General features: G+C 45.5%; 56 protein-coding genes (2 of these 56 only partly in view). 17 read left to right on the forward strand and 39 right to left on the reverse strand.

Features of this window, described 5'->3' with window-relative positions:
- The 3 genes in view from LP667_RS17090 to LP667_RS12280 are tightly spaced (at most 57 nt apart) and all read right to left on the reverse strand, a layout consistent with a single transcriptional unit that may run on beyond the window.
- Positions 1-473, reverse strand: the 5' portion of a protein-coding gene (locus tag LP667_RS17090; protein ID WP_225428816.1) for an IS3 family transposase. Its footprint begins 472 nt before the window's first position; the window shows 473 of its 945 coding nt (coding positions 1-473); the start codon lies at positions 471-473; its stop codon lies off the left edge, out of view.
- Positions 410-937 (reverse strand): helix-turn-helix domain-containing protein, encoded by a 528-nt coding sequence (locus LP667_RS17095; protein ID WP_054519414.1) that lies wholly within the window; start codon positions 935-937, stop codon positions 410-412. Before LP667_RS17095 ends, LP667_RS17090 begins: the two co-directional genes overlap by 64 nt.
- 57 nt (positions 938-994) lie before the next feature.
- The gene (locus tag LP667_RS12280; RefSeq protein ID WP_021732264.1) at positions 995-2,161 is read right to left on the reverse strand and encodes a cation:proton antiporter; all 1,167 of its coding nucleotides are present in this window, start codon (positions 2,159-2,161) and stop codon (positions 995-997) included.
- Between the two features lie 195 nt (positions 2,162-2,356).
- On the opposite strand from LP667_RS12280, the gene LP667_RS12285 reads away from it, so the two are divergent.
- Together LP667_RS12285 and LP667_RS12290 are read left to right on the forward strand one after the other, a co-directional pair.
- Positions 2,357-3,034 (forward strand): YczE/YyaS/YitT family protein, encoded by a 678-nt coding sequence (locus LP667_RS12285; protein WP_021732265.1) that lies wholly within the window; start codon positions 2,357-2,359, stop codon positions 3,032-3,034.
- 68 nt (positions 3,035-3,102) lie between these two features.
- Entirely contained in the window at positions 3,103-4,029 is a 927-nt protein-coding gene (locus tag LP667_RS12290; protein WP_021732266.1) for an AEC family transporter, read from the forward strand.
- A gap of 309 nt (positions 4,030-4,338) precedes the next feature.
- On the opposite strand, the gene LP667_RS12295 is transcribed toward LP667_RS12290, so the two are convergent.
- On the reverse strand, positions 4,339-5,742 hold the full coding sequence (locus tag LP667_RS12295) for an aspartate ammonia-lyase (RefSeq protein ID WP_021732267.1): 1,404 nt from the start codon (positions 5,740-5,742) through the stop codon (positions 4,339-4,341).
- 513 nt (positions 5,743-6,255) lie between these two features.
- On the opposite strand from LP667_RS12295, the gene LP667_RS17285 reads away from it, so the two are divergent.
- Entirely contained in the window at positions 6,256-6,387 is a 132-nt protein-coding gene (locus LP667_RS17285; RefSeq protein ID WP_021732268.1) for a hypothetical protein, read from the forward strand.
- A 515-nt stretch (positions 6,388-6,902) separates the two neighbouring features.
- On the opposite strand, the gene LP667_RS12305 is transcribed toward LP667_RS17285, so the two are convergent.
- Positions 6,903-8,090 (reverse strand): MFS transporter, encoded by a 1,188-nt coding sequence (locus tag LP667_RS12305; RefSeq protein ID WP_021732269.1) that lies wholly within the window; start codon positions 8,088-8,090, stop codon positions 6,903-6,905.
- A gap of 118 nt (positions 8,091-8,208) precedes the next feature.
- Positions 8,209-8,871 carry an HAD family hydrolase gene (locus tag LP667_RS12310; protein ID WP_033609581.1) on the reverse strand — a complete coding sequence of 221 codons (663 nt, stop codon included), beginning with the start codon at positions 8,869-8,871 and terminating at the stop codon, positions 8,209-8,211.
- A gap of 211 nt (positions 8,872-9,082) precedes the next feature.
- On the opposite strand from LP667_RS12310, the gene LP667_RS12315 reads away from it, so the two are divergent.
- Complete coding sequence (locus LP667_RS12315; protein ID WP_021732271.1) at positions 9,083-10,567, forward strand: MDR family MFS transporter; 1,485 nt, start codon at positions 9,083-9,085, stop codon at positions 10,565-10,567.
- The gene (locus LP667_RS12320; RefSeq protein WP_021732272.1) at positions 10,564-11,064 is read left to right on the forward strand and encodes a DUF4811 domain-containing protein; all 501 of its coding nucleotides are present in this window, start codon (positions 10,564-10,566) and stop codon (positions 11,062-11,064) included. The genes LP667_RS12315 and LP667_RS12320 overlap by 4 nt, the downstream gene beginning before the upstream one ends.
- Positions 11,065-11,119: 55 nt before the next feature.
- On the opposite strand, the gene LP667_RS12325 is transcribed toward LP667_RS12320, so the two are convergent.
- Entirely contained in the window at positions 11,120-11,677 is a 558-nt protein-coding gene (locus tag LP667_RS12325; protein ID WP_021732273.1) for a GNAT family N-acetyltransferase, read from the reverse strand.
- A 76-nt stretch (positions 11,678-11,753) separates the two neighbouring features.
- Positions 11,754-12,764 carry a YeiH family protein gene (locus LP667_RS12330; protein ID WP_021732274.1) on the reverse strand — a complete coding sequence of 337 codons (1,011 nt, stop codon included), beginning with the start codon at positions 12,762-12,764 and terminating at the stop codon, positions 11,754-11,756.
- 116 nt (positions 12,765-12,880) lie between these two features.
- Between LP667_RS12330 and LP667_RS12335 the strand changes: the two genes are divergently transcribed.
- The gene (locus LP667_RS12335) at positions 12,881-13,708 is read left to right on the forward strand and encodes a LysR family transcriptional regulator (RefSeq protein WP_021732275.1); all 828 of its coding nucleotides are present in this window, start codon (positions 12,881-12,883) and stop codon (positions 13,706-13,708) included.
- A 94-nt stretch (positions 13,709-13,802) separates the two neighbouring features.
- Here LP667_RS12335 and asp1 read toward each other — a convergent pair whose 3' ends face one another.
- Positions 13,803-15,311 (reverse strand): accessory Sec system glycosyltransferase Asp1, encoded by a 1,509-nt coding sequence (gene asp1 / locus LP667_RS12340; RefSeq protein WP_021732276.1) that lies wholly within the window; start codon positions 15,309-15,311, stop codon positions 13,803-13,805.
- On the reverse strand, positions 15,308-16,852 hold the full coding sequence (locus LP667_RS12345; protein WP_021732277.1) for a glycosyltransferase: 1,545 nt from the start codon (positions 16,850-16,852) through the stop codon (positions 15,308-15,310). Before LP667_RS12345 ends, asp1 begins: the two co-directional genes overlap by 4 nt.
- Positions 16,853-17,160: 308 nt before the next feature.
- Here LP667_RS12345 and apf (LP667_RS12350) point away from each other — a divergent pair, with 308 nt between their 5' ends.
- Positions 17,161-18,153 carry an aggregation-promoting factor gene (gene apf, locus LP667_RS12350; RefSeq protein WP_021732278.1) on the forward strand — a complete coding sequence of 331 codons (993 nt, stop codon included), beginning with the start codon at positions 17,161-17,163 and terminating at the stop codon, positions 18,151-18,153.
- Positions 18,154-18,636: 483 nt separating this feature from the next.
- Positions 18,637-19,719, forward strand: a complete 1,083-nt coding sequence (gene apf, locus LP667_RS12355) for an aggregation-promoting factor (protein WP_056988594.1) — start codon at positions 18,637-18,639, stop codon at positions 19,717-19,719.
- Positions 19,720-19,899: 180 nt separating this feature from the next.
- Here the strand turns inward: apf (LP667_RS12355) and LP667_RS12360 are convergent, their stop codons facing one another.
- Positions 19,900-20,424, reverse strand: coding sequence for a bifunctional transcriptional activator/DNA repair enzyme AdaA (locus LP667_RS12360; protein ID WP_033609583.1), 525 nt, complete (start codon positions 20,422-20,424; stop codon positions 19,900-19,902).
- 178 nt (positions 20,425-20,602) lie between these two features.
- On the opposite strand from LP667_RS12360, the gene LP667_RS12365 reads away from it, so the two are divergent.
- The 3 genes from LP667_RS12365 to LP667_RS12375 all read left to right on the forward strand — a co-directional run bounded on the left by LP667_RS12365 (position 20,603) and on the right by LP667_RS12375 (position 24,234).
- Positions 20,603-21,103, forward strand: coding sequence for a methylated-DNA--[protein]-cysteine S-methyltransferase (locus LP667_RS12365; RefSeq protein WP_021732281.1), 501 nt, complete (start codon positions 20,603-20,605; stop codon positions 21,101-21,103).
- A 1,021-nt stretch (positions 21,104-22,124) separates the two neighbouring features.
- The gene (locus tag LP667_RS12370; protein WP_021732282.1) at positions 22,125-23,024 is read left to right on the forward strand and encodes an ABC transporter ATP-binding protein; all 900 of its coding nucleotides are present in this window, start codon (positions 22,125-22,127) and stop codon (positions 23,022-23,024) included.
- Positions 23,017-24,234, forward strand: a complete 1,218-nt coding sequence (locus tag LP667_RS12375) for an ABC transporter permease (protein ID WP_021732283.1) — start codon at positions 23,017-23,019, stop codon at positions 24,232-24,234. Before LP667_RS12370 ends, LP667_RS12375 begins: the two co-directional genes overlap by 8 nt.
- Before the next feature lie 164 nt (positions 24,235-24,398).
- On the opposite strand, the gene LP667_RS12380 is transcribed toward LP667_RS12375, so the two are convergent.
- The 3 genes from LP667_RS12380 to LP667_RS12390 are packed head-to-tail and all read right to left on the reverse strand — an operon-like array spanning position 24,399 to position 25,908.
- Entirely contained in the window at positions 24,399-25,142 is a 744-nt protein-coding gene (locus LP667_RS12380; RefSeq protein WP_021732284.1) for an SDR family oxidoreductase, read from the reverse strand.
- Positions 25,143-25,155: 13 nt separating this feature from the next.
- Positions 25,156-25,476: a carboxymuconolactone decarboxylase family protein gene (locus tag LP667_RS12385; RefSeq protein ID WP_021732285.1), complete on the reverse strand. Its 321-nt coding sequence runs from the start codon at positions 25,474-25,476 to the stop codon at positions 25,156-25,158.
- Between the two features lie 33 nt (positions 25,477-25,509).
- Positions 25,510-25,908, reverse strand: coding sequence for a cupin domain-containing protein (locus LP667_RS12390; RefSeq protein WP_021732286.1), 399 nt, complete (start codon positions 25,906-25,908; stop codon positions 25,510-25,512).
- A 172-nt stretch (positions 25,909-26,080) separates the two neighbouring features.
- Between LP667_RS12390 and LP667_RS12395 the strand changes: the two genes are divergently transcribed.
- Positions 26,081-26,515, forward strand: a complete 435-nt coding sequence (locus LP667_RS12395) for a MerR family transcriptional regulator (RefSeq protein WP_021732287.1) — start codon at positions 26,081-26,083, stop codon at positions 26,513-26,515.
- Between the two features lie 159 nt (positions 26,516-26,674).
- On the opposite strand, the gene LP667_RS12400 is transcribed toward LP667_RS12395, so the two are convergent.
- The 5 genes from LP667_RS12400 to LP667_RS12420 form a co-directional block, all read right to left on the reverse strand.
- Positions 26,675-27,613 carry an IS3 family transposase gene (locus tag LP667_RS12400; RefSeq protein ID WP_392389831.1) on the reverse strand — a complete coding sequence of 313 codons (939 nt, stop codon included), beginning with the start codon at positions 27,611-27,613 and terminating at the stop codon, positions 26,675-26,677.
- Entirely contained in the window at positions 27,583-28,260 is a 678-nt protein-coding gene (locus tag LP667_RS12405; protein WP_021730107.1) for a helix-turn-helix domain-containing protein, read from the reverse strand. The genes LP667_RS12400 and LP667_RS12405 overlap by 31 nt, the downstream gene beginning before the upstream one ends.
- A gap of 934 nt (positions 28,261-29,194) precedes the next feature.
- Positions 29,195-30,457, reverse strand: a complete 1,263-nt coding sequence (locus LP667_RS12410; protein ID WP_050584275.1) for an ArgE/DapE family deacylase — start codon at positions 30,455-30,457, stop codon at positions 29,195-29,197.
- A gap of 80 nt (positions 30,458-30,537) precedes the next feature.
- Complete coding sequence (locus LP667_RS12415; RefSeq protein WP_033609506.1) at positions 30,538-33,129, reverse strand: ABC transporter permease; 2,592 nt, start codon at positions 33,127-33,129, stop codon at positions 30,538-30,540.
- The gene (locus tag LP667_RS12420) at positions 33,123-33,824 is read right to left on the reverse strand and encodes an ABC transporter ATP-binding protein (protein WP_021731846.1); all 702 of its coding nucleotides are present in this window, start codon (positions 33,822-33,824) and stop codon (positions 33,123-33,125) included. The genes LP667_RS12415 and LP667_RS12420 overlap by 7 nt, the downstream gene beginning before the upstream one ends.
- Before the next feature lie 171 nt (positions 33,825-33,995).
- Here LP667_RS12420 and LP667_RS16785 point away from each other — a divergent pair, with 171 nt between their 5' ends.
- Positions 33,996-34,148 carry a hypothetical protein gene (locus tag LP667_RS16785; protein WP_003642135.1) on the forward strand — a complete coding sequence of 51 codons (153 nt, stop codon included), beginning with the start codon at positions 33,996-33,998 and terminating at the stop codon, positions 34,146-34,148.
- Between the two features lie 175 nt (positions 34,149-34,323).
- On the opposite strand, the gene LP667_RS12425 is transcribed toward LP667_RS16785, so the two are convergent.
- Complete coding sequence (locus LP667_RS12425) at positions 34,324-34,974, reverse strand: endonuclease III domain-containing protein (protein ID WP_021731845.1); 651 nt, start codon at positions 34,972-34,974, stop codon at positions 34,324-34,326.
- 138 nt (positions 34,975-35,112) lie between these two features.
- On the reverse strand, positions 35,113-35,733 hold the full coding sequence (locus tag LP667_RS12430; RefSeq protein WP_021731844.1) for a sugar O-acetyltransferase: 621 nt from the start codon (positions 35,731-35,733) through the stop codon (positions 35,113-35,115).
- 194 nt (positions 35,734-35,927) lie between these two features.
- Here LP667_RS12430 and lepB point away from each other — a divergent pair, with 194 nt between their 5' ends.
- Positions 35,928-36,545, forward strand: coding sequence for a signal peptidase I (gene lepB, locus LP667_RS12435; RefSeq protein ID WP_003642138.1), 618 nt, complete (start codon positions 35,928-35,930; stop codon positions 36,543-36,545).
- 317 nt (positions 36,546-36,862) lie between these two features.
- On the opposite strand, the gene LP667_RS12445 is transcribed toward lepB, so the two are convergent.
- The 7 genes from LP667_RS12445 to LP667_RS12475 all read right to left on the reverse strand — a co-directional run bounded on the left by LP667_RS12445 (position 36,863) and on the right by LP667_RS12475 (position 40,524).
- Entirely contained in the window at positions 36,863-37,330 is a 468-nt protein-coding gene (locus tag LP667_RS12445; protein WP_021731843.1) for a hypothetical protein, read from the reverse strand.
- Positions 37,302-37,799, reverse strand: coding sequence for a GNAT family N-acetyltransferase (locus LP667_RS12450; RefSeq protein ID WP_021731842.1), 498 nt, complete (start codon positions 37,797-37,799; stop codon positions 37,302-37,304). The genes LP667_RS12445 and LP667_RS12450 overlap by 29 nt, the downstream gene beginning before the upstream one ends.
- Positions 37,796-38,047 carry a hypothetical protein gene (locus LP667_RS12455; protein WP_021731841.1) on the reverse strand — a complete coding sequence of 84 codons (252 nt, stop codon included), beginning with the start codon at positions 38,045-38,047 and terminating at the stop codon, positions 37,796-37,798. Before LP667_RS12455 ends, LP667_RS12450 begins: the two co-directional genes overlap by 4 nt.
- Before the next feature lie 34 nt (positions 38,048-38,081).
- Entirely contained in the window at positions 38,082-38,387 is a 306-nt protein-coding gene (locus LP667_RS12460) for a hypothetical protein (RefSeq protein WP_003642142.1), read from the reverse strand.
- Positions 38,388-38,480: 93 nt separating this feature from the next.
- Positions 38,481-39,119, reverse strand: a complete 639-nt coding sequence (locus LP667_RS12465) for a histidine phosphatase family protein (RefSeq protein ID WP_056988541.1) — start codon at positions 39,117-39,119, stop codon at positions 38,481-38,483.
- Positions 39,120-39,439: 320 nt separating this feature from the next.
- Positions 39,440-39,883: a universal stress protein gene (locus tag LP667_RS12470; protein ID WP_021731839.1), complete on the reverse strand. Its 444-nt coding sequence runs from the start codon at positions 39,881-39,883 to the stop codon at positions 39,440-39,442.
- Positions 39,884-39,954: 71 nt separating this feature from the next.
- Positions 39,955-40,524, reverse strand: coding sequence for a sugar O-acetyltransferase (locus LP667_RS12475; protein WP_021731838.1), 570 nt, complete (start codon positions 40,522-40,524; stop codon positions 39,955-39,957).
- 96 nt (positions 40,525-40,620) lie between these two features.
- Here LP667_RS12475 and LP667_RS12480 point away from each other — a divergent pair, with 96 nt between their 5' ends.
- The gene (locus LP667_RS12480; RefSeq protein WP_021731837.1) at positions 40,621-41,304 is read left to right on the forward strand and encodes a YjjG family noncanonical pyrimidine nucleotidase; all 684 of its coding nucleotides are present in this window, start codon (positions 40,621-40,623) and stop codon (positions 41,302-41,304) included.
- A 383-nt stretch (positions 41,305-41,687) separates the two neighbouring features.
- Here the strand turns inward: LP667_RS12480 and LP667_RS17100 are convergent, their stop codons facing one another.
- The 9 genes from LP667_RS17100 to LP667_RS12515 all read right to left on the reverse strand — a co-directional run bounded on the left by LP667_RS17100 (position 41,688) and on the right by LP667_RS12515 (position 51,293).
- Positions 41,688-42,035, reverse strand: a complete 348-nt coding sequence (locus LP667_RS17100) for a hypothetical protein (RefSeq protein ID WP_225366502.1) — start codon at positions 42,033-42,035, stop codon at positions 41,688-41,690.
- 381 nt (positions 42,036-42,416) lie between these two features.
- Positions 42,417-42,548: a hypothetical protein gene (locus tag LP667_RS17290; RefSeq protein WP_276330649.1), complete on the reverse strand. Its 132-nt coding sequence runs from the start codon at positions 42,546-42,548 to the stop codon at positions 42,417-42,419.
- Between the two features lie 650 nt (positions 42,549-43,198).
- Positions 43,199-43,792, reverse strand: a complete 594-nt coding sequence (locus LP667_RS12490) for an NADPH-dependent F420 reductase (protein WP_011101953.1) — start codon at positions 43,790-43,792, stop codon at positions 43,199-43,201.
- 148 nt (positions 43,793-43,940) lie between these two features.
- Entirely contained in the window at positions 43,941-45,113 is a 1,173-nt protein-coding gene (locus LP667_RS12495) for a MalY/PatB family protein (protein ID WP_021731834.1), read from the reverse strand.
- The gene (locus tag LP667_RS12500) at positions 45,103-45,969 is read right to left on the reverse strand and encodes a DUF3737 family protein (protein ID WP_033609510.1); all 867 of its coding nucleotides are present in this window, start codon (positions 45,967-45,969) and stop codon (positions 45,103-45,105) included. The genes LP667_RS12495 and LP667_RS12500 overlap by 11 nt, the downstream gene beginning before the upstream one ends.
- A 102-nt stretch (positions 45,970-46,071) precedes the next feature.
- Positions 46,072-47,100: an aldo/keto reductase gene (locus LP667_RS12505; RefSeq protein ID WP_021731832.1), complete on the reverse strand. Its 1,029-nt coding sequence runs from the start codon at positions 47,098-47,100 to the stop codon at positions 46,072-46,074.
- Positions 47,101-47,584: 484 nt separating this feature from the next.
- Positions 47,585-47,713: a hypothetical protein gene (locus LP667_RS17295; protein WP_021731831.1), complete on the reverse strand. Its 129-nt coding sequence runs from the start codon at positions 47,711-47,713 to the stop codon at positions 47,585-47,587.
- A gap of 41 nt (positions 47,714-47,754) precedes the next feature.
- Positions 47,755-49,542, reverse strand: coding sequence for an ABC transporter ATP-binding protein (locus tag LP667_RS12510; RefSeq protein ID WP_021731830.1), 1,788 nt, complete (start codon positions 49,540-49,542; stop codon positions 47,755-47,757).
- On the reverse strand, positions 49,542-51,293 hold the full coding sequence (locus tag LP667_RS12515) for an ABC transporter ATP-binding protein (RefSeq protein WP_021731829.1): 1,752 nt from the start codon (positions 51,291-51,293) through the stop codon (positions 49,542-49,544). The genes LP667_RS12510 and LP667_RS12515 overlap by 1 nt, the downstream gene beginning before the upstream one ends.
- Before the next feature lie 270 nt (positions 51,294-51,563).
- Between LP667_RS12515 and LP667_RS12520 the strand changes: the two genes are divergently transcribed.
- Both LP667_RS12520 and LP667_RS12530 read left to right on the forward strand, forming a co-directional pair.
- The gene (locus LP667_RS12520; protein ID WP_021731828.1) at positions 51,564-52,958 is read left to right on the forward strand and encodes an MFS transporter; all 1,395 of its coding nucleotides are present in this window, start codon (positions 51,564-51,566) and stop codon (positions 52,956-52,958) included.
- Positions 52,959-53,446: 488 nt separating this feature from the next.
- Positions 53,447-54,004 carry a hypothetical protein gene (locus LP667_RS12530; protein ID WP_033609504.1) on the forward strand — a complete coding sequence of 186 codons (558 nt, stop codon included), beginning with the start codon at positions 53,447-53,449 and terminating at the stop codon, positions 54,002-54,004.
- Between the two features lie 150 nt (positions 54,005-54,154).
- Here the strand turns inward: LP667_RS12530 and LP667_RS12535 are convergent, their stop codons facing one another.
- A complete protein-coding gene (locus LP667_RS12535) occupies positions 54,155-57,637 on the reverse strand; it encodes a YhgE/Pip family protein (protein ID WP_420889417.1) in 3,483 nt (1,160 codons plus the stop codon).
- Between the two features lie 30 nt (positions 57,638-57,667).
- Positions 57,668-57,671, reverse strand: the 3' portion of a protein-coding gene (locus LP667_RS12540; RefSeq protein WP_021731824.1) for a TetR/AcrR family transcriptional regulator. It continues 551 nt past the right edge of the window; only the last 4 of its 555 coding nucleotides appear in the window; the start codon falls outside the window, past its right edge; the stop codon is at positions 57,668-57,670.

Here is a 57,671-nt window from a genome sequence, read left to right on the forward strand (position 1 = left end):
TCACTGACGTCGGTGACTAACTTCTGGTAAGGCCGATCTGTTTTGAATCGTCGCTTAAGTCGATTTGGGGCGATGACGCCAACAGTTCCCTTGTAAGAATTATACTTTCGTTTCTGCCGATTAAAGGCGCCACATAGCCAGTCTTGTTCCCGCATAATCCGTAAGACCCGCTTATGATTGATTTTAAAGCCATAAGCGTCATGTAAAGCACCGGTTATTCGTCGGTACCCGTATTTCCGAGTATATTTTGGATCTTGTTGACGAATCTCATCAATTGCCTGAATAATTTGTGAATCATCTAAGTTACGACCACGATGCTCCTTAGCATAATAATACGTGCTGCGAGGAATACGAACAGCCTTAAGAACTAGTTTGATGGAAACTTGAAAATTCTGCCTTAACTCGTCTACTAGTTCGATGAGTTCGTGTGTTTTGACTTCTTTCGTGCTAAGGCATCGAGTTTTTTTAAGAATTCATTTTCTATTTTTAACATTTGATTCTCTTGTTTTAGCTGCTTCAATTCTGCGGCTGGAGTCTGTGGTTTTTCAGGTTTGGGGTTGTTCTGCTTGTGTTTGGCCATGGTCTTAGGATTCCCTCGTTTGCACTCAAGTCCCGCTATTCCAGATTCCTGGAAGTGTTTTTCCCACTGCCAAATCGTACTTGGCGACGACAAGTCAAAGTGTAAGGCAGTCACTGGAAGCGAAGCTTGATTTCGTTTCCTCCAGTTTAATACATCGACTTTGAACTGACTAGAATATTCTTGGGACATTGACCGGTCTTTTAGACCTTCAATACCTCGCCGCTCAAATCGATGAACCCAACCCAGAATGATTGCATGATTGCTAATGCGATACTTCTTAGCTAGAGACGGTGAACCTTTACCAGATAAGTATTCAGTAACGACCTTTATTCGAAGTTCTAAATTAAATTTTGACATAGTAAAACCCCCAAGGTTAGATTTGGTGTCCAACCTTAGGGGTTCACTTTAAACTTTTTATCCTTCAGCTTGTTTTTTGACTGCTTGACGCAGTAGTAACGGTGCAATCAGCGTCGTTAAAATAATTGCCGTGATGACTGCTGAATAACGATCAGCCGACAACAACTTTCCTTGATAACCAATCTGTGCAATAATCAATGCCATCTCACCACGCGAGACCATCCCAGCACCAATCTCATAACCACTCAACCAAGTAAACCCTGCTAACCGTGCCCCGACTCCGGCCCCTACCAACTTAGTCGCAATCGCTGCTACAGTAATCACTACAATAAACCAAAAGTCATTTAAAAAACCGTTAAATGACATATTCAAACCGATACTAACAAAAAAGACTGGAATAAATACGGCGTTACCAATTGGCTGAATATGCTCATCAATAACTTCGTGATAATCAGTCTGACCAACCGCGATACCGGCAAAGAAGGCGCCAATGACGGCACTCAAACCAATGGCATCTGCTAAGTACGATAAACCAAAGCAAATCACTAACGACATCAACGTAATTGATGTTGGCACTAGCAATGCGTTCCCTACCGCCATCAGGTGCGGTACGACCCACTTCACTACAAAGTACAGCGCTACAAAGAAGGCTAATTGAATTGCTAACGAAAGCCCCAAGTTCGTGGATGAATGACTCCCGCCACCACTAACCTCACTGCCAAACAAGCTAATCATCAAACTCAGGATCAAGACGGCTAAGACGTCATCAACCACCGCCGCACCTAGAATTGTCGTTCCTTCTTTACCATCCAATGCGCCCAACTCTTTGAGCACTGCCACGGAGATTGAGACCGACGTGGCCGCAAACGTGACACCTAAAAACAAACTTTCAGTAGCGTTAAGGTGAAATAACTGGCTGCACCAGTCAATCACCGCGATGGGTAGGACCACCCCTAGTACAGCAACTAATAGACTGGGGCGCCAATACTTCTTCAGTAACTTCAAGTCACTTTCCAACCCAGCCATAAACATTAAAATAATGACGCCAAGTTCCGCAAAGTCTTTAATAAAACTCGTTGCCGAGACCCACCCTAATACTGCAGGTCCTAGCAGAATCCCACTTAACAATTGGCCAATCACCGCAGGCAGGCCCATCCGCACACTCAGATGTCCAGCTACTGCTGTAACAATTAAAATCAACGCTAAACTACCAACATAATCCATTAAAAGCCTCCTAAAAAAGGGCACTTCAAGCTCCGACTACCCAACCCAAAAGTAGTCCGAATTCTTGAAGTGTCCTTCAACCGTAAAATCTATTGTGCAATCAGTATAGCATATTTTTCAGAGTCTGACCGTGACATCCGCTCGTGAAAGCGGTTATAATAAGCCATATACTGTTAATGGAAAGGTCGCTTAGTCGTGTTGAACATCTCTGATTTTCGTCAACGTTTTATATTTTTAATCTTTTCCATCCTATTGAATTCCGCTGCCAATGCACTCACTATCGCAACTAGTCTGGGGAGTGCCGTCTGGACGGGCTCTAGTGTCAACCTAGCTGATTGGACGCACATTTCATTGGGGACGACACTATTACTATATGGGGTCGTCGTTACGATTCTCAATCAGTTGTTACTCGGTCATTTCGATCGCCGACGCTTCATCTCCAATTTACTTTATATCGTCCCGTTTAGTTATCTCGTACAATTTATCGGTTACTTCTGGGATTGGTTACAAATTCCAGCGTTGCCCTTGATTCCACGGTTGATCCTAAACGTGCTCGGCTTATTAGGCGTGGCAGCCGCCGTTTCGATTTATCAACGTTGTAATTTAATTCAACATCCAAACGATGATTTATCATACATTTTACGGTTTCGGTTTCTACATGGCTCTGCCATAATTGCCCAGTGGACGAGTTACTTACCACCACTAACAATCATCATAGTATCATTTTTTGCCACGGGACACTTGCGAGCTATTGGCTTTGGAACGGCCTTTGCTTTGATCGCACAAGGCGCCATCATGGGCTGGTCAGATAGTCATGTCTTCCCACACCTCAAGCATCACGTCGATGTCGCCCAAGCGCATCATCCGGCCTAAAGATGTGTTGACAAAGCTCATGCTTAACCCCAATAATGAGACTATTCTAATTTATTGGACTGAAGCAGATGAATCTAACACAATTAACGAGTCAAATTATCTTAATGTTTATCCTCATGCTAGTCGGCTTGCTTATTAATAAGCTTGGCTTCATGCACGCCCAGACTTCCACCGACTTAACGAATATTTTGCTGTACATCGTCTCTCCCTGCTTGATTGTCCAAGCCTTCGAAAAGACGTTTTCAGCCGACCGCTTGCAAATGCTGGCCCGAGTCATTGTCGGAATCGTGATCATTTATCTCATCATGATCATCGTGACCCAATTACTCTTCAAACATGTGGCTGATGGCAATTTACGCCGTATCATGCGCTATGGTTCTGTCTACTCTAACGCTGGCTTTATGGGAATACCGCTAACAAGTGCCCTATTTGGTGCAACCGGCGTCTTCTTTGCAGTGGCATCATTAGCGGCCTTTAATATTTTCAGTTGGACGCACGGCATCAGTCTATTTACCGGCCGTCACGGAAACCGCCGTGACAACCTCAAGCAGATCGTTTTAAATCCCAACATTATCGCCATCATTGTGGGCCTACTCATTTTTGTCACGTCGTTTAAATTGCCAACGATTGCCAACAGTGCCGTCAAGTATGTCAGTTCAGTCAATACGCCGTTATCAATGATCGTCATCGGCAATAGCTTAGCGGACGTTAAGCTTGATCGGACGACCTTGGACAAGCGACTCTGGCTCGTGATTTTACTACGTAATTTACTATTTCCGTATCTGGCAATCGTCGTCTTACAACTGATGGGGATCAGTGGTATCCCATTGTTTACCACCGTCTTAATGGCCGCTTGTCCAGTAGCCGGAATTGTCGTCTTGTTCTCCCTCAAGGTTCACGGCAATCCAGGCCCCGCCGTGGCGCTAATGAGTATTTCGACGATTTTAAGCGTTGTCACGATTCCAATCGTCTTTGCTTTGGTTAATCTGCATTAGCTACTGTTACAGCCAGTTTTCCAGTCTACACAATAAGCAACTAAACGCGGGTAACTGCGCCACGCTTGTGCATGGATAAGTCTTGCTATTTCTAAAAAATAACGGCTGATGTGGACCAAACAGACCCAATTAACTGCTAGCCCCCAATTGTTGGGAACCCGCTAAGGATACAAACCGAATAGGCGCATCAAGAATTAACGATTAATTCTTGATGCGCCTATTGAGATTTTATCCAGATACTTGTCACTTTTTTGAGCTATCGAGTCGCCCGACACCTATTTTAAACATCATCTCAATTAATAAGTATCATCACGATTTCGCGACGATTCGGGATCTAGTCACATCTTCTTGCCGTGGCTGCATCAGTCCCACTGGTGAAAATAGCTGATCAACCAATTCGTCACTGAGTAACTGACGTCGATGCAATAATTCAGGAATCGCTTGGTTAGTAGCGAGGGCTTCTTTAATCAGCGCGGTGGTCGTCTCGTAACCAAGGTATGGTGCCAAAACAGTTGCCGTAATGGCGGAGTGCGCCACTTGATCCGCACAGCGCTGACGATTGACCGTCAATTGCCGCACACAGTGATCGACCAATGTTTCTAAAGCTCGCTGTAAATGTTGCTCACTGGCTAACAACGCTCGCAACATAATCGGTTCAAAAGCATTCAATTCCAATTGCCCCGCTTCAGCCGCCATCGTTACCGTCGTATCATGACCAATCACCTCAAACGCAACTTGGTTAACAACTTCCGGAATAACCGGATTGATTTTGCCGGGCATAATGGAAGAGCCAGCTTGCTGCGCGGGTAAATTCAATTCACCAAAACCGGCTTGCGGGCCACTCGCCAACAATCTTAAGTCATTGCTAAACTTCGAAAGGTCAACGGCTAACGTCTTCATGGCTGCGGAGAATTCCACGAACAAATCACAGTTCTGCGTTGCATCAATCAAGTCCGGTGCGGCTACCAAGCCTAAGTCAGTATTTTGATTTAATTTCACCAAAATTTGTTGTTGGTACGTGCGGGTCGCGTTGATACCAGTGCCGATTGCAGTCCCCCCCAAGTTCACAATCCGGAGGTGTTCCCCAGCCTGCCGTACGCGGGCTAAATCACGCTTGAATAATTGATAATAAGCATGAAAGGTCCGCCCGTACGTCGTTGGAACCGCATCTTCCAGTTGGGTCCGACCAACTTTGATGGCATCTTGATAACGCTGCGACTTAACCAGTAACGTTTGTACCAACCGGCTGAGTGCCGTTAATAATCCTGGGAGCTGCATGCAAAGCGCCATTTTACCGGCCGTTGGAAAAGTATCATTGGTTGATTGTGATTGATTAACATCATCGTTGGGATGAACGGCAACTGCCGGCATCAACCGGTGGGCTAAATTAGCGACAACCTCATTGACGTTCATATTAGCCGAGGTGCCAGCACCCCCCTGAATCGCGGGAACAATGAAGTTATCCGTATAACGCCCCAGTAGCAACTGGTTACATGCCGCAATGATGGCGTGCGCCTTGTCAGCAGATAAAGTCCCGCTGACCGCATTCACGCTAGCCGCGGCCTTCTTAATTTGAACGAGACTTTGGATGATCAGCGGATGCATCAGTTCCGTTGAAATCGGGAAATTATGAACGGCACGTAACGTATGAATGCCATACAACGCATCATCCGGAACAGCTAACTTACCAATACAATCAGCTTCAATTCGCATAGCAAAACCCTCTTATTTAGATTTCATGTAACATCTTCTAACATGAATGATTAGAGTTTAGACCATTTTTACTAAAATACAATCCTTTTAATTGATTTACGACTAATATTAAGTCTAACATCGATTATGGTTAATATTCATTAAGCTCATCATCGGCATACTTCATATTAATTAACTGTCCCCTACTGCCAGCGCCTATACCAATTATTAAGTTATTACACAAACATCAATAGCCCGCTTGGTATCAGTATCGTGCCAGTCATTTTAGGACTAATCATGATTAAAACGTGCCAGGTTTAGATTGTTGTTCGTCAGCGTGTGTGCGTCCTATTCCGACCTCCGGGGCTGGGTGCCAATTGCTGGAACGTAGCCGACGTCGATTTGAGCTAACGCCCAACCCGCGTCATCTCAAATACGAGTCTTATTCTAAGCCGGAAGGAAATCACTTCCAGCTAAGAATAATTTGGCTACTGAGCATTGTCACCCAGCCCCTCCAGTCGGGAAGTCGCTCGAATGGCTGATGAACGACCGCCTAATTTGGTCCAATGGGTCGCTGACCATTTTGATACTGGAACTTTAAACAAAGCGTTAGGTGCATTAGAACTTTGTCGAGAGATTAAATCTTACTACACGATTCAGGATTAGTGAGCTGGCTCAATATCATTTTCAGTCTGACAGTTGATTAGCAAAATTATCGTTTATGAAAAACAATGACAAATCCAGCAAAATTTGGGTACGCACATGTCTGCCATTCGAATACTATCCCGACTGGAAGGCGTTTCAGCCAATGCTCAGCGGTGCAAGAGTGTGAGGTTCAGACGGGTTGAGACCGAGGATTAGCCTAGCTATGACGTTAAGCGGTGAATTTCCGCTTGGCGCCATAGCGTCCCTAACCGGAAGTCTCAGTCTGACCTGAACACGTTTCACCAATATGGATTAAGGCGTGGAAGACCAGTATTTAAGACGTGGGTTGCGGCTTAAATCTGTGTCCACCGCGTTCCAGCAATTGGCAGAAATGCCTGGAAGTCGGTGTAGGACGCACTACCTAAGCAAGTTTACGCCCACTCGCACCTGTTTCCAGCGGTTTTTAGCTGGCCGTTTTTGAACTTAAAAAACGACACGTTTTAATCATGATTCATGACCGATTAACTAATACACTGCTAATGTTGCGCTTGTCGTGTCACCACCCGTGGATAATGAACAAAGTGGGCATAAAAGCCAATCATTAACACGACGACCGCTAACCCGCAGACGCCGTTCCAACCAGCTAAATCCCATAAGACATTGCCACAAAATGAACCTAGGGCGCCACCCATGAAGTAGCCAAACATGAATACCGAATTGAAACGGCTACTGGCATGGACATCGATGCTTTGAATCCGTGTCTGATTCGCGACCTGCCCGAATTGAGTACCTAAATCAAGAATGACAATACCAATAATTAACCCCACCAAATGCGTACCACTCAGCCAAAACACTACGTAGGCTAATGTTGATAACACTAGACCCAAGCCGATAATCGTTCGGGGCCGAAAACGATCAGCTAGACGGCCAATTAAAGGGGCTGCTAACACACCGGTAACACCTAGCAACGCAAGCAGACCAGCTTCACGACTTCCCCACCCGTATTGATGTTGCAAGTAAAAGACGAGTGTTGCCCAGAAAATATTAGAAACACCAAACAAGACAAAGCCGTTAACAGCCGACGCTCGCAAAACCGGATAGCGTTTTACTAACTGGGGCACTGTCTGAATCATGGCTTTATAATTCGTGGTATGTGTCGTCACGGGATCATGCGGTAATTTTCGCCACAAGACGAGCCACAATCCTGCAATCAAGATAGCGGCAATCAGATAAACCATCTGCCAAGGCAAATAGCTCGCAAGTACCCCACTGACAGTTCGTGATAAGAGAACCCCAACGAGTAAACCACTCAGAACGTTGCCCAAGACTTGACCGCGCTGATTACGAGGCGCGAGAAAGCCGGCGTACGGAATAATGACTTGCGGTGCCACTGAGGTTATCCCAATCAATAAGCTCGCCAAGGCATACACCCAAATATTGGGTGCCACGAAGGCTAGTAACGCTGAAATGATTGCGAGTACCAGTAAGCGCATAATCAACGTTCGGCGATTCATGATATCACCCATAGGAACAATTAACAGTAACCCGAAGGCATAGCCCAACTGCGTTAGCATTGCTACCGCGCCAATAACGGCATTTGGAAGATTAAACTGCTGTGCAATGTCAGCTTCAATTGGTTGAATATAATTAATATTAGCCACTACAATGGCTGCCGAAATCGCCATTAATAGGACCGTACTTTTATTTAAAGATTTTGAATTCACGTTAATTTCCTTTCCAACTTTGAGATTTAACAGTCTAGTCAAAATTAGAAAGCTTGTTCGACCCTAATAATCAGCCAGTGCTTTAACTGCTGATCAACGGGGACACTACCGCGCACGCTTACTCGACCCACTGCTTAGCAGCGGCCAAATCAGTAACCATATGGGTCGGCCGTTCAGCACTAGTCGGTTGTCGCTGATCACGATTAATCCAAATCATCGGCCACTGCATAGCACTGGCTGGAACAACATCGGATTCATAGCCACGTGCAATGTGCCAATGATTATCTGCCGTTAACTTAAAACGCTCTTGAACAGTTTCAAAGAAAGCTGACGCTGGTTTGTAAGCCTGAACATCTTCAGCCGTAACAACCGCTGTGAACGGCACCTTTAAGGCAGCAATGTTGGCCGGCATAATATCCCATGATGAGTTCGACATAATAATCAATTGATAGCCCAATTGCTGCCACGCTGTTAAGGTCGGTATAACGTCGGCGTATGGTAATAGGTGTCGTTGCACTTCCAGACATTCCACGTAATGACTTTCAAAGAAGTGTCCTTGTTCAAATAATCGATCTAAATGTTTCAGGTCAGCCCGGACTAATGCTGAATAATCTAGATAAGGGTGGACGCTAGCGGGATCGTCCTCATAAGTCGCGTAGGCTTTGCGAACCGTCAGTGGGTCTAAACCAACCGCTAAGCCTAAATTAGCCACCCATTGATACAACGGTTCAGTATTAATTAACGTCCCGTAACAATCAAATGTTAAATATGTTTCTGTCATCTTTTCAACTTCCTTACTGAATGTCGATGAATCATGCTGGCTATTATTAGCATGACTCACCATAAATTAAATAATATTATCTATTCATTTTACCACGACATCGACCATTCAGTTGACCACCCCAGTACCAATTAATAGGCCTAGGACCTGCATCGTGATATACTTATTGATTGTGCATTATTACAGAATTCATAAAAGAAAGGACGGTATTATGCCAACTCAAAATTCAACGTTACCGCTTGATGCCAATGGCCAGCCTTATCACCGGACTTGGCTCGTATTGACCTTGCTCGTCGGGACGTTCACTACCTTCATTACCCAAACCCTGTTAACGACAGCTTTTCCAACGTTAATGGCCGATTTTCATATTTCAGCAACCGCCGTTCAGTGGTTGACCACTGGTTTCATGTTAATCATGGGAATCATGATCCCCGTCAGTGCCTGGTTGCTGACCCGAATCAATTCCAAGTATCTGTACTTAACAGCTATGTTTATTTTTGGCCTTGGAACCACGCTGGCGTACTTTGCCGTCAACTTTCAGATGTTGCTAATTGCCCGAATGATTCAAGCTATGGGCGTCGGCATTTCCGCACCAGTGTTCCAAACGATCATGTCTTCAGTTTATCCACCCGAAAAGCGGGGCTCCGCAATGGGCACAGCCGGAATCGTTATTGGCTTAGCGCCCGCCATCGGACCGACACTCTCTGGTTGGATTATTGATAACTATTCTTGGCGAGCGCTCTTCTTATTCATTCTGCCAATCAATATTATGGTCATCATCGTTTCATTCTTCACTTTACGGAAAGTCTTACCAACTTCCAAACAACCAATCGACTGGTGGTCAGTCTTGATCTCAACGATCGGTTTTGGCAGTATGTTATACGGCTTTTCATCCGTTGGTAACGCTGGTTGGGGCGACCCGGTCGTCCTCACAACTTTAGTCATTGGCCTGATTTTCATTGGCCTATTCGTCTGGCGGCAACTTCACATGGATCAGCCATTATTGGAATTACGTGTCTTTAAGATTCCGGCCTTTACCTTATCCGCCATCCTGACCGCCCTCGCCTATATGGCTATGATGGGCGTCGAAATGATTTTGCCAATGTATATTCAAACGGTCCTCGGTCGTTCAGCGATGGATTCTGGATTGATTTTATTACCTGGCGCAATCATGATGGGGATTATGAGTCCGATTACTGGGCGCATCTTTGACCATATCGGTGCTCGCAGATTAGCAATGACGGGCATGTTACTCCTAACGCTAGGAACTGCTTTCTTCCTATCAATCAGTGCCACGACCCCGATCTTATGGATTATCGTTGTTTATGCTATTCGGATGTTCGGCCTGACCATGGTTACCATGCCCGTCACAACGACCGGGATCAATGCCTTACCATTCCGGTTGATCTCTCATGGGACCGCCGCCAACAACACCCTACGTCAAGTCGCCGCTTCAATGGGGACGGCCGTTTTAATCAGTGTCTACTCCAGCGTCGCCAAGTGGCAAATGCCGGGACACCAATTACTGACACAGGCACCCTTGAAATACCGTCAAGCGGGAATCACAGCTACCTTGACTGGTTATCATATGGCGTTCGTGGTCTCACTCATTTTTTGCGCGATCGGCTTTGGGATTACCTTCTTCTTAAAAGCCAACCACTCAACAACTATTAGTCAGGAGGATGATGCCGCATGATTATTGTCCTACTAATCCTTGCAACCTTTGTCTTTGCTGGCACAATGATTTTTTCACCAGCAGGCCGCAACCGCCTAATTGCCATTATTATTAGTGGCCTGATTATTGCCGCTAGCCTCATCGCCCTCGTCCTAAACGACAATTACCATTGGGGCATGCACGAGGTCACCCGCACGCAGATTCAAGATTTAGCCCCGCTAAAATCCAAACAAGCGGCGTTGCGGGTCCAGCAACTCGGAACAGGGTCTGAACGCGTCATCAGTTACCGGGTTGCAGCCGCCACTAAAGTCAGTCACACGGTGACCGCTACCACCACGACAACTAAGCTAACTAGTGGTGCCCCCGCACAAATCCAAATAAAAACCACGACTTGGCAGTTTAAGAATCACCTGACACGCGTTTTATTTAGCCTAGGAAATACCAAGACAAAAATTGTCCAACGACAATATTTGTTTACAATTCCTAAGACGTGGCAAGTGGTGACAGTTAAAAATTAAGCGTTAATAAAACTGACTAACCATCTAGGCTAGTCAGTTTTATTTTGTCTAATAATCACTTGCGGCGACTTGCTAGCCAATCGACCGCTGACATCTGATACACATTCTCATCATGATTGCCATCCAATAAGTGCTGACCATCTGGATGCTGGATCAAAAAATCAAAGCCCACCCGTTGTGCCACCGCATTGCTTGCCTGATTGTCCACCGCCGCACGAATCCGCAAATATTGACGACGATACTGGTTAAAGCCCAAGTCACAGACACCACGAACGACTGCCGTCATGACGCCACGCCCCTGAAACGGTCGCCCCAGCCAGTAACCGACGTTGGCACTGTGGTCGCTATCATCGAAGTGGTCACAGCTAACCATCCCCGCAACCCGTTGTTCAACGACAATGACTAGGTTGAGCGCTTGTGCTTGTTGTAACTGAGCTTGTGCCGAAGTTAAAAATCGTTGTTCATCCGCCACTGTTTGAATCTTAACCACCCACGACAAATAATACTGATACTGCGCACGATTAGCTGTTAATAATGCTAGTAATGCCGGCGCATCGCTTTGGGGTAGTGGTTCTCGCAGTTCAATTCTTGGTGTGACTTGATAAGTTAGCATGGTGTCCCTACTTTCTTGGATGAAAAATCGCAATCATGATTAACCATGATTGCGATTTGAGTGTATTAAAACCCAATTAATGTTGCAGTAATAACGTAATTAAAATCAAGGCGCTGACGACCTGAATCGTCCCCACACCTAAGCCATACAGTGCTAAGCGCTTGCCAGCTTTCATAAAGTTAACAAGATTCAAACGTAACCCGATAGCCGCTAACGCAATGATTTCAAACCAACTACTGATCGTATGAGCCGTCGCACCAACCATTGCTGGTAACGAGAGCAAGCTATTTAAAGCACATAAAATTAAGAATCCGGCCACGTACCAGGGCAACCAATGACCGTTGCCATTGCCACTGACGACAGCATCTTCAGCCAGCTCATTCTCAATTGTACGTTGGTGTAGCCGGCCAAAAATCAAAACAACAACGACTAACATCATAATCCGCATAATTTTAAAAATCGTTGCGAACTGAACCGTTGTTTGGTTGACCATACTAGCTGCGGCCACTACTTGCCCAACTGATTGTAAAGTTCCCCCAATCAAGGCTCCTTTAAGAATGACACTGCCACCAAAAACCGCCATCCCTAGAACCGGTAATGTTAACATCAGGACTGTCCCCATCAAGTTGACTAGGGTAATGACGGTCCCCTTATCATCTTCATCCGCGTCAATAACGGGTGCGATTGATGCAATCGCTGACGACCCACACACGGCGTTACCGCCAGCCATCAACATACGCACCGATTGGCTGAACCCCAACTTGCGCCCTAACCACAAGGCGCCGACGATCGTAATCGTCATTTGACACAGAATGAAAAGCACGCCGAAACCACCAATTTTGCCGATTGTCTGTACGGTCATCGTCGCGCCGAGCAGCATTACGGAATACTCCAACAACTTACTTTCCGCAAACTTAGTCCCCCGACCAAGCTGTGGTTGTTTCAAAAACGTGTTGCCGCCAACGATTCCTAATAAAATCGCGATAGTGGCCGCACCTAACGCTGGCACAAATTGCGCCAATCCCTGACTAATAATTGCAATGACCAGACTGGTCACTAACCCCGGTAAAATCCCTTTGACCTTCATTCGCTTGCTCCCATCTCTATCTCGATGCTTTTAAGTATACGAAAGTTATTTACATTTGAGAAATAAATTATTATGATAGTTACTATTAATAAACATAATAGTTAGAGGTGGACACAATGTTTAAACAATTAGAAACGTTCTGTGCGGTGTACGAGACCCGCAACTTCTCCCATGCTGCCGAGCAACTTTTCATTTCCCAGCCGACCGTCTCGACACAAATCAAACAACTTGAAGCCGATTTGCAAACCACGCTCTTTACACGTAATGGTCGCCAAGAAATCGTTCCTACTGCTAGTGGCCAGCTCCTCTATCAACAGGCTCAAAAGTTGTTAACAACTTGGGCCGCTACCAAAACAGCGGTGCAATCACCACGCCACTTAGTGAAAGTCCCTTGCCGGATTGGCGCCTCACACACAACTGGGCGTCTGATTCTACCGACCTTATTAGCCAATTTGAGTGCCGTCAGTGATCGCTTTGACTTTCAAGTGACGCTTGCCAATTCGGCCGAAATTTTGACTGCCATGTCCCAACACAAACTAGAGTTTGGTTTAGTTGAAAAGCCACTCGTTACTGACCAGCTCAATCGCTTGCCATTTGGCCACGATGAGCTTGTTCATGCGGGCGATTTCGCCAGTCCCCTCTGGTTGCTACGCGAACCTAATTCTGGTGTTCGCCATTATACCAACGCTTTTTTAAAGGCTCGCAATATTCAGCCAGCCCAAGTCATGGTGATCCATAGTAACCAAATCATTGCGGACCTTCTCGCTCATGGGATCGGCCAAACAATTATTTCGCGTCACGTTCTAACCGCCGATGTTCCTGTCGAACGGCTAAGTGCTCATTATCAGCGCCAATTTTTCTTGCTGACCAACACGCAACCGGCAGCGACACTGCGCCCCGTACAAGCAGCAATTACGCAATACCTAACAACGTGGTCAGATTAACGGCTCCCGTTTTTATTAAGAATTTATTTAGTAATACTTTTTGACATTAATATTGAAAAATGGCCTGACCACTAAAGTCAGACCATTTTTCTATTTACTGAACAACCGGCTGCCACTGTTGCCAAACTTGTTCATCAGCGTATTGTTCACTACTCCGATAAGCACCCTTGCTCAGTCGTTGTTGACGTTGCGGATTTTCAAGCGTCCGGGTCAACGCCCTGACAAGTTGGTTGACGGCACCATCCGTGACCAAATATCCATTCTTGCCATCCTTCAAAACATCTTTCGGGCCATAATTAATATTGTAAGCAATCGCTGGAACGCCATGACTAAGGGCCTCAACTAATGATAATGGCTGTGCATCACTTTCACCCGTATAAACGTAAGCGCCAGCTTGATCATAAGCATTTGTTAAGTTCGGTTGATACCCAGCAAGAGTCACCGCTGCCTCTAAGTGCAACTGGGCCACTTGCTGTTTTAAGTGGTCCAGCTCACCACCATACCCGTAAATCACCAAGGTAGCATCCGGAATCTTATGGTGCACTTGGTCAAAAGCCGTCACCAGCTGATCGACGCGCCGTTCAGCATCCAAACGCCCCGTATAAATAATTTCATGCGCGTGGCGATCACTGATATCAATTGGCGTACGTTGGGCTTGCTGCTTGGAAACCACGGCTGCTGATATCGTCAGGATTGGGATACTTGGTTGACCACCAAGCCACTGCGTCAAATCCTGCTTCTGCTGTTCAGTGCTCGTGATGACGCCATCCCAGGCACTCAAAAATTCGTGTAATCCATAAACATACGCGTTATTCAAATTAGAATAGACCTGATCACGCGGGTCCACCGCATGCGGTGTCGGTAACCACAAATATTTTTTAGCCGTCGTCTGCATATTCACCACCGGCCACTGAGCAGCTAATGGACGATCAGCAATAAAGACATTGTTTTCATCATATTGCTTGTTCAATTCATCTAGGAAGAACCGGTACCATTCCTGTTCACCGTTAAAGTAGTAGTCGCGGCCATGATAATCTAGCAAGTGGCACAGCGAAACATAGTTAGTTCCATTGCTATCATGCGCATAATATTGTTCGGCCAGCCGACTACCATCTGGACGATAAAAAATATCCGTGATTGGTTCCCCCGCTGACGAGAAAAATTCGTCACGGGCCTTGAAGCCCCGTTCATCATAGTCGGTTCGCTGAACTAAATTGTGGAATTGGTCAAAAATTTCAATAAAGTACACATGGCCCACCGTACTTGGCACAAAATGGACCTTAGCAATCAGCCGATCACCAGCCCGCACCTCACTGACGTTAGGGTCCGGCTTAATATCATAAGCAGCTGGCCAATTCAGATCAGCCATCTTGATGATCCGACTGGAAAAGCTAGTCGTTTCACGGAAAAAGTCAAACAAGTTGGCCATCTGATCATCGGCAATATTGAAGCGCCGCATGTTTTGATGCAGTAAACCATCGAATTGTCGCGTCACTAGTTTAGCCGGTGCTTGATGATTTTTAAACAACTGGAGCCGTTTGAATTCGGCATGCTCTACGCCAGAATTTAACGCCATTAAATACTGATTCACAAAAAAATTCATCGCTGCGTTGCCCCCTCAACTTGATAAAAATCGGCTGCGGCTTTCATAAGTGGTTGCCACTGTTGCCAAACGGCGGTCGTACTAAAACGCTTGGCATCTTGATAAGCCTGTTGACTATACGTAGCTAACTTTTCCGGCTGTGTCAATAAGTCAATCATCGCCGTAGCTAACGCATTCTCATCATTAACCGGTACCAATTGACCGTCGTGACCGTCACGAATAATATCCCGCGGCCCATATTTGACATCATAAGCAATCTGAGGCACCCCGTGGGCTTGGCCTTCAAGTAAGGCGAGTGCAAAACCTTCTGCCCGCGAGGTGAGCATCGCCAGCTGAGCATCATTATAGACAGTCGTCAAATCCGTCGTGTAATCATTAAACGTCACTGCCGATTGCAGTCCCAGTTGTTCCACGAGTTGATGTAGCTGCTTGCCCGTATCGCCATTCGCATAGCCCCAGAAATCAAGGGTTGCATTCGGCACTTGTGCCAACACCTTTTTGAACGCCCGAATCACCTGATCCTGTTGCTTTTCTTCGGCTAAACGCGCCACAAAAATAATCTTACCAGCGGTACGCTGATCAAAAGCGGGCTTGGGCGCGTTCAAAGTCGCGTCATCGACAATCCCGACCGGAATCGTATAAACGGCCGGTTGGTTGCCAAAGCGGGCTTGAAAGTCAGCAGTTTGTTGCTGAGTCGACGCAATGACACCGTTCCACTGATCCAGGTTATTGAGTGCATAAGCATAGTTAAAATTGAGACCAGCCGTTTTCGGATGCGCTGGATCATTAACATGATTGCTGTGTAGGTGCATGACTTTAAACGCTTTAGTCTGCATGTGGAGCGCAGCGTAGGCCAATTCATAAGTCCGATCAATGACAAAGACCGCATGTGGCGTCGTTCGATTAAGTTCATCGAGGAAAAAGGTCGTCATCGCCGTCTCACCGGCAAATGACCAGTCCTGCCCCTCATAATTAATGAAGCGATACAGTGAATTTTGCACCTGACTTTGTCGATCTGCCATATGAAAGGTCTGATAGACGACCTCTCCGTCCGGATTAAAGACTTGTTCACTTGCCACTTGTCCATCAGCGGCATAAAACTGTTCAAGTCCTTTGAATCCCCGAGTATCATACCAGTCAGTCTTAACTAACTTGCCATTTTGGTCGTAATATTGAACATTGTTCAGTTGTTTTTGCGTGTTCAGAAATGTATTAACCTTCATTAATAACTGGTCATTTTGATAGACCTCATAATGACGCCCAACGGGTTGCACACGTAAATTTGATGCTAAGTGTAAATCTTCAATCGTCACTTTTTTAGTTGGTTGTTTACTTGAATGTTGGATAAAATCAAACAAATTAATTTGATTTTCAGCTTTAATTCCCGCCGTTTTCAACGTCTGGTGTAACGATAACGAAAAGAATCGCGTGACCATCTTAGCAGGAACGTGATGCTGGTTAAAAAGTGCCAGCCGTTTCATCTCAGCATGTTCGATTCCCGATTTTTTCGGGTTAATGCTGGTATTCACAAAATAATACATTATTACTCGCTCCCTTACACAACGTTCTGCTTAACGGTCTCGATTATAACAAATTTTACTGAATTAATAAGAATATCGCTCACCGCTTTAAACCATTTTTTAAATTACCTTCTGAATTTTACCGCGAGTGTGATGATAATGTGGCGAAAAGATGATGAAAGTGTTAACTTGTTACACCATGTTACTTTGTTACAAAAATAGCTCAAACCGTAATCTGTTGTTTATTGCTTTGCAATCTGCGGTCGGTATACTAATCACCATTCAATCGAAATAACAACACAATTTTTATAGGAGTGACTGATTAACTTATGAAAATTAAAAATGCCTTATTAACTTCATTGGCAGCTACCGGTCTGTTAGCCTTAGGTACTACCGTAGCTAATGCCGATACCGTGGTTGTTAAAGCTGGCGATACCGTCAGCGAAATTGCTTTAACGCATAAGACGACCATCACAGCGATTCAGAAAGCCAACCATTTAAAGAACGTTAACTTGATCTATATCGGTGACAAACTGGAAGTCAACGGCAAGCACCATGCAACCACGGTTACTACCCAAGTACCAACTAGTGCTGCTTCAAGTACGGCTAGTTCGACCAGTACCAGTACTGCCAGTGCGGCGGCCACTAGCGCTAGTACTCAAAGTACCAGCAGCACAGCCGTAAGTAGTAGTACGAGCACATCAACGGCCAGTGATGCATCCAGCACCGCTACCAGTTCGTCAACAACGAGTGCTTCAAGTAATGCCACTAGCTCATCAACCACCAGCGCTGCGTCAAGTAGCATGACCAGCACATCTACCGCTAGCGCCGCGTCAAGCAGTGCCGCCAGTTCGTCAACTAGCAGTGCCGCGTCAAGTAGTGCCACTTCAAGTTCTGCGACGAGCCAAGCTAGCACCGCGTCAAGTGCAACTGCTACTTCCGCTTCCATGACGAAGCTGAGCTACAACACGGCCTCCAGCGCCGCAAGCACGAGCACCGCATCCAGCAGTAGTGCCACAACTTCAAGTAGCACCGCCACGACTAGTAGCAGTACGACGACCGCTAGCAGCAGTTCGTCAACAACTAGCACATCAAGTAGTGCTGAAGCTGCCGCGAAAGCTTGGATCGCCAACAAAGAATCTGGTGGTTCATACACCGCATCCAATGGGAACTATTATGGTAAGTATCAACTCAGTAAGTCACTGCTAAACGGTGACTACTCGGCTTCTAATCAGGAAACAGTCGCTGACGAATACGTGGCTTCTCGCTACGGTTCATGGGTAGCGGCCAAGGCCTTCTGGGAAGCCAACGGTTATTACTAAACAAACCCATGCACAACTGAACATACAATCAGCGCGGTCCCTAATGAGGGGCCGCGTCTTTATTTTCCCACTAGTATGCACCATCAGGCTATCACAAACCATTATCAAGCCACACAACTAACTTTCATTCCGACTATTCACCTTGTCACTAAGACGCTAGTCCCCCAACTAGTTTGAACGCGTTCATCCCCTTAGTAGCTCATCATTCGTTGATTTCCCTTACCTTGTTACCAATTACTACTTGTAGACGGCCATCTCAGTCACCATCATCACGTTACTCAGGTCAATACATTGACACGCTCGTCATTAAAATAACGTTGCAAATTAGCAGCAATGTAAGCGCTAATCTGTTACACTATGTCTTAATCGGACATGCTTTATTTGATAAAAAATCCGTCGGTGAGCAAATTGCGCTTAACGAACCGCTTACATGATGGTAAACTTTAAAGGAAGTCTATTCTAGTTTGGGAGTGAATCAATTATATGAAAATTAAACACCTATTATTATCTTCATTAGCGACAACTGGTGCCATTGCCCTTGGTGCTACCGCTGCTAAGGCAGATACGGTGACGGTCAAAGCTGGTGACACGGTCAGTGAAATTGCCGATAACCACAAAACCACGGTTGCTGCCGTTCAAAAGTTGAACCACTTGAAGAACGTCAACTTAATTTACGTTGGGGACAAACTGCAAGTCAATAAGCACCAGACGGTTAAGATGACGCGGACCACTACTTCAGCAGCGACTCCAACTACCACCGCTACAGCAACTAGTACAAGCACTCAAATCCATGCTAATACAGCCAGTAGCGCGGTAAGTACCGATACCACTTCGACCGTTAGCCAAAGCAGTACGAATCAAGCTAGCGCCAGTTCAGTGACTAAGGCAACGAGTCAAAGTACCACGGCCGTCGTTAGCCAGAGTAGCACTAGTCAGGCAAGTGCCAGCTCAGTCGCTAGTGCGACGAGTCAAAGTGCCACGTCAGCTGTTAGCCAAAGCAGTACTAGTCAAGCCAGCGCTAGTTCAGTCACTAGTGCCGCTAGCCAGAGTACATCAACAGTCGCCAGTCAAAGCAGTACTAGCCAAGCTAGCGCTAGTTCAGTCACTAGTGCAACCAGTCAAAGTGCCACATCGGCAGCTAGCCAAAGCAGTACTAGTCAAGCCAGTGCTAGTTCAGTAAAAAGCGCGGCTAGTCAAAGTACGACGGCAACTAGCCAAAGCACCACAACTACCGCTAGCTCAGCAGCAACCAGTAGTGCAACTACCAGCAGCACAACTGCCAGTCAAGCTAGTTCAAACACAGCTAGTTCAGCGACGAGCACAACGACTAGTTCGACTAGTACATCTGAAGCTGCAGCCAAGGCCTGGATTGCTGCTCGTGAATCCGGTGGCTCATACACCGCAACCAACGGAATTTATTACGGTAAATACCAACTTGGTAAAGTTCTCTTGAATGGTGATTATTCTGCTGCCAACCAAGAAGCGACTGCCGACGCATACGTCGCTGGTCGTTACGGCTCATGGACCGCTGCTAAAGCGTTCTGGCAAGTAAACGGCTGGTACTAATCAGTATCTGCAATTATTAAATTTAGCTATATCATAACCTCAAAGCTAGCGCAAACAGACCATCGTTTGCGCTAGCTTTTTAGCATTTCACTTATGTCGTACAACCACGCTGAACTGGTTGGTATAACCATGTTCTTTAACAATATTTTCATTTCAGTTCAAAGACTTGGATTAGTCATGCTAGCATTGTTGTCGGAATTGCCGTGGCGTTTGTCGATAAGCCTGCTTAAACTGCGTACTAAAATAGGCTGCCGATTGAAACCCACAGGCTGATGCAATCGTGGCAATTGGTTGATCAGTAGTTGTTAACAAATCGCGGGCATGTGCCAATCTGATTAACCGCAAATAGGCCATTGGTGTTTGCCCTGTCTGTTGTTGGAAAACGTGGTGCAAGTAAAACGGCGCGCCATGTGCCCGTTGTGCTAACTCGCTCAGCGTTAACGGTTCCGCATAGTGCTGCTCAATAATTTGCTTGATCGTTTGTACCCACTCGCTAGCTGCTACAATGGTTCCGGTTGGTCGACAACGCTTGCAGGGACGAAAACCAGCCGCTAGGGCACCATCAGCATTGTTAAATAGACGTACATTGGCCCGCTTAGGTAAACGTGAGTGACAGCTGGGTCGACAAAAAATCCCCGTACTCGTCACACCATAAAAAAACTGACCATCCGCCGTTGCATCGTTGTTACAAATAGCTCGCCACATGACATCGGCCCTTGTTAAATTCTCCAATCCCCGCACCTCCGCTTCCTGATGACTATCAGTATACGCGCAAAGTTTAATCAGTGCGCTAACCAAGGATTAAAAAGCAAGATTTTGAAAGTTCAGCCACTACAAATTCTGTTATACTAACGCTATCCTAATTGAGATGGAGGGTTCAAGCATGCACTTAACATTGACCCAAACAACCATTAACCAGCAAACTTACTGGCTGGGTGCAACGCCCGCCGGTTTAGCCTTTGTTGGCCGTGCCAACGGTCCACGTGACGAATGGCAAACCTTCTTCAAATCCGCTAATATTCAGTATGATCAACAAGCTAATCAACAGGCAAGTCAAGAGTTACACGACTATTTAACTGGCCACCGCCGGCATTTTGAAGTTCCCCTTGACCAGACGACAGGCACGCCTTTACAACAACAAGTTTGGCAAGCTTTAACTCGTATTCCATACGGCCAAACCGCAACTTATTCACAGTTAGCCACGATGATTAGTCGGCCTACCGCCGTCCGAGCCGTCGCCAGCGCCGTTGGTAAAAATCCACTTCTCATCATTATTCCTTGCCATCGTATTTGCCGTAAGGACGGTCAACTAGGCGGTTATCGCGGTGGCTTACCAATGAAGCGCGCCCTATTGGCCTTGGAAAACGCCGGCGTGACCAAGTAGCTTAGCTTAAAACCAAGCGTGCCCCCTTGTCACACCGAATCAACTATGTCATCATAAAACCAAACTATGATTGCTAATTGTGCTAGTCGTTATGAGAACTAATTCGGATTAAAACGTGCCAAGTTTAGATTGTTATTCGTCAGCCGATGCGCGTCCTATTCCGACCTCCGGGGCTGGGTGCCAATTGCTGGAACGCAGCCGACGTCGATTTGAGCTAACGCCCAACCCGCGTCATCTCAAATACGAGTCTTATTCTAAGCCGGAAGAAGGTCACTTCCAGCTAAGAATAATTTGGCTACTGAGCATTGTCACCCAGCCCCTCCAGTCTAAAAGCCTGTGAGAGGCTACGGGTTGAAGCTGAGCATTGCCTAGCCAACGGATTAATGTGGTCTTGGCGTAGCGAACACAGGCTTCAGTGGCACCGAACACGTTTCGGGAAGCCGCTTGGATGGCAGATGAACGGCCACTTAACTTGGTATAACTTATCGTTGGCTATTTTGATACTGAAACTTTAAACAAAGCGTTAGGTGCATTAGTACTTTGTCGAGAGACTAAAGTTTACTACATCGATTCAGGATTCGTGAGCTGGCTCAATATCATTTTCAGTCTGACAGTTGATTAACAAAATTAACGTTTATGAAAAACAATGACAAATCCAGCAAAAGTTGGGTACGCACATGTCTGCCATTCGAATACTATTCCGACTGGAAGGTATTTCGGCCAATGCTCAGCGGTGAAATTCCACTTAGCAAGCGTCCTTTGCTTGGTTAGTGGAAGACCAGTATTTAAGACGTGGGTTGCGGCTTAAATCTGTGTCCACCGCGTTCCAGCAATTGGCAGAAATGCCTGGAGTTCGGCGTAGGACGAACTAGCAAAGCATGTTTACGCTAACTCGCATTTTTTCCAGCGGGCCTAAGCTGGCTGCTTTTGATTTAATTGGCACGTTTTAATCCGATTTCATGACTAATTAGCTCGCACAACACGTAATGACTTTATTTCAAGAATTTTGGGGGACAAACTAATGCTATCTATCGCACATATCCAGAAGCGTTTCGGGACTGTTCAAGCATTAAATGACGTGTCATTTGACGTCCATGACGGGGAAATCATGGGATTGATTGGTCAAAATGGCGCGGGGAAATCAACCACGTTTCACAGCATCTTAAATTTTCTCTCATTCGATGGTCAGATTACTTGGAACGGGCAACCGTTGACCGCCGATGACTATGATCAAATCGGTTACTTACCCGAAGAACGTAGCCTAATGTCCAAGTTGACTATCACCCAACAAATCGTGTACTTGGCGCGGTTAAAAAATCAACCAGCGCGGGTGACCAAGGGTAAAATTGCTGCATGGATGAAGCGCTTTGCAGTCAAGGGACAACCGACCGATAAAATTGACAAGTTATCTAAGGGGAACCAACAAAAGGTCCAGCTGATTTGTACTTTGATTCATGATCCTAAACTAATTATCTTGGATGAACCGTTCAGCGGTTTGGACCCCGTCAACGCTGACCTGCTCAAACAAGCTATCCTTGATGCTAAGCAACGCGGCGCCGCGATTATTTTTTCCAGTCATGATATGAGTAATGTCGAAGCTATCTGCGACTCACTCGTCATGCTACGTAATGGCGAAACAGTCCTTAAGGGTACCGTTGAAGACGTCCGCGCCCAGTTTGGCCGCACCCGCCTCTTCTTGACGACTGACTGGCCGCAAGCTCAACTGGCTGATCTACCAGGAGTCACAACCGTTACACAACAAGGGGCCCGCCGCTTCCGACTCGAACTTGCCGATGCTTCAGTCGGTCCAGCGATTTTTGATCAAGTCACTGCTGGTCATTACATTGAAGAGTTCAGTCAGCAGCCACCAACGCTGGATGAGATTTTCCGAACTGAAGCGGGAGGTGTTGACCATGAATAAGACTTGGATCGTGACTTTTGAAACCTACTTACGGCAGATCAAATCCTGGAGCTTTTTGTCACTCGTTTTTATGCCCTTCTTGTTCTTCGGGTTCGTGGCCGCCTTTTCTTATTTTGCGGCTCCTAGCGCTAGTAAGAATGACATCGCGGTCGTTAGCACTAGCCCACAATTACGCACAAGTTTCATTAAACAGAGTCATGTGGCTACCGCTAATAAATACCAAACACTCGCCAGCGCCAAGGCTGCGACGAAGCGCAATGACATCGCCGGCTACCTTGTCTTAACAACCAAGAATCAACAGTTGCAAGCGCAGTTCACTGGTCCTAATGCCGTCAGCAGCGGCGATAAGGCTAAGATTCAACAGTTCTTAGCCACTGTCCAAAGCCAACGCAACGTGCAGCGCGCACAACTAAGTGCCAAGCAGGCTCAGGCGTTGGCTGTCCAGCCAAAATTTACTGAACAATTGCAGAAACACGCCGCTTCAGATAAAACGGCTAAAACGGTCTCCTTCTATATTGTGGTCTTCTTTGTCTACTTGATTTTGACCACCTACTCAGCAATCACAGCCCAAGAGATTGCTGCTGACAAGGGAACCAAGATTATGGAAGTCATCTTCTCAAGTACGACACCGCGGAAATACTTCAATGGTAAAATTTACGGTGTCTTACTAGTCATTGTGACCCAACTGCTCGTCTACTTAGTGGGTGGCTTTGCCGTCATGCAGTTCGTTCAACGTAGTTCGCTCACAATTGATTTTTGGCAACAAAACACTGATTTGATCAATCAAGTAATCCACAACTTGGTCTCAATCAACTTGTTGTTCGCATTACTGGCCGTACTACTCTACACCGTGGCGTCGGCCTTCTGTGGGGCTTTGGTGACCCGGGTCGCGGATGCTAGTAAGGCGGCACAACCGGTCATCTATCTGAGTATGCTAGCGTTTTTCATGGCCCTAGCTTTTCAGAACACACCCGACAATCTCTTTGTTAAGATTTTCTCATATATTCCGTTCTTCTCATCATACTTCATGCCATTGCGCCTCATTAACGGCATGGCAACGATGCCCGCTGCAATCGTGTCACTCCTGATTCTCATTGCAACAATCATTGGGAGTATGATCTACATCGGCCGAATCTATGGTGGGCTAATGTTACAGACGGATGAACTCGGTTTCTGGGGCAACTTAAAGCGTGGTTTACGGTTGAAGTAAGCCCACTAATTGACCATTATTAATACGATAACAACAGCAAGCACCCGGTCTAGCAACGTCATTATGCGCTAGACCGGGTGCTTGTATTTTTTGAATTCACATTTTAGAAATTTCCGACTTATCGTCAACTAGCTCAAATGACTGGTAATACCTGCTAAATCAAGTTAAGCCTGCTTCGTCGGATAAATCGTAAACTCATTAACGTTAACATCTTCTGGTTGGTCAATGGCAAAGTTGACCACGTTCGCAACGGCGGCTGGACTGATTCCCACTTGTTGATAAAAATCAGTCATATTCTGTTTGGCCGTCTTATCCGTAATCGTGTGCAGTAATTCCGTATTGATGGCCGCTGGATATAAGCTGACCGTTCGAATATTGGTGCCTTCTTGGGCACTTTCCATCCGAATGACTTCCATCAAATTACGAACCGCAAACTTCGTAGCACCGTACACGCCGGAGCCAGCAAAGGACTTAATCCCAGCCACTGACGATGTCGTAATAATCTGACCAGATTTTTGAGCGGTAAAGATTGGCATGACCGCGGCCACCCCGTTCAAGACGCCTTTGATGTTAATATCAATCATCTGGTCCCATTCATCCGTGTGTAAGGCACTGATTGGCGATGTCGGCATAATCCCGGCATTATTGAAAATCACGTCAAGTCCACCGAATTGCGTTTGGGCTAGCTTAACTAGTGCTTGTACATCAGCTGACTTCGTTACATCCGTCACCCGATAGGCCGCTTGTCCACCAGCGGCCTTGATTTCATCAACTAAAGCGGCCAGGCGTTCTTCACGCCGTGCGCCCAATACGACTTTAGCACCATTACTGGCTAATTGCTTAGCGGTCGTCGCCCCAATTCCGGACGAGGCCCCCGTAATCACAACGACTTTGTTTTTAACTGTCATCTAACTGTTCCTCCTATTCACCGTAAACTTCTTTAATCAGTGCCATTGCTGACCACGCCTTAGGCCAGCCCGCATAAAAAGCCAAGTGGGTAACGATTTCAACGGCTTCATCCTTTGAAATCCCATGATCCTTGCCCATCTTAAAATGGGCCTTTAATTGTGGAAAATCACCACTGGTCATTAAGCATGCAATCGTAATCATGCTCCGATCATGTAAACTTAGTGCGCTTTCGCGTGACCAGACTTCACCAAATAACACATCATCATTTAATGCGGCAAATTGTGGTGCTAATTTGCCTAAATTGTCGCGTCCTGCGGTTTGTTTAACTGCCATAATAACTTCCTCCTTCAATCACTGCTTTAACGTTTATAATTTTGCGTAGGCTTCATCGTCAACTAGTTCGAGCCATTCGCTAGTCCCCTTAGTAATCGCGATGTGGGCAAACCAACTATCCTTTGTTGCACCATGCCAATGCTTCACACCGGGATGAATTGTGACGACGTCGCCGGGATGTAATAATTGGGCTGGCTTACCAGCTTCTTGATACCAACCTTCACCACTCGTCACCAATAAGATTTGGTAGCCATTATGATGAATATGCCAATTATTCCGACAGCCGGGTTCAAACGTCACGTTGGAAACATTCACGTCGACCTGCTCATCACCGGCTAAGGCGTTCAGGTAACTTTGACCAATAAAGTATTGTTGGTAAGCCTCATTCTTCACACCTAAGCCAAATAAACCACTGTTATTAGTTGTTGTCATAATAAAAACACTCCTTAATTATTTGCTTGTTAACTTATCGATGAATACAGCTTACAACTTAAAGTGCACTTTAAGTCAACAATAAAGTTTAAACTTGCTAAAATAGGATTTCGTGGTATTGTTATTGCTAAAGTTACTTCAAATAAAAGCTTGGACAAAGGAGATTTTCACATTGACAACTACCACCACTGAACGTTATTCGATCGGTGACTTCGCTAAAGCCGTTGGTCTCAGCGCGCCCACACTACGCTACTACGAAAAAGCGGGCTTGATTGAACCACATCGCTTAGACAATGGCCGGCGCTATTATGAGACCGCCGATATTAACTGGGTCAAATTCTTATTACATCTCAAAGGAACGGGCATGAGTATTAGCGAATTGCAACAATACGTCACTTGGCGGGCAGCGGGCGACGACACAATTTCCCAGCGATTGGCCCTGCTCAAGCACGTTAAAGAAGACTTTCTCGTCCAGTTCAACGAAGTCCAACATCATCTACAAATTCTCAACGACAAAATTAATTGGTATGAAGAAAAGGAAGCTGGCATTACCCAGGATCACGAAGATTTTTCGAGTTACTTGCAACGGTTTGGGCATCACGAGTAACTGAACAGCGCACACTACTAATGAACGCACAACCGTCATCGCCATTGTTAACAAGTTTGCTAAAATTGGGTTCAGTAGCCTCGTCTGCAAAAAATAGTCGCTTCAAGAACTGAAAATCAATGGCACACCCTGTCAAGTACACAGTTTAAATAATATAAATTATGATGCTTTAAATCGGAGGGCATGATTTCGACATTCTGTCGGGGTCATGCCTTTTAATGACTTTTGACGTCGACCGTTGTTGTACCAGTCAATTGCTTTGGTAATGTTTTGAAGTAATTCTTCTTTGGTCAATGCGGTTTTAAAACTTAAGTCCTCATCTTTTAAATGACTCCAGAAACTCTCCATAGGCGCGTTGTCTCCAGGTGTCCCCGGTCTTGACATGCTATGGCAAATGCCATAGCTATTAAGGGCCCGATTGAATTCTAATGATGTATAGGCCGAACCTTGGTCAGTGTGTAAAATTAATTCGTTGGCGGCCAGGTCATTACTTTTCATTGCTTTATTAACAGTTGCTGTCACCAGTGTTGTCGTTTCGGTATCATCGATCGCCCAGGCAACGATACTGTGATCGTGTAAATCCTTGATGGCACTAAGTCGTAGTTTGTTGAGACTTTGATTACCGTATTTTAATTCAGTACAGTCGGTTGTCCAAACCTTATTAGATTCTTCCTGATTAAAATCATGCTTGATGATATTGGCTGACATCATTTCTTTATATTCCGCTTTACGATCATGTTTACTAATGCGAATCGATGATTTGATATGGTTAACTTGCATTAATCTTCTGATACGTTTGGCATTCACATGGTACTCAGTCTCTTCGTTGATGTGCATAACTAAGGTTTCAACACCAAATATATAATTATGGCTAATTTCTAATTTAAGCATGAATTTAACTAGCTCATCATTTAGTCGTTCATTAGCGGTTAATGTCCGGTTCAACCATTTATAATATGACCTCCGCTTGATCCCGACTTCTTGACACAACCAACTTATGGGATATTTACCGGCTAGTTCTTGAATTGCCTGATATTTTGAGATCCGGTCGATTGATGACCAACCACTTACTTCACTCTCCTTTGAATCTCTTTCAATTTTTTTGACAGGTCCTTTTCCATTTCCAAATGTTTAGTTCTAGCTTCTAATTCTTTTATTTTCAGTTTAGCGATATCTAACTCGGTAAGTGGCGTAGCTTTACTTTTCCCACGGCGGTCGGCTAAAGCGTCCACACCGCCGTTATTTAGCTTCTTGACCCAGGTATAAACTTGTTGATACGAGACCTCAAAATGGCTAGCGGCCTCGTGGTAAGCATAGTCGTTGGCGATAGTCCATTGAGCTATTTCAATGCGTTCAATTTGGGTTGTCTTGCGTCCGTCTTTCATCTTTCGGTTCCTCGGATTTCTATTGGAATAAGTTTTCTTTCCAATAGTATAATCTCTAAACCAATTAGACACCATCCCGGCGCTACTCAAACCATACTTGGTGGCTAATTTTGGAAAAGACAGCTTTTCTTTGATATGTTCCTGTACAATCCTTTCTTTGAATGCTTGAGAATAGCTGCGATTTTTTCTTTGATGCCTTAAGCCTTCACTTCCATTGAGATCGTACAATCTTTTCCATTGATGAATAACGTTTTTATTTATTTGTAGATCCCTGGCAATTGATTGCACCGTATGGTTATTATCAATCAGATTAAGAATGTTAATCTTTTCATCAAATGAATACTTTCTATTTGAACGCATACAAAAACCCCTTAGGTACACAGATTTTTTATTATTTAATCTGTGTACCTAAGGGGTAGTATATCCAATTCTTGAAGCGACTATTTTTTGTAGAATCATGCGTTATGCTAGTTAATTAGTCATGAATCATGATTCAACGTGCCGGTTGGTTAAGGTCAGAAGCAACCAGCTTAGGACCACTGGAAATAAGTTCGAATTAGTGTAAACTTACTAAGCTTGAGCGTCCTATGCCGACCTCCAGGCATTTCTGCCAATTGCCGGAACGTGGTGGGCACAGATTTGAGCCGAAGCCCACGTCTCAAACACTGGCCTTCCACTAACCAAGCACAAGACGCTTGCTAAGTGGAATTTCACCACTGGGCATTGGCAGAAACGCCTTCCAGTCGGGACAGTGTTAGAATGGCTGACATGGATGTACCTAGATTTTGATGGACTGATCGTTATTTTTCTTAAACAGTAATTTTGTTATTTAACTGTCAGACTGATAACACTTTTGTGGCAGTTGATCCGTGTTTAAAAACAGTCAATATCGATTTAATGTTTAATTGAAGTTCCAGTATCAGAATATCCAACGACCATTTGTACCAAGTTATGTGGCCGTTCATCAGCCATTCGAGCGGCTTACCGACTGGAGGGGCTGGGTGACAATGCTCAGTAGCCAAATTATTCTTAGCTGGAAGTGGGTTGCTTCTAGCTTAGAATAAGACTCGTATTTGAGATGACGCGGTTTGTGCGTTAGCTCAAATCGACGTCGGCTACGTTCCAGCAATTGTCACCCAGCCCCGGAGGTCGGAGTAGGATGCGCAACCGCTGACGAACTGCAATCCAACCTAACCGGCACATTTGAATCATAATTAGTACTAATTAAATAACTAGCACAACGTGTCTGAAACCTGCTCAATGATAATCTAATTTACAACTATTACGGCTTCCACTACGCCAGCAATTCCGTAATCATTTTTTGATAAATCTCGATGAAGCGCCCATACATATCTAAATCAACGTATTCATTAACTTGATGCGCCGTAATATTGCCGGGTCCGAAGACGATCACTTGCATATCGGGACTCTTCACAATATAAGAAGATGCGTCCGTCCCACCAGGAGCGCCAAAGTACGGGAGCCGTTGTTGTAAGACTTGTTCTCCAACCTGCTTCGCCAACTGAACCAACTGGCTATCTTCCGGTGTATGCACTGGATAGAACGAACTTGCGATGTTCATCGTTAAGTTGGCACCATCGGCATTGCATTCAGCAATGATGGCTTCCAAATCCTTAATCAAGCGGTCATTCCGTAATTCTGGAATCGTCCGAATTTTTACTGACATTTCGGCACTGGCTGGGACGGTGTTGACCTGTTCGCCACCACTAATTAACGTCACGACGGGCACAGTTGGGCCCAATACGGGATTAACGATAGTCTTGAAACTGTCAAAATAGGCGGTTTGCTTCTGATAGTAAGTCATCAACATATCGATGGCGTTTTGACCAATCGTTGGCATCGAGCTGTGGGCCGCCACCCCTTGTGCTTTAATCGTATAAGTCAGTGAACCCTTATGCGCCAATTCGATAAAGTGTTGTTCGGTCGTCGGGTTAGCAGCCGCCATCCGTTGCGCCGTGTCGCCGTCAACACCTAACATGGCTTGAATCGACTTAGTCAGTAAAAGTTGTTTGTCCGCACCGCTTGGTTCCGCACAGATCAACGTTTGAATATCATCGGCGTAACCGAGTTCCGTCAATTGTTCAGCGCCTAAGTGGTCGACTTCTTCTCCCACAGTTGCGAGTAACCGCACCGTGCCATGGAGTGGGACGTCCTGATCGTGCAAGGCAATCATCGCAAAAACTTCGGCCATTAGCCCAGCCTTCATGTCCGTCACACCGCGACCATACAACCGATTATCTTTGATAGTTGCTGCCAACGGGTCCGCGTGCCATTTATCTGCATCACCCAACGCCACCGTATCTTCATGACCATCTAATGCAATCACGGGACCGTGGCCATCACCAATTTCGGCAACTACATTAACCCGTTCAGGGGCGTATTCAATCGTTTTAGCTTCAATCCCATGTTGCTTTAAAAGGGCCACCAAATAATCGGCAACTAATTGCTCGTGATTATTAACCGTATTCATTTTGACAATATCGCTTAATGCTTGTACAGCAGCTTCTAACTGTGTCGTTTCTGCCATGCCATTCATCCCCTAGTTAACTATAATTAAACTGTTCTTATCAATTTAATTATACCACTTTGACTCCTGCTGACCGCTGTCAAGCACGTTTAATCGACGGATTTCAATGCATCCAACATATTAACTCGCTTCAACTTACGATGCATCATTCCCATGACTAACAAGCTAAAGGCCAGGGTCAACAATGCCGAATAAACATAACTTAGTGGATGAATCGTTGGTGAGAACATTAGTGCATTGGTCTCGGCCGTTTGTAGAATATAGGCGTGCAACCAATTACCTAAGAAACAACCCGCAATAATACCCAAAACAGTCAAAATCAAGTTTTCACGGAAGATGTACATCGTCACTTCGCCGTCGTAAAACCCTAACACTTTGATTGTTGACAGCTCCCGGATCCGTTCAGAAACGTTAATATTCGTTAAGTTATAGAGCACTACTAGCGCTAGAGCACCCGCCGAGATGACAAAGATCAATACGACTAAGTTCATGCTATCCAACATTTTGAAGTTGGTCGCTTTCTCCGTACTCATCAGCGTGACGTTCTGAACCCCCGTCTGCTTCAATAGTCGATCCGCATAAGCATTCTCCCGCTTTTTCGTCGTTTGCTTAAACCGGACATAGTTCGTGTTATATACCGGGGCCTGCTTGAAGACACGGCGATAGTAAGTCGGACTCATATAGATAAAGTGATTGACGTAATTTTCGGCTACCGCGCTGATGTGAATCCGCCTAGCCGTTTGCCCGGCCAACTTGATTGTTAAATCATCGCCCGCCTGAACGCCATATAACTTAGCTAATTTTTCATCGATGACCGCACCGTTATCCCCGATATGAATGGCCTGATGACTTTGACGGTGTCGTAATACCACGAACTTACTTAGCGATTGGTGGGGTGCCGGGATACCGAGCGTAGCCGTCTGTTCTGCTACCCCAGACTGTTTAACTGTCACCTGCTTGGCCTGCAATTTCAAACTTGCCTGATACAGTTGACCACGGCTGAGTGCTTGCCGTTGCTGAGAAGTTTCGTTACCACTACGCGTCACCACAGCATCGTAGTGCCACAATTCGTTAAATTGTTTGACGCTAATATCACCAATGGAATCCTTTAAGCCAAACCCCGTAATCATCATTGCCATACAGCCCGCAATACCGAGCACGGTCATCAGCAACCGTTGCTTATACCGAAATAGATTACGAAGCGTGATTTTATGATTAAAACTCAACCGACGCCATAGCCATTGCCAGCGTTCTAATAGCAAAGTCTTACCGGCCTTAGGTGCTCGCGGCTGTAAGAGCTGCGCGGGTAAACTGTTTAAATCCACGCGGAGCACGACCAGGGCCGTCCCCAACGTGCACAACAACGCAATGGCTAAGGCGATACCAATGTCCATCCAAATGTATTGAACGTTGATGGCGGGCAAATTATACATACTACCATAGGCTTGCGCGATAAACCGCGGGAAGAAATTGACGCCGAACAGGACGCCTAGCGCGGTCCCAATCAGCGCGGCCAAACCACCGTAAATCATAAACTCGCTGCCGACCGCGGTATTCGTATATCCCAGCGCCTTTAGCGTCCCCATCTGTAGCCGCAACTCTTCAACCATCCGCGTCATCGTCGTTAGGCAGATCAGTGCGGCAATCGCGATAAAGAATAGTGGAAAGACAGTCGACAGTGCCACGACCCGTTGTGTATTTTCGTGATATTCCGTGTAACCCGGATTATCCGTACGGTCGGTATACAAATAAGTCGGCATTTTGATGGCCGCGACCTGGGCCCGCGCACGCTTCAACTGACTTTGTAACTTGACTAATTGCGGCGTTCCCGCTGGTACTTGACTCGCAAGTTGCTGAGTCGCTTGTTTTAGTGGCTTCAGCTTAGCTTGGGCCTGGGCTTGTAATGCCTGCTGTCGCTTACGCGCTTGTGGCTTTAACCAGCGTTTGAGTTGCGCGGTGTTCTCACGATTCAAGCGCCGATACTTCGCCGTATAAGGAGTGATACCCCGCAAATTCTTGAATTGCACGTCAATGCGAGTTATCACACTGGACTTAATCACCTGCGGGCGAACATAGACCAAGTAGTCCAAAGTCCCTTTGCCAACGTTGGTGACGCCCCGATTCGTATTTTCAACATACGTTGGTGAATTGATAAACCCTACGACCTTGAATGTTCGCCGCGTGAACTGTGCATTGTGCTTAGCCGTACTACTAATTCGATACGTTGAACCGACTTTTAACTTCGGTTGCAATTGTTGTGCTTGCGCGTCTAACACGATCTCATTGGACCGTTTTGGCAACCGGCCCGTGACGACCCGTAACCGATTCAGCCGTTGGGTTGTCGGTAACGCCATCACCCGCACAACTTGACTATTGTTCAACTGATTAACATCAACGTAGCGCGTCGCTTGGTAAGTGAGTTGTGAGCCATGTTGAGCTAGCACTCGTGTATCAGCCTTAGTCAGTCCCATTGTCGACTCGACGCTATTAGTCGCTAGTTTTTGCTTCGCATAATAATCATTAGCCGCCTGCGACATATCCGGACTGGTCGCCCGAATTCCCGTATAAAAAGCCACCCCTAAGAAAATAATTAGTAATATTGAAGCAAACCGGGCTTTCGACGACCAAATCTCACGCATAATTGTTTTAAAATAAGCTGCTGTCATCGCTGCACCTACCATTCAATCTCAGCAAGTGGGGTCGGATGAGCATTGTGCTCGACCGACTGCACTTGAGCATCATTGATACGAATGACTTGGTCACCCAACTTCGCAATCGCACTATTATGCGTCACAATGATGACCGTTGTCTTCGTCTGCTTAGCCGCATCTTGAATGACCTGTAAGACTTGCTTACCCGTCTGATAGTCGAGCGCACCAGTGGGTTCATCACAGAGTAATAATTTGGGATTCTTGGCAACTGCCCGCGCAATTGCGACCCGCTGTTGTTCACCACCGGACAATTGGGCGGGAAAGTTATCCGCTCGGTGCGTCAGCCCCACTAAGGCTAACGTCTCGTCAACGTCGCGGGCATCCTTGGTGATTTGCGATGCCAACTCGACATTTTCACGTGCCGTTAAGTTCGGAACTAGGTTGTAGAATTGAAAAACAAATCCGACTGCTTGCCGCCGATAAGTCGTTAATTGCCGTGAGTTCAGCTGAGCAATATCCACGCCATCCACCAGCACATGACCACTCGTAGGACTATCCATGCCACCTAAAATATTGAGTAACGTGGACTTACCCGCACCACTTGGGCCTAAAATCACGACGACCGTGCCCTGGTCAACTTCAAATGAAATATCACGATTAGCGATGGCCATCTGCTCACCATTTTTAAATTGGCGCGTTGCTTGTTGTACTTCGATGTATGCCATTAATTTAGCCTCCTATATGTAATCGGTTACTATTATCATACCGTATTTTCAAGACTCACGGTTAGTATTTAAGTCAGCGCTTGCATTTTGCGCCGCATTACCCGTACAATGACAGCAACCGGTGACACCATAACTCCAGTGTCGTTGCCGATTATACAAGGAGGCTTACCTATGATTGCCCAAGCCATTGCGACCGTTTTAATGCTAATTGTTTTTATGTTCGGCTTTACTTACTTTCTGAATAGCTTATTTTTCCGGCGCATCGAAAAACACGACCGTGAACAAACTAAAAAACGCGAACATCAAGACCACCACTCGTCTTAATGCTCGCGTCAGTACGTATTTGCTAAAAATAGGCCCACCAGTTAAAGTCAAGGGCAGCCAATTTCGGCCTGTCGGAAAAGGGAGGTTAGTGTAAACTGACTTTGCTTGCACGTCCAGCACTACTTACAGGCAGTTCTACTAATGGCTAAAACATGCTCGCTGTCGCCCCACGCTGCTAGATCAGTGCCTCATTTTCCTCATTCAACTTGTCACAGTCAATGATCAATTGACAAACTTCTTTGTCCGGCGTCAACTTCATCGAATACTTCCGCCCATATTCAATCATCGTGTGATGGGCTTGATGTAATTCTGCCGGTGCCAACACACTCACGATTTTTTGTTCAACTTGTAAGGGCGTCGCGGTCTGAGCGACAAAGTGTAAACGTTTCGAAATGGCTGAGACGTGTGTATCGACAGCAAACGTTGGTTGTTCAAAAACGTCACTCAATACCACGTTGGCAGTTTTGCGGCCGGCACCTGGTAATGCCATGATACCTTTACGATCGGTCGGTACGACATCGGCTAATTCTTCATGGACAATGCGCGCCGTTTTGATGATGTTACGGGCCTTATTATGAAATAATCCGACGCTCTTGATAATTGCTTCCACATCCGCAACATCGGCCGCCATCAAGTCCTTTGGTTCTGGATACTTATCAAACAGCACCGGCGTCACCTTGTTAACCGAGACATCGGTCGCCTGAGCGCTCAGAATTACTGAAATCAAATACTGAAACGGCGTCCGCGAGTCCAGGGAAGGCCCCACTGGTCCGATGTCTGCTTCCATTTGGTGAATTGCCCACACGATCTGATCATCTTTTAGCATTGCGCTTACCGCCTCTTTCTTATCCTGTTTCTAAGTTAATTTTAAGGCTGAGGGGGTGTAATGTCTATTATTAAAAATATCGCGGCCTTATTTCTAATCCAAACTTCAATGACATGAACACAGTACAATTAATTTCTATCAATCATCATCACGATCAGCAAAATAGGCGGCCCGTTGCCGAGCCCAATATTCATGGTCGGCGGTGGAGATTTCTCGTAAGACATGGCAAGGATTGCCGACCGCGACCACGTTATCCGGAATATCATGCGTGACCACGGAACCAGACCCAATCACGACGTTACTACCAATCGTGACACCCGGATTAACGACCACATTGCCGCCAAACCAAACATCGTGTCCAATCGTAATTGGCCAACCATATTCAAGTTGTTCAGCACGAATGGCGGCGTCAATGGGGTGACCCGCCGTATACAAGCCGACCCGCGGTCCCATAAAGACGTTATCGCCAATCGTTATCCGCCCCACATCAACAAAAATCGCATCGTAATTGGCGTAGAAGTGCTTGCCAATCGTCGTGTTGCTCCCATAGTCGGTATGAAATGGCGGTTCGATATAGCCCCCGTCACCAATTTTGTTGAACATTGCCGTTAGCAACCGCTGCCGTTCTTCTGGTTGGGCTTCGGTTGTTTGATTAAATTCTCGTACTAACCGTTTGGCACGATGATTTTCGCGGCCTAATTCTGGATCATCGGCAACGTACAATTCGCCGGCCAACATCCGTTCCTTCTGTGATTTCATGCTTCTAGTTCCTCCCATCAATCGCATTTCGCTTTCATCAGCATAGCACGTCACTGTCACAATCAACGCACATTTTTGAAAGTAATCGCCCCCATTTTAAGTGTAATCGAACTTTTAAGCTTTTTTATACTGCGAAAAAATCATTATCGTTTATAATGAGAGGTATACACACACAATTAAGGGAGTTTTAACCATTGAAAACATTTAAAAGCATTATGAGCTGGGTGGTCCCGATTGCGATTGGCTTGATCATCGCCCTACTGATTCGTCAGTTCTGGTTTACTATGGTCAAAGTCGATGGGACTTCGATGCAACCGAATTTACAAAATAACGAACGCGTTGTGGCTTTTAAGACTAGTAAAATCAAAGCAGGTTCCGTCGTCGTCTTCAACGCCTACGGACTCGATCCGAACCAGACCGACAAAAACGCCGTTTATGTTAAGCGGGTCATTGGGATGCCTGGGGATACGGTCCGCTACACAAGTTCCGGTAAACTTTACGTGAACAACAAATTAGTCAAGCAAACCTATCTCAAAAATAAGTATCAACAGACAACTGGTTCCTTCATGGCTAACAGCCATAGCAAGTTCACGGGTTGGACCCTCAATAGTTTGAGCCATGATCAAGGCTGGGCCAAGTCCGTGACCAACAATACCGTACCGAAGGGCTACTACTTTGTCCTTGGTGATCACCGGAGCGTCTCTAACGATGGCCGTTATTGGGGACTCGTTCCTAAGAGCAAGATGATTGGGGTTGTCAAAGCATGGCCATGGCAGAACCGCAAACAATATATTAATAACTACCAACCTTAAGATTTGAACACCTTATCAGCAAGTCGTTAACTGCGGCTTGCTTTTTTGTTATACAGATGACTCGTTTGTATTTGCAGTGTCCTCACTTATTGCCGATGTAAGGTCATTGGCGTCATTAGGCAGAACCGTCAACAATACAACAATCATTTTCAAAACTAACAAATAAACGAATCAACAAAGTTATGAACAACTTGTTGATTCGTTTATTTGTTAACCAGACTTTTATCCACAGTTAATAACTTAATGCCGTTATCCACAGTATCTACATAAGTCTTCAATTGACTTGATCAGTTTTCTGAACGGATTATCAAATCCGCCTACTTTTGCCGTTGGCGTCGATCCCGGACCCAAAAATACGCACAAATAATCGGGCTTAAAGGAACCAAAATAACTGCCATCAAAATATTCTTAAAGAAGTTGATAAAGCCATCCATGAAGTCACTCTTAGCTTCAACTTGCGGTGTTAATGCGGTTGGAACGGGCTTAGGCTTTGTCCGCTTGGCTGCTACTGACCATGGTCGGCCGGAGTCTTGAATGATTTGCTCATCATCTGGTCGCGTTGCCGGCATTTCCTTGGGTTGCTTACGCCAGACTTGAAACACCCGTGGCCAACGATACTTCACGATTGGAAACAGCACGAGCGCACAAATAATACTGTAAATGACGAACGGATTAAATTCTAACACGATCCGATTGACTTCCTGACGCGCCGTAAAAAACATGATAATGAAGACGGCAATTGCACCGTAAAACCAACTAATTAGTAAATGACTCGTTTTCCACACGTTGTGCCACCTCCCCGGTTGTCGACATACTCAATCGCACCATACTTTTACACTGCAAGCCATCTTCGTAGATTGGGTCTGGATAGTTATCCACAAAGAAGTTGACCCACACCGCAATCATCTCAAAACCAGCGTGTTGATAAATCGCTAGTTGCCGCAACGATGAATTACCAGTACCAATTTGCAGTTCATCACAGGTCGGCGCCGCTTGGCAGACTGCAATCGCAGTTGCCAGCAAAGCCTTAGCAATGCCGCGATGCTGATATTCGGGCGCCACCGCAATATTTTTGACTTCCCACACCCCTGTTTTGAGCGTTGTCAACACGACAACACCCACCACTTGTCCATCTTGTTGATAACCATAACATTGGCCTGTCGATAAGTACGCTGTGACCTGTGCCCAAGATGGATCGGCTAATAACAGTAAATCCCGTGGAATTTGAGCTGCCGCTATCGGTTGGATCTTCATGACCGCCGCCTTTGATGCCGTTGATAGCCGTTACCCCAGCATACATAAGGAATGATGACTGCGATAATTGCTAAAGCATACTCGCGCACCGTTAAGTTCATGGCATTGACCACGACAAGGTATGCCAAAAAGGCCGTCCATAAGACCGGAACAATGCCGCCAATCCAAAAATGGCGACTGGCTGTGAACAAATATTCTTCTAAGATAAAGATAACAATTGCAATAACACCTAAAATTAGTAATTGCATGGGGCCACTTCCTAACTTGTGATTAACGCAGTGACTACTGCTTGTTTAACTGTTGTAGCATATCCACAAAACGTCCGATTGTTAAGTTAGCCACATCTTCATCGGAATAGAAGATGATCATTTGGGACCGTTGTTCTGGGGATAAGTTCGCTTGGGAGCCAAAATAAACTAGGTAAACGTCCGCGCTATGGTCCGTCAAACTCTGACCATAATCTGTATCTAACGTGAAGTTGAAATCTGCGCCTAATTGTTTTTCCATGGCGGCCATGAAAGCTTGCACATCCGCAGTTGCGACCGTCTCTTGGCCGGCCACCGTACTCGTAATAACATTAACTTGCATTTTAAAAACCCCTCGTTTAAATTTTAAACTCAATTTTCACAGTAGCGCACTTTTGTATAAACCGCAAGCCGCTAGTTGTCCACAGTGGATAACTTATTTCGTGGTTTGTAATGCAAACTTATCCCCAGTATAAGCCACTGTAGTTATCGTACTAGTCGTTAAGATTTGCTGAGGTGCCCGCTTTCCAGTCGCTAAGTAATAGATTGCGCGTAGTGGCGCACTATCGACAATGATTAAAGCATTGCCACGGTCCGGTGTTGCAGTCATGACTTGTTGCAGCCCATCCTGATACCGATCCCAGAATTCATTCCCGCTCTCAGCCAATCCATCCGCATCGTGATCATGTAACAACGTCTGCAATTCACTAGGCGTCTGATCTGCGGCAAAAGCGGCGACACTCGGGTAACCCAACTTAGTCGCAAAACCTGACCAAACCGCCGCGCATTCAGTTCCTTCAAAGCCACCATAAAATGGCGCGCGTAACGCGACTAACGTTCGCAACTTAACCGGTTGTGCCCGTGAGCCTAAGATAATGCGCGCAGTCTGAACCGCCCGACTCGCATCACTAGCGAAGGCGGTATCAAACGTTGTCGATGCTAACTGCTGCGCGACCGCTGCTGTTGCCTGTTCGCCAGCCGTCGTTAATGGCGTACCGCTCCAACCCTGGAACCGGTCAAGTTGAGTAAAGTACGTTGCCCCAGCAACGACTAAGTGTAAGGTGATTGATTTCATGGTTAATTCTCCGTTAGTTTTTTTAGATTATTAAACTATTTTAGCATAAAAACCGGGACGGACAAACGGACTCTAAGACTTGTTTAATATGAATTTGAGTAGAATTGTCATTAGAACAACGACTGTTCAAAGGTTATTTTCCACCTTAATTAATAATCCGCAAACAAAAATAGCGGTCTTATGATGAAACTAAATTGGCCCGATAATAATTAACCAAGTGATATTTAACAAAAAAAGATTGCACAGCACTCTGCTGAACAATCTCATTAAAGACGCCCCCCATCGCTGGCGGGCCTTATCAATCAAAATTTATCTGATCACTACCGAATTACCAGTACTGAAATTGGTGCGTGCTTAGCCATATATGCGGCTTGCGAACCGAAGTACTTGCGAACACCGTGCTTGGCCACTGAGCCAATGACTAGTAGGTCGGGCTTCAACGCTGGAATCACCGTCTTTACGATGGTTTCACCAGGGTCACCTTCATCGACGACCGCGTTCACTTCCGCCACCCCGAAATCTCGAGCTAATTTCTGATACTGCTGGACGTGTTCTTCCAAATCCTTGCGTTGGCCATGAACAAAATCTTTGCTCATCGCTTCATACACGTTCATATTATCCTGTTCCAAAATTGAAACGATGGTTAACTTAGCACCGTCACTCTTGGCCCGGTTAATGGCGTACCGAAACGCTAACTGCGCGTCATCCGAATCATCAACCCCGACTAAGATGTGCTTAAATTCCTTAGGACTCATCTCTGACATATGGCTCCACTCCCCATTCTCTGATAATCTGACTACACCCTTATTTTCATCAATTTAGGCGTAATTGTCAATTATGACTGCGGGGCATTTTGTTTCAACACACGCGCCGGATTACCGACCACGATAACGTTATCTGGAAACGAATGCGTTACGACAGCCCCGGCACCAACAATCACGTTGTTACCCAACGTCACTCCGGGTAAGATCACGGCACTGCCACCAATCCAAACATCATTACCAATCGTAATCGGTGCAGTCCGTTCCGCTTCAGTCCGCCGCACAGTTGGGTCTAATGGATGAGCAGGCGTGTACAAGCCAACTTTAGGACCGAATTTGCAATCATTACCGATCGTAATCAGCCCTTCATCACATAACGTGACCCCATGGTTAGCATAAAAATGATTACCGATACGAATGTTGACGCCATAACTAAATTCAAAGGTCGGTTCAACGAAGAACCGGTTACCGGCTGAACGTAGGAGACTTTTCATCTTAGTATTCCGGTCATCATTATCAGCAATCTGATTATATTGCATTAACTTCGTCCGCACGTCTCGCCGACGTTGCTGTAGGATTGGTGATTCTAAGTACAATTCACCATTAATCATCTGTTGATACGCTGGGTCATTATCGATTTCCATGTTTAACTTCCTTTTAAGTATGATACTTTAAGCATACCACACCGTTCAAAATTGCTGTATGATGGTTTAAATAAACCTATTGAAAGTAGTGGTTCCATGCAATACGCAATTTTTGATCTCGATAATACCATCCTTGACTTTGACCGCGCTGAAGCTGCCAACCTCGCGACCGTCTTTCAGCATCATGGCGTCACTGATATTCGCCGTGCAGAAAATGAGTATCAGGCCTATAACGAAACTGTTTGGCAACAAATCGAACAAGGTGCCGATCGTGATAGCTTGTTAGACCAACGATTTCAAGTCTTTCTAGGCACACTGGGCATCACCGTTGACGGTCCTACGGTTCAACAAGAATACGACCAATTATTAGCGCACAGTTACCAAGTAATTCCCGGCGCCCACGAACTTTTGCGCACGCTGACCAATGCTGGGGTGACCTTACTCGTCGGCACTAACGGTATCAAACACACCCAGCTCAGTCGCTTGGCAGGTGCCCATATGACGCCCTATTTTGATCATATCTTCATCTCTGAAAGTATCGGTTATGCCAAGCCGAACCCACACTTTTTCAGCGCTATTCATGACCAATACCCAGACATGACGACCACGAATACCGTCATGATTGGTGATAGCCTGCGTTCAGACATCGCGGGAGCGGCCACCGTCCAGTTACCTAGTATCTGGTACAATCCACGGCATGTGCATAACGACACCACGATTGCCCCAACTTACACTGTGGATAACTTTAAGCAAATGCAAAAACTGTTATTAACAGCTTAAACGCAAAAACAATCAGCAAACTCTGTGCGTAAGCCTAACGTGTCTTAAAAACTGAACTATTTAACATATTAGGTCCTATGCGGAGTAGTTGTATCGACGACGCTTAACTTAATAACCTGCTTACCTTGATTTCCAATCAACAAAAAGACCAATTGCCGAATCAGCAAGAAAAGCAATTGATATCAAACAGTTGTCGTTGCTTGATTCAAGATTCGGTCGTGAAACAATGATAATAGCAGTTCATTTGGGTAAGCTGTCAAAACGTGCCCTTTCTTCTCAGGTGATAAGATTTTCAGATTTAATCCACTTGACGATTGCTATCAATTAACGTGCGAGAAGAATAGCTAAAGGAACGGGCTTAAAAATGAGTTATATTCAAATTTTTATGAAAAGAAGCCGTCGCGCCGGTAATCAACGCTTAGGCTCAAAAAAATCACAAGCAAGGGTACTTTTAATACCTGAGATAATATCAGCATCCATCTAATTTTTTTAAAGATCGTCACCGTTAATGCCTTTTTATCACTGTCTAAAGTATCACTGCTTTGTGCGCCGGCAATCAACTGCTGCATCTCCTTTATTGGACCTAAACTATCCACAAACGCAATTACAAAAGAAATGAAACCAACACACTTCATAATAGAAAAAACCAAAAGCATGTACTGGTAATCAGTATTTAGCACGAGTTCACTAAAGACTAAGACCGGTATCGATGCCAGTAAGAACAGTTGCATTATCAATCGTATTTTTTCCGACCTTGTCTTATTTCTTTTTTTGAGTTTAACTAGACCTAATTTCAATAAGAATTGTTTTTGATGCTGAATTTTTTTATCTATAAAATGTGTTACCAAATAGTACAAGCAACCATAAGCGAAAAGTATGATAACCTGTTTGAATAGCATCGATTGGAAAATCAGCATGAGCAGCTCATTCGAATATGAAGACATTAATTTAAAAAATCCTTTCTGAAGTCACCTAAGTATCTTAGCTTAGATAGCAGTATTTAATGAAAAACGTTGTGTCTAGATTTCTCATTGAAATGAAGCACAACGCTTTTGGTATTAGAAAATAAATGATTATACGCATGAAGAATAACACTATTATGATCCATCAGGTCAGACAAGGGTTATTGCCCATGCACCTACTTTGACAGCGGAGATTATATTCTTAGTTGCTAACAACACAAACCCAAAAGCTACTACGCCGCCGATAACTTCCAATACTTCGCGTCCATTAAATTCAGGCATTTTATGCTGAATGTTTTCAATGCCATCGGAAACAGTCACAAATTCAGGAGCTGTAAGTGGAAAACCTGCGTTATTCCAATAAATTTCGATAATAGTGAAAGCCTCATTGCTTGATCTAGTATAATAGGTAGCTAGAAACTAAGAACACCCGTGGCTAAATATAATAATATGTATTGTGCGTCTGGTTGAAATTCATTAACATAATCTGCAAAGCCTATTGAATGGACACACTGCATCTCATCCGATATAAATCAGGTAATGATCACACTTTTATTTAACCAAAGTAACTTAAAAACATAAGAATTTTCACGCCTCTCTTATTGTGCCTATCGGATATTTCCGTAGCTAAGTGGGCTGATTTGATTGACTAGACTCGTATCAATGCCATTGTCCTCATCAAACCGTATAAACAATCATTAACCTCAATTAAAAAAGCCATGCAGCCCCATTCTTACAGTTACGACACAGTAAGAATCAGGCTTCATGACCCATAACACGTTTCAAATTTAACCACGCGGCGACGATTGGCAGGAACACCTGTCAATTGATGCCCACCGCACGGCCCAATCAAAGTGACACTAGCCACACCTATTCTTACAAGGTCAGCACTAGCTATTTTGGCCCACAAGTGAGCCCCTTTTTACAATTCACTATTCTTCAATCTGAACAAAGTGTGTGTTACCTAGTCCACCGCCAACTTGCATGACACTGCCGCCATGCCGAAGCTTGCCCAAGTTAACGGGGCGGAAATTCAACGGCCGGACGAGCGCCGCGAATTCTTTCTTGGCAGCCACGTCATCGCCCGCATAGAACAAGACCCGTTTTCCCGGCCCATCAACGTGCCCATCCATAAACTCTGGTGGAATCGTATTGAAGGCCTTAATGACCCGGGCATTGTTCGCCGCGCGAGCAATGACTTCACTCCCAGTCAACGGGGCCGTCTTAATTTTCTTAAAGTCGGCCGTAAACTGGTTCGTCACGTCCACCACGATCCGTTGCTGATAATCGGCGACCTGTGCTAATACCGTCGGCGCCTGTTCAAACGGCACCGCAAGAATGACTAACGGTTGTTGTAAGGCTTCAGCAACTTCTACAAAAGCCACATTGGCAGCAAACTCGGCGCGCCGTGTTGCTAAACTAGCCGCACCACTGTGCCGACTTAATTTGATTTGATGATCACCGCGCGCAAAGGTCTTGGCTAATACTGTGCCGACCGTCCCGGCACCAATAATTCCAATTTCCATAACGATCCTCCACCTCATTTTCTAATAATGGTTTGAATTAACCGACTTATCCGGCCCGTTATCACGGACTGTCAGGGGTCGTCTAGACCAAACCAGCTTATCTTAATGATAGCGGAATCATTATGGAATTGCACCTCATACGCGTCAACTACGCTTGAACTTGTTGGTAAGCCGTAATACCAGCTTTTAATCGCGCTAATCCATCCGTCAGGGTAGTCGTTGGACAAGCCACATTCAGTCGCAAGAAGTGGTTGCCATCACCACGGTAAACATCGCCCGCTGATAAAAACAACCCGGTTCGTTGGCGAATAAAAGCAGCCAAAGCCGCACTGTCGGTTGTCACTTGCCGCACATCCAACCATAATAGATACGTCGCTTGGGCTTCCACCAACTTGACTTGCGGCAATTCAGCAGTCAAGTAAGTCTGAACTTGACGCTGATTGGCGGCTAGTTTGGTTCGCAATGCGGCTACCCAGTCATGACCTTCAGTATAGGCCGCAATGCTGGCTGGAATCGCAAACGAATTGGGTTCAGCCAATTCATCATTGTTGATCCCCCGGCTCACTAATGCGCGGACGTGGGCATCGGGGATAATCAACGTTGCCGCGTGTAAGGCCGCCACGTTGAAAGTCTTACTTGGCGAGACACAGCTGATACTGTTATACGCAACTGGCGCAGTCAATGATGAGAATGGCGTGTACGCGTTACCGTTAAGGGTCAAGTCACAATGAATCTCATCGGCAACAACTAGCACATGGTATTTCAAGCACAGCTCGCCGAGACGTTGCAACGTCGCACGCGACCAGACGATACCGATTGGATTCTGCGGATTACACAAAATCATCATCGTTGTTAGCGGATCAGCCAGTTTTTTTGTCAGATCATCCCAATCAATCGCGTATGCCGCATCATGGGCCACTAAGTCGCTACTCAAGGTATGCCGGCCATTGTTTTCAATTGAGTGATAGAAGATATTATAAACCGGAGCCTGAACTAACACGTTATCGCCGGCCGCCGTCATTTTACGAACAATTGATGAAATCGCCGGAACGACGCCGGTGCAGAACATCAGCCACTCAATCTGCGGACGGAAGTTGTGTTCTGTGGCCCACCAGTCTGCCACAGCTTCATAGTATGCCGTGGGAACTTCTTCGTAACCGAAGACGCCAAATTGCGCGCGTTGTGTCAACGCCTGCTTGATAACTGGTGCCGTTTCAAAGTCCATGTCAGCGACCCACATCGGCAACTCATTATCCGCGACGTCCCACTTAACGGCATTCGTGTGGCGCCGATTAAGTACGGTCTCAAAATCAAACGGCATGGGGCGCACGGCTTTCATGGTCAACACTAATCAGGGTCTGATGTGGATCTACTTCGGGATCATCCATGATGATTTCACCAATGGCTTGCGCATGAATCCGACCACTAAGCGGATTTTTAACGCTATCAATCGTTGAAACAACGTCCGCGTCAATGTTACGACAATATTCAAAAGCTAAGTCCGTATTGAGTAACGTACAGTTTTCCAACTTGACGTTATCCATGTAACACAGGCCCTGATCACTCTCAATCGTACAATTGACGAACCGAATATTCTTCGAGTTCCAGCCCAGGTATTCGCCAATGATTTGCGAATCATAAACGGTAACATTTTCACAATTCCATAGCGCATCCTTGGTCATCAGCGTTGCATGATGAATTTCAACGTTCTTAGCACCATCAAAGGCGTAATTACCGACAAGATTAAGCCCATCAACTCGAATATCTTGGCTGTTCATTCCAAAATAATCGCCGGCTGCTTGGACATCCTTCAACGTAATATCCTGGCAGTTCCATAACGTTTCTTCCGCCTCTGAAAAGTGAACGTGCGCTAACTTAATTTGGCTGGCCCGCCGAAATAGCTTAGGTGCCTGTAGCGTACTATTCGTAATCGTAATATCCTTGGTGTACCAGATGCCAGAGCGGGACATCGTCTCAAATAAACCTTGATCCACAGTCACGTGTTGACTGTACCACAAGGGATATTTCCACTTAAAGATTGGCTGGTTCAACGTGACATTGCGACTTTCCTTCAGTGGTGATTCACCATCCGCAAATGTCGTGTTATTAATTTCAAGGTCATGAGCCTTAAAGAGAGCCCGTTCGCCCGTTAAATACTGTTGTGTGATTGTTTTCAATTTAACTTCAATAACTCCTTTATTATGAAACGTGGGTTTGTTCACCCACGATACTCCTAGTGTATTCCCTTAACTGCACTCTAAGTCAACTAACTTGTCCGCCTACTGTCCGGCATACTGATTCCAATTATTAGTTCGCGAACGGTTGAGCGCCATTACGCCCTCTAAATCATGGGGTTGATAGGTTTCTTCTAGGTACTGGATTTCTGATGTCGTTAACTGCAAATCAGCCGCCTCGGCCACGGCATCCAAATGATGTTGCTTAGTCGCACCAACAATTGGCGCCGTCACTCGTTGCTGCAACCAAGCGAGATTAATGGCCGCCATTGAGACATGGTGTTGATGCGCCAATTCTTCAACGCGGTCAATAATCAGTTTATCCAGCTCGCTAGTTGCTTGATATTTCGTCTCAGCAAACGCATCCTGCTTGCGACGAGTCGTCTCGGTCCCAAAAGGATGTGCCAAACGACCACTGGCTAACGGACTATACGGTGTCGTTGCCAAACCGTTCTCATGGGCAAAACTGAACAATTCCCGTTCGTCCTCTCGATAAATCAAATTATAATGACTCTGAATTGAGACAAACTGCGGATAGTCGTTGCGTGCAGCAAGCGCGTTAATCTGTGCAATTTGCCAAGCATAGGCGTTAGAAATTCCAATATAGCGCACTTTGCCAGCCTGAACGGCGTCGTTTAATCCCGCCATAATCTCAGCCATCGGCGTTAACCAGTCCCAGATATGATAAATATATAAATCAACATAGTCTGTCTGTAGATTCTGGAGACTCTGATCGAGAGACCGCAAGACGTGTTCACGACCACTGACATGAGCTTCGATCTCTTGGGTCGTCCGATTCGTGAACTTGGTCGCTAACACCACTTGATCACGCTGAAATTGCTTTAACCCTTGTCCTAAGACGCGTTCACTCGCACCTGCTTGATAGACTGGCGCCGTATCAAAAAAGTTGATCCCCAGTGCCACTGCGCGCTGAAGGACTTGGTCCGCCTGTGTTTGGCCGACCGCCCATGAGCGCTGATTAACATCCGTGCCAGTGCCCGCACCAAACCCCATGCAGCCAAGTGCGACTGACGAGACTTTCAAATCGGATGTTCCTAATTGCCGATATTGCATTACATCACAACTCCCTTCATTACCTCATTACAACCCTTATTAAACCGCGATTCGTTGAAAGAGTACAATACCTAGTTCAAATAATTAATTATAACCATTTCGTATAGATAACTCCTATTCAGTCATTTTAGGAATCAATACCAGTAATTAGTTACCGCGCATTATTTTCAACCCGCCTGACAACAGACAACTGTGGCGGCCGTATTTTAGGTGCTGGTCCAAACACGGACAAACACTACAGATCATGACCATGCCAGGACCTGCTGGAGTGTAGCAATCAACTTTAGTAGCGATTAACTTTAAGTAAGCCATCGATGAAACGATTTTGTAGGCGCCATCACGATTTGGCTCGCCCACCCCGCTCAAATTCAATTTGCAAATACAAAACCGACCGCACTGGAAGTTAGACCTTTTCCAGAACAGTCGGTTATCATTAACTGATTAAACAGTCGTAGTATCGTCAATGACAACACTACGACAATGCTTATTTCAGTTTTACCTTAATTTTTAACTTTTTAGGTGCTTGGCGGCGTGCTAACATGAATTGCCAGCCAACTTTAAACAAGGTACTAATAACGGTCATCACGACCATTAACGATAATTTTCGACGCATTCAGCATCACCTCGATTAATTTAATTCGAGCATACCACACTTTAATCCGTATGCGCCGAATTTTGCAACTGAATCATATCGTAATAATACCCACGTTGTTGGAGTAGTTCATCGTTAGATCCACGTTCAACGATTTGCCCCTGATTTAAGACCAGGATCAAATCAGCATTTTGAATCGTGGACAAGCGGTGGGCAATCGCAATCGTCGTGCGGTTCTCCTGAATCCGATCCAAACCAGTCTGAATCATCTCTTCCGTCTCAGTATCGACGTTCGCCGTGGCTTCGTCCAAGATTAAAATCTTAGGATCAGTCACAATCGTCCGGGCGAATGAAATCAATTGCCGTTGCCCTGAAGAATAACTAGCTCCGCGCTCAATGACGCGTGACTGATAATTCTCAGGTAAATCGTTGATGAAGTCATCAGCCTTTACAAACCGTGCCGCTGCTTGCACTTGCTCATCCGAAATCTGATCGTTAAACATCCGAATATTGGAATTAATATCACCATAAAACATAAACGGTTCTTGCAAGACCAACCCCATCTTCTGTCGCAATTCCTCAGCCGGATACTCACGAATGTCGCGATCATCAATTAAGACTTCTCCTGACTGAAACTCGTAAAAGCGCATCAAAACATTAATCGTCGACGTTTTGCCACTCCCCGTCTGACCAACTAGTGCCACCGTTTGGCCCGGTTCAGCCACAAACGAGACGTCTTTTAAGACCGGATGCTGGCCGTCATAGGCAAAGGTGACGTGCCGAAATTCAATCTTACCGCGCGTAATCTTAGCTGTAGGATCGGCGTGTTGGGTCGGCGCAATCGTTGGGTCATCCATGACCCGGAGGACCCGTGACCCGGCGACGACGCCATCTTGAAAGTCTGACAAATTATCCATCATCGATGTCATCGGATTATAGAAGTTATTCAGGTACGTGATGAACGCGTAAACAACCCCGGCAGCGACATAGCCATTCAATCCCCGAACCCCGAAGATTCCCAGAACCATGACCGTCCCTAACGCATAAAATAGATCGATCAGTGGGCTTAATAATAATGAGTTCGTCCGGATCATCGCTTGGCGGGTCTTAAAATAGGCATCATTGGTATGATCGAACTCTCCGTTGATCCGATGTTCTTGTCGAAATTGCTGAATGACACTAATCCCGGTAATTGCCTCGCTCAACTTGGTATTCAACTCACTGAGCCGTTCCCGCATTCGCCGGTAAACCCGTGAGCTATACCGTTGATAATACCAAATCGTTACAGCCAAAAAAGGCATGAAAACCAATAACCACAAGGCAATCTGCACATCGGTGAGATACATCGCGACAAACGACGAAATCACCGCAAAAAAGGCGGTAAATAATGTATTAAACAACGCCCAAAAATTGGAAAACGACATCGTATCGTTAGTCAGGCGTGACAAAATTGAGCCACCAGGGACTTGATCAAAGTAACGCATGCCCATCCGATGCAACTTGGCGAACATTTGTCGGCGGACATTTTCAAGCATATATTCTGCCCCCATCGTACTACTGAAGTTCTGTACGAACTGCATCAACGCGCGCACAACCATGCCGAAGAAATACAGGCCCGCAAAGTACCACATGACCGGTACCGTGGCGTGACCTGTTTTGAGATAATGATCAATAAAGGTCTGTAATACACGCGGTAGATAGATATTAACCACACTAATCAGACCGGAAAAAACGATAGCCGCAATAAAAAACCATTTGAACGGTTTCGCATACGGCAATAGTCGCCGAATAACCGTGAGTTGTTCCTTAACAGGCATGGAACGTGCCCATACCGATTGACGTGCTGCCATTATTGCACCGCCCCTTCCACTTTAGTTTCGAGTTGTTGCCGTTTGAACATCTTCTGATACCACCCGTGTTGCGTCATTAATTGCGCGTGGGTCCCTCGTTCAACAACGTGACCGGCATCCAACACAATGATTTCATCAGCATTCATCACCGAACTTAACCGGTGGGCCGCGATAATCGTCGTTTTGTCCGCCCGCTCGGCCTTTAGATTAGCTAAAATTTCCGCCTCAGTTTCGGCATCAACCGCGGATAAGGCATCATCTAAGATCAGCAATTCAGGATTGATGAGTAAGGCCCGCGCAATGGCTAGTCGTTGGCGTTGCCCTCCAGATAGCGAGATACCTTCCTCACCAACTTGGGTATCGTATCCAGCGGGCATGCTGGCAATCTGACCACTCAAATCACTCTTGGCGGCGACCGCTTCCACAACGGCTTGACTCACAGTCGGATCGGCAAAACGAATATTTTCGCGAATCGTATTCGAGAACAGAAAACTATCTTGGGGCACATATCCAAGGGCTGGTAAGTAACTATCAAGCGCATACTGCTTAATATCATGACCACCATAAGTAATCTGGCCCTCGTACTGATCAAATTCACGCAAAATCAGTTTCATAATCGTTGATTTACCTGCACCAACCCGGCCGACGATTCCGAGCGTCTGACCAGCCTTTAAGCTAAAGGTGACGTCACTCAGGCTGGTTCCTGCATCGTTGGGATAATTGAACTGCTTGATTTGATACTGAATATCACCATGCGGGCGCTGTTCAATGCCCCGTTTGGCATCAATAATGGCACTTTGCTGATTCAATAATTCCATGACCCGATCATACGAGGCGTTCCCCCGTTCCATCGTGTTGAATAACATCCCGACCGCAAACATCGGCCAGACCATCATCCCCAAATAAGTGACGAACGAGACCAAGTTACCGATTGTGATGACACCGTGGGTCACGTACAAACCGCCCAAAATAATTGTGGCGCCGTAAGATAACGCAATAATCATGGTAATCGCGGGATCAAATAGCGAGTCGAGTACGTTGACATGCCGATTGATCTTAATCGTCTGATCAATCTGTTGATTAAAATCAGCAACGTCAGCCTTTTCCTGACCTAGCGCTTTGATCACTTTGATGCCACTGATACTCTCCTGCGCCTTATTATTCAGTCGCGAAAAGGCGGCTTGGGAAGCACGAAACGCGACGTGAATTTTTTTACCCAAATACCGTGACACGACCGCTAATAATGGGAAAGGTACTACCGCAATCAGCGTCAGTCGCCAGTCGATTAGTGTCATCATCGCAATCAACGTTGTCCCACCAGTAATAATGGAATCCGCAAATTGGAGAATGCCACCACCAGCGACCCGCTCAACCGCCGTGAGGTCATTGGTCGCATGGGCCATCAAGTCCCCGGTACGGTATCGCTGATAAAACGTCGCATCCATCTTCATGAAATGCCAAAAGAGCCGTTCCCGCAGTGTTCGTTCGAGGCCGGCCGCGCCACCCCAGATGGCATTCCGCCATAAATAACGTGCCAGGTACTGACCAACGGCGGCCACACCAATAATAACTAAATAGACCGTCAGCGTGTGCGCCGTCAAGTTGTGCTGATTGATCCCATCAACGACGTCCCCAATAATCCGGGGCGGCACAATGCCGATAATGGCGGTCAAAACTAGTCCAAGCACCCCCGCGAGGTACAACTTCCATTCACGCCGAAAATACCAGCCTAATTTCAAAAATATACTCACAGCGCACCTCCAATAATTTAATTAAAATTTAATTAGACAACTTTTTATAATACCATACCTCGCGCAAACCCCTTAATGATAAGTTCCATCCTGAATGCAAAGTGATTGCACCAGATTAAAAATAAGCTTAAACTAGTGACGTTAGCGGGGCGGTCATTGCGATCGTCCCTTTCAATCGTAAAAATTCAGATTGCTGATTTTTTACCACCGACTATTGGGCTTGGTGAGCTGTCCAAAATACGCCAATTACTTTATTAAGGAGTGTTTGTTGTGTCCCAACCAAGTACCGTTACTTTAAAAACCAAACTGGCAATTTTATCCGTCGGTTTACTCTCATTTGTCGGCATCCTCGTGGAAACGTCGATGAATGTGACCTTTCCCACACTGATTAAAACGATGGGGGTTTCACTGGATACCGTCCAGTGGCTAACGACCGGCTACCTATTACTGACAACCATTGTCATGAGTACCACGGCCTATGTGCTAAAGCGGTTTAACCCCAAACCCTTATTCTTATTTGCTGCTCTCATCTGTCTGCTTGGGGGCATCCTTTGTTGGTTAGCACCGAACTTCCCCGTATTATTGACGGGGCGCCTTCTACAAGCCGTAGCCACGGGGATTTCGATTCCATTGATGTTCCAGTTGATTTTTACTTACGTCCCTCGCAATCAGCTTGGGACTTATACCGGTTTAGCTAGTGTCATTGTGTCCCTAGCCCCGGCTCTTGGACCAACTTATGGTGGCGTCCTAACTAGCATCTGGTCATGGCGGGCGATTTTCGTTGGTATCGTTCCGTTGCTGGCATTACTCGCAATTTTAGGGGCATTCAACATTTCAGGGAAGGCCTTAGGTGTTGGCGATAAAAAATTCGACTATCTGGGTGCAATCCTGTTAGCCATCACCTTCACTAGTCTGCTGTTCACGTTTAATAACGCGGGAACTCACGGCTGGCTGTCGGTGAACTTCGGCCTGTGGTGTCTGTGGAGCATCGTGATGATTGGTGCAATGGTGACGTACGCCATCAAGGGGCGTCGCCAACTGATTGATTATTCAATTCTCAAATTGCCAATCTTGCGACTTCGGCTATTTAATTACTTTGGTTTACAATTCATTAATATCGGGTTGTCGTTCGTTCTGCCACTTTTCGCCCAAACCGTCCTTGGGGCTTCGGCCATGACGGCAGGGCTCATGATGCTGCCCGGCGCAATCGTCGGCGCCATCACTGGGCCAATCGCCGGTCGAATTTACGATAAACAAGGCCCAACGACCTTATTAACATTTAGTGCCATCATGGCGAGCGCCGCCTTACTATTATTCTGGCTGACAACCGATTACTTCACAGTCATCATCATGGCTGTCATTTACGCGCTACTACGCGTCGGCTTTAATACTGGTTTTGGGACTGCGATTTCGGATGGTAGCACCCGCGTCCCTCTGCCTCAAAAATCCGATCAAAACTCGATGTTCAGTATGATGCAACAGTACGCCGGTTCAATCGGGACCAGTATTATGTCCGCTGTAATTGCCGGCTATGAAATTCATCACCCGACCGTAACTGGAACAATTATGGGAAGCAAGTTGGATTTCTTGCTATTATTCGTGTTGGCGATCGCCATTTTGATTAGTGTTCTGCATGTTAAACGACTTGAAGCGGGGCAAAACTAGGATTGACTGATAGCATCGTTAGTCTTGAAAGTGGATTGATTGCTGCATTTTTGGAGATTAATCATTTGAATGCTTTAAATCTACATCGAAAAAGCTCAGATCCGCTTTGACCTGGGCCTTTTTGCGTACTCTAGCGTCAATAAACGCACTATTAAGCAGATTACTATCTCAATGCTTTCTAAAATAGAGTTTCCATATTATGATGGCATAATTGAAAACTAGTGACATTACAAAATAAATAATGGAAATACCAAAAACATTAATACAGTATTCTGTAAACCCATATTTGTATTGTGTGAGAAGATCATATCCACCATGTAAAACAAAAAATAAATAACTGATATTCCAAAAACAATCATGCTTTGTTTGAAACTTGATTTAAAAACAGCCATCATATCCTACTCCCACCTGTTGAAACCGGTTTCGTTTTGTCTTATTATACATACGCAATTCAAAAATGTACACTGCCGGAATAAGAATGAAATTCAATGAATTACACCAGCCAAGCTAACATTCACAAATTTACAGTATCTTTGGTCATTATTTTATTGAGCAGTATCCTAATATCTACTACCATAACTTTGAAAATTTCTGCCAATACAACATCATCGTCACAACAAGCCATAGATTGTATCGCTCAAGAATTAGCAGATGTATCAAATAGCATTCAGTATGATCCCCAGACTGGATTAGCAACAAACTTAGATGTGAACGCTTTAGTATCAAAATACGGTTCCAATAACCAGAACCAATTGCAGCATATCAACGAGATAATGAAATATGAATGCAAGCGAAATTTGCAATTCAACCAGGGCAAGCTAAATAGTATTCAAACTAAAAGTTTTTGGTCCTGTATGAAAAATCAATTGTTGGACATGATTGGCTATCAAACTTTCCAAGCATTACTACGTGGAGGCATTCAAGGATTGATCCAAAGAAAGGCGTGGAAGGCGGCAGCTAAATTATTAATCAGATACCTTGGAGATGGCATCGGAGTCGGGTTTATCGCCGCACAATTAGCCTGGTACGCGATTAGATGTGCCTAGTTATTCATTAGTTGCGCTCACTTGTAGAAAAAAGTAATGTCTTCGAATTATGATATCAGTAAAGCTAAAATTTAAACCTTTTCAAGAAAAAACCGCGCCCCCAAGACGCGGTTTTTCGTCTTGGAAGCGCGATAATATGATTACCAGTAATTACTTACCAGCTTTCATCTGAATTTCAGCCTCGGCTGGAACTTGCATATCGTGTTGCTTGAGGAAGACCATGGAAGCCCATAGTAATCCCAACGACACAATCGTAATTCCTGCTAAGACAACGATTGATGACCAGAAGATACCACTACCCCAACCACCAGTTAAGGCTTGCCGGAACGCTTGAATCGAGTACGTTAATGGCAAGTATGGGTGAATAACGTTGAAGAACTTGTTGGTAATTTCCATCGGGAAGGTCCCACCAGAACCACCAAGTTGTAGCATCAAGATAACCATTGCGACGAACCGTCCTGGGTTATCGAATAGCATCGATAAGAACATGACTAGGAACATTGACGCTAAGGCAATCATGATTGCCGTCAAGTAGTATTCAGGTACACTGATTGGTTTCAAACCAGCAACTAATAACACCGTCGCTTCGATAACCGCCATCGCAATTGCCACGGGACCACCAACGGCAACTTTACTCCAGAACCATTGTGTTGGCGTACCGTCGTCATCCGCAATCCGTCGAATTGGATAAGCGAAGTTGAAGACGATTGCCCCAACATACAAGGCCAGTGACAAGACGTAAGGTGCTAACGCATGACCATAATTTGGCACGTGCGTGTAGTCCTTATAAGATGTCTTAGTTGGCGCCGCCATCATTTTCGCATTCGCGTTCTTTAATGGTGTTGCGTTAACTTGATCCGCACCTTCTTGTAAGGAAGTAGCGAGTGTCTTATTCCCGTTCTTGATCTGCTTTGTCCCAGATAGGAGTTTGGCAGAGTTGTTGTCAAGCTGGGTGGCCCCGTCATTTAGTTGACTGACACCACTCGTTAATTGACCAGTACTACCTTGTAAGGTTTGTAAACCACTGTTTAGTTGCCCGGCACCGGTGTCAAGTTGTTGGACACCACTGACTAGGACTGGTACTTGACCGTTTAACGTTACTAAACCATTTGTAACCTTACTTGAACCAACATATAACTGTTGGACACCACTTACGAGAACTGGTACTTGACCATTCAATGTTACTAAGCCATTTGTAACTTTACTTGAACCAGCAAAGAGTTGTTGAACGCCACTAGCCAGAACTGGTACTTGACCGTTGAGCTGAACTAACCCATTTGTAACCTGACCTGAGCCACCGGTTAACATGCTAATTGCAGAAACTAGCGTTGGCACCTGCACGTTCAATGCTTGATTACCAGCGGCAACTTGATTTGCCCCGCTGTTCAATGTACTAGAGCTTTTATTTAGTTCCGCGGTTCCATTATTTAGCTGAGCAATAGCACCCACTAAAGTTGGAACCTGACCATTTAACGCGGTTAGTCCACCTTGGATTTTGCCTGCACCGCTATTGAGATCGGCTGACTTACTATTGAGCGCAGTCGTTCCTTCCGAAATCTGTCCTAAACCAGAAGACAAGTCTGAGGTCTTACTTGATAAGTTTGAAATCCCAGAGGTTAGCCCTGGTACCGCCTCATCCAATCGAGTTAGCCCAGTAGTCAGTTGACTTGTTCCAGACTGAACCTGCTCAAGACTATCGGTTAATTTTTCAGAACCAGCTTGAAGCTTTGGAATTTGGGCCGCTAATTGATTAACAGAATCAATATACGTATTCACACCACTTTGCAACTTACCAAAGCTTTGTGCCAAACTAGCATCGACTGTCGTTACCTTAGAAACTGTCCCAAGTGTTGTCTGAACTTGCTTCATCTTGGCATTCAAGTCCGTAGCAGCTTGTTGCTTTGCAGCACTATCCGAGTTACTTTTTCCAACACCGGATAGTGTGTCTTCAAGCGCTTTAACTTGAGCATCCGTTAAATGTTGTGCACTTTTAATACTCTCAATTTTAGTATTAATTTCAGCACTTACATTGCTAGTATCCGTGGATGCCGTTAAAGTAGCTACATCACTATTAATTGCACTATTTAAAGCAGAAATATTTGCCGCGTTAGCATTGCTCTTTAAACTTGCGATAAGTGTATCAACATCTTCCAATGTTGACGTCATCGCAGTCATTCCAGACTGTAACGTTGCAATCTGCTCTTTTTCACTATCAGATGTCGCCACGCTATACAAATCTGAGAGTCCAGTCGTTACTGTACTGCTACCGCTATGAATCCCTTTTAACGCATTGTTGACATTTGTTGCTCCAGATAGCAACTGAGTTGATTGTGCTTCTAAACCACTTGTTGATTCTTTTAATTGATTTGCACCTTGACTAAGCATACCAGCACCATTAGAAGCGGTCTTTAGTTTGCCGTCAATCTTATTAACAGCACCAGTATAATCTGAAACACCAGTCTTCAATGTTGAGGAACCGTCTTTCAGCAGCGGCACAGCCTTTGACAATTCTCCTGTTTTACTATTCAATTTGCTTAACCCTTGCGAGACAGTGTAAACACCGCCAGTATATTTTACAATTCCTACTTGCAAGGCCTTAGAACCGTCTGCTAACTTAACAACACCATTTGATAATGTACCAGTCTTACCATTCAATGTCGTCAGACCACTACTTACTTTTGCTGATCCAGTTGCCAATTGACTGACACCACTAGCCAGCGCCCCAGTCTTACCATTCAGCGTCCCAAGACCATTAGTAACCTGACCAGAACCATCTGATAACTGACTGACACCACTAGCCAATGCCCCAGTCTTACCATTCAACGTACCAAGTCCACTAGTAACTTGCCCAGAACCATCTGATAACTGACTGACACCACTGGCTAATGCCCCGGTCTTACTATTCAATGTATCCAGACCGGTCTTCAACGCACTACCACCATCAGCAAGCTTAGCAATCCCAGCAGGTAACTGCTGCACTTTCGTATTCAACTCAGTCGTCCCGTTCTTCAACGTATGAACGCCCGTCGTATACGTCGTCAAGCCATCCTGCAGTTCAACGCCACCATCTTTAAGCTTGGTAGCCCCATCGGCAGCTTTTTGATAACCCTTACCGGCAGTCCGAATCTGCTTGAAGATTGCTAATGCGTAAGCCTTGGTGACTTGCGCCCGAATGCTCTTATTGACTTGCGAAACACCAGTGTCGGTAATGACCTTAGCAATATAGTTCAACGATTCGTTGGTCTCATAATGCAAGTTCATCTTTTTGGGCTTCGTATCCGTCATCGTCGTGGCATTTTTCGAGAAATTACTTGGAATCGTAACGACCGTATAATATTTCCGGTCTTTCAATCCCTGTTTGGCTTTTTTAGCCGACACAAAGTGCCAATCTAAATCGTTATTTTTCTTTAAATTCGTCACGACTTGCTTACCAACTGCAAACTTTTCGCCTTGATAGTTCACTGACTTATCTTCATTAACGACAGCTACTGGTAAGTTTTGCGTATCCCCATATGGATCCCACACCGACTTCAAGAAGAAGATGCTGTATAAAAACGGGATCAAAATCATGACTGAAACTGAAATCCATAGTATTTTGCTATGACGAATTGACCGCCATTCGTCGCGTATCATTTTCACAACCTGAAACCTTCCTTCAAATAATTAA

The sequence above is a fragment of the Lactiplantibacillus paraplantarum genome (assembly GCF_003641145.1).
In the GTDB taxonomy this organism is placed as follows: domain Bacteria; phylum Bacillota; class Bacilli; order Lactobacillales; family Lactobacillaceae; genus Lactiplantibacillus; species Lactiplantibacillus paraplantarum.

Excerpts from the sequence above, each read along its gene's own strand:
- LP667_RS17095 (WP_054519414.1), bottom strand. The coding sequence starts at position 937 with ATGTCAAAATTTAATTTAGAACTTCGAATAAAGGTCGTTACTGAATAC.
- LP667_RS12280 (WP_021732264.1), bottom strand. The coding sequence starts at position 2,161 with ATGGATTATGTTGGTAGTTTAGCGTTGATTTTAATTGTTACAGCAGTA.
- LP667_RS12290 (WP_021732266.1), top strand. The coding sequence starts at position 3,103 with ATGAATCTAACACAATTAACGAGTCAAATTATCTTAATGTTTATCCTC.
- LP667_RS12295 (WP_021732267.1), bottom strand. The coding sequence starts at position 5,742 with ATGCGAATTGAAGCTGATTGTATTGGTAAGTTAGCTGTTCCGGATGAT.
- LP667_RS17285 (WP_021732268.1), top strand. The coding sequence starts at position 6,256 with ATGGCTGATGAACGACCGCCTAATTTGGTCCAATGGGTCGCTGACCAT.
- LP667_RS12310 (WP_033609581.1), bottom strand. The coding sequence starts at position 8,871 with ATGACAGAAACATATTTAACATTTGATTGTTACGGGACGTTAATTAAT.
- LP667_RS12315 (WP_021732271.1), top strand. The coding sequence starts at position 9,083 with ATGCCAACTCAAAATTCAACGTTACCGCTTGATGCCAATGGCCAGCCT.
- LP667_RS12320 (WP_021732272.1), top strand. The coding sequence starts at position 10,564 with ATGATTATTGTCCTACTAATCCTTGCAACCTTTGTCTTTGCTGGCACA.
- LP667_RS12325 (WP_021732273.1), bottom strand. The coding sequence starts at position 11,677 with ATGCTAACTTATCAAGTCACACCAAGAATTGAACTGCGAGAACCACTA.
- LP667_RS12330 (WP_021732274.1), bottom strand. The coding sequence starts at position 12,764 with ATGAAGGTCAAAGGGATTTTACCGGGGTTAGTGACCAGTCTGGTCATT.
- LP667_RS12335 (WP_021732275.1), top strand. The coding sequence starts at position 12,881 with ATGTTTAAACAATTAGAAACGTTCTGTGCGGTGTACGAGACCCGCAAC.
- asp1 (WP_021732276.1), bottom strand. The coding sequence starts at position 15,311 with ATGAATTTTTTTGTGAATCAGTATTTAATGGCGTTAAATTCTGGCGTA.
- LP667_RS12345 (WP_021732277.1), bottom strand. The coding sequence starts at position 16,852 with ATGTATTATTTTGTGAATACCAGCATTAACCCGAAAAAATCGGGAATC.
- apf (WP_021732278.1), top strand. The coding sequence starts at position 17,161 with ATGAAAATTAAAAATGCCTTATTAACTTCATTGGCAGCTACCGGTCTG.
- apf (WP_056988594.1), top strand. The coding sequence starts at position 18,637 with ATGAAAATTAAACACCTATTATTATCTTCATTAGCGACAACTGGTGCC.
- LP667_RS12360 (WP_033609583.1), bottom strand. The coding sequence starts at position 20,424 with ATGTGGCGAGCTATTTGTAACAACGATGCAACGGCGGATGGTCAGTTT.
- LP667_RS12365 (WP_021732281.1), top strand. The coding sequence starts at position 20,603 with ATGCACTTAACATTGACCCAAACAACCATTAACCAGCAAACTTACTGG.
- LP667_RS12370 (WP_021732282.1), top strand. The coding sequence starts at position 22,125 with ATGCTATCTATCGCACATATCCAGAAGCGTTTCGGGACTGTTCAAGCA.
- LP667_RS12375 (WP_021732283.1), top strand. The coding sequence starts at position 23,017 with ATGAATAAGACTTGGATCGTGACTTTTGAAACCTACTTACGGCAGATC.
- LP667_RS12380 (WP_021732284.1), bottom strand. The coding sequence starts at position 25,142 with ATGACAGTTAAAAACAAAGTCGTTGTGATTACGGGGGCCTCGTCCGGA.
- LP667_RS12385 (WP_021732285.1), bottom strand. The coding sequence starts at position 25,476 with ATGGCAGTTAAACAAACCGCAGGACGCGACAATTTAGGCAAATTAGCA.
- LP667_RS12390 (WP_021732286.1), bottom strand. The coding sequence starts at position 25,908 with ATGACAACAACTAATAACAGTGGTTTATTTGGCTTAGGTGTGAAGAAT.
- LP667_RS12405 (WP_021730107.1), bottom strand. The coding sequence starts at position 28,260 with ATGCGTTCAAATAGAAAGTATTCATTTGATGAAAAGATTAACATTCTT.
- LP667_RS12410 (WP_050584275.1), bottom strand. The coding sequence starts at position 30,457 with ATGAATGGCATGGCAGAAACGACACAGTTAGAAGCTGCTGTACAAGCA.
- LP667_RS12415 (WP_033609506.1), bottom strand. The coding sequence starts at position 33,129 with ATGGTAGGTGCAGCGATGACAGCAGCTTATTTTAAAACAATTATGCGT.
- LP667_RS12420 (WP_021731846.1), bottom strand. The coding sequence starts at position 33,824 with ATGGCATACATCGAAGTACAACAAGCAACGCGCCAATTTAAAAATGGT.
- LP667_RS16785 (WP_003642135.1), top strand. The coding sequence starts at position 33,996 with ATGATTGCCCAAGCCATTGCGACCGTTTTAATGCTAATTGTTTTTATG.
- LP667_RS12425 (WP_021731845.1), bottom strand. The coding sequence starts at position 34,974 with ATGCTAAAAGATGATCAGATCGTGTGGGCAATTCACCAAATGGAAGCA.
- LP667_RS12430 (WP_021731844.1), bottom strand. The coding sequence starts at position 35,733 with ATGAAATCACAGAAGGAACGGATGTTGGCCGGCGAATTGTACGTTGCC.
- LP667_RS12450 (WP_021731842.1), bottom strand. The coding sequence starts at position 37,799 with ATGAAGATCCAACCGATAGCGGCAGCTCAAATTCCACGGGATTTACTG.
- LP667_RS12455 (WP_021731841.1), bottom strand. The coding sequence starts at position 38,047 with ATGCAATTACTAATTTTAGGTGTTATTGCAATTGTTATCTTTATCTTA.
- LP667_RS12460 (WP_003642142.1), bottom strand. The coding sequence starts at position 38,387 with ATGCAAGTTAATGTTATTACGAGTACGGTGGCCGGCCAAGAGACGGTC.
- LP667_RS12465 (WP_056988541.1), bottom strand. The coding sequence starts at position 39,119 with ATGAAATCAATCACCTTACACTTAGTCGTTGCTGGGGCAACGTACTTT.
- LP667_RS12470 (WP_021731839.1), bottom strand. The coding sequence starts at position 39,883 with ATGTCAGAGATGAGTCCTAAGGAATTTAAGCACATCTTAGTCGGGGTT.
- LP667_RS12475 (WP_021731838.1), bottom strand. The coding sequence starts at position 40,524 with ATGGAAATCGATAATGACCCAGCGTATCAACAGATGATTAATGGTGAA.
- LP667_RS12480 (WP_021731837.1), top strand. The coding sequence starts at position 40,621 with ATGCAATACGCAATTTTTGATCTCGATAATACCATCCTTGACTTTGAC.
- LP667_RS17100 (WP_225366502.1), bottom strand. The coding sequence starts at position 42,035 with ATGCAACTGTTCTTACTGGCATCGATACCGGTCTTAGTCTTTAGTGAA.
- LP667_RS17290 (WP_276330649.1), bottom strand. The coding sequence starts at position 42,548 with ATGCCTGAATTTAATGGACGCGAAGTATTGGAAGTTATCGGCGGCGTA.
- LP667_RS12490 (WP_011101953.1), bottom strand. The coding sequence starts at position 43,792 with ATGGAAATTGGAATTATTGGTGCCGGGACGGTCGGCACAGTATTAGCC.
- LP667_RS12495 (WP_021731834.1), bottom strand. The coding sequence starts at position 45,113 with ATGCCGTTTGATTTTGAGACCGTACTTAATCGGCGCCACACGAATGCC.
- LP667_RS12505 (WP_021731832.1), bottom strand. The coding sequence starts at position 47,100 with ATGCAATATCGGCAATTAGGAACATCCGATTTGAAAGTCTCGTCAGTC.
- LP667_RS17295 (WP_021731831.1), bottom strand. The coding sequence starts at position 47,713 with ATGCGTCGAAAATTATCGTTAATGGTCGTGATGACCGTTATTAGTACC.
- LP667_RS12510 (WP_021731830.1), bottom strand. The coding sequence starts at position 49,542 with ATGGCAGCACGTCAATCGGTATGGGCACGTTCCATGCCTGTTAAGGAA.
- LP667_RS12530 (WP_033609504.1), top strand. The coding sequence starts at position 53,447 with ATGAATTACACCAGCCAAGCTAACATTCACAAATTTACAGTATCTTTG.
- LP667_RS12535 (WP_420889417.1), bottom strand. The coding sequence starts at position 57,637 with ATGATACGCGACGAATGGCGGTCAATTCGTCATAGCAAAATACTATGG.